Origin of the sequence: Flavobacterium sp. DSR2-3-3, assembly GCF_049896585.1 — a bacterium.
Taxonomy (GTDB): Bacteria; Bacteroidota; Bacteroidia; order Flavobacteriales; family Flavobacteriaceae; genus Flavobacterium.
The window spans coordinates 1-57671 of sequence record NZ_JAFCUP010000011.1 but is presented as its reverse complement, the minus strand read 5'-3'; the positions used below and the strand labels follow the sequence as shown (position 1 = coordinate 57671).

50 protein-coding genes and 1 tRNA gene (1 of these 51 running past the window's edge) are annotated in these 57671 nt (G+C 34.4%); 29 read left to right on the top strand and 22 right to left on the bottom strand.

From position 1 onward, the window contains the following. The 4 genes from ACP7AQ_RS13700 to ACP7AQ_RS13685 all read left to right on the top strand — a co-directional run. Positions 1-321, top strand: the 3' portion of a protein-coding gene (locus ACP7AQ_RS13700) for a glycoside hydrolase family 30 protein (protein WP_426095861.1). Its footprint begins 1137 nt before the window's first position; 321 of the gene's 1458 nt are visible here — the last part of the coding sequence; the start codon falls outside the window, past its left edge; it ends in the stop codon at positions 319-321. A gap of 16 nt (positions 322-337) precedes the next feature. Further along, complete coding sequence (locus ACP7AQ_RS13695; RefSeq protein ID WP_426095860.1) at positions 338-2086, top strand: cellulase family glycosylhydrolase; 1749 nt, start codon at positions 338-340, stop codon at positions 2084-2086. Between the two features lie 68 nt (positions 2087-2154). Next, entirely contained in the window at positions 2155-4398 is a 2244-nt protein-coding gene (locus ACP7AQ_RS13690; protein WP_426095859.1) for a glycoside hydrolase family 3 N-terminal domain-containing protein, read from the top strand. Between the two features lie 741 nt (positions 4399-5139). After that, positions 5140-5895, top strand: coding sequence for an NUDIX hydrolase (locus ACP7AQ_RS13685; RefSeq protein WP_426095858.1), 756 nt, complete (start codon positions 5140-5142; stop codon positions 5893-5895). Positions 5896-6076: 181 nt separating this feature from the next. On the opposite strand, the gene ACP7AQ_RS13680 is transcribed toward ACP7AQ_RS13685, so the two are convergent. Further along, positions 6077-6151: transfer RNA gene (locus ACP7AQ_RS13680), tRNA-Val, on the bottom strand. A gap of 87 nt (positions 6152-6238) precedes the next feature. Then, the gene (locus ACP7AQ_RS13675; protein WP_426095857.1) at positions 6239-7459 is read right to left on the bottom strand and encodes a bifunctional folylpolyglutamate synthase/dihydrofolate synthase; all 1221 of its coding nucleotides are present in this window, start codon (positions 7457-7459) and stop codon (positions 6239-6241) included. A gap of 128 nt (positions 7460-7587) precedes the next feature. Here ACP7AQ_RS13675 and ACP7AQ_RS13670 point away from each other — a divergent pair, with 128 nt between their 5' ends. After that, complete coding sequence (locus ACP7AQ_RS13670) at positions 7588-8283, top strand: MotA/TolQ/ExbB proton channel family protein (protein WP_426063381.1); 696 nt, start codon at positions 7588-7590, stop codon at positions 8281-8283. Position 8284: 1 nt separating this feature from the next. Continuing rightward, positions 8285-8680 (top strand): ExbD/TolR family protein, encoded by a 396-nt coding sequence (locus ACP7AQ_RS13665; protein ID WP_426095856.1) that lies wholly within the window; start codon positions 8285-8287, stop codon positions 8678-8680. Between the two features lie 223 nt (positions 8681-8903). Here ACP7AQ_RS13665 and ACP7AQ_RS13660 read toward each other — a convergent pair whose 3' ends face one another. From ACP7AQ_RS13660 to ACP7AQ_RS13650, 3 genes are all read right to left on the bottom strand, one after another. Then, positions 8904-9803: an energy transducer TonB gene (locus tag ACP7AQ_RS13660; protein ID WP_426091921.1), complete on the bottom strand. Its 900-nt coding sequence runs from the start codon at positions 9801-9803 to the stop codon at positions 8904-8906. Positions 9804-10234: 431 nt separating this feature from the next. Continuing rightward, entirely contained in the window at positions 10235-11461 is a 1227-nt protein-coding gene (locus ACP7AQ_RS13655; protein ID WP_426095855.1) for a Glu/Leu/Phe/Val dehydrogenase dimerization domain-containing protein, read from the bottom strand. 67 nt (positions 11462-11528) lie between these two features. Beyond that, on the bottom strand, positions 11529-12599 hold the full coding sequence (locus ACP7AQ_RS13650) for an anhydro-N-acetylmuramic acid kinase (protein ID WP_426095854.1): 1071 nt from the start codon (positions 12597-12599) through the stop codon (positions 11529-11531). An 88-nt stretch (positions 12600-12687) separates the two neighbouring features. On the opposite strand from ACP7AQ_RS13650, the gene ACP7AQ_RS13645 reads away from it, so the two are divergent. From ACP7AQ_RS13645 to ACP7AQ_RS13620, 6 genes are all read left to right on the top strand, one after another. Beyond that, positions 12688-13827 carry an acyl-CoA dehydrogenase family protein gene (locus ACP7AQ_RS13645; protein ID WP_426095853.1) on the top strand — a complete coding sequence of 380 codons (1140 nt, stop codon included), beginning with the start codon at positions 12688-12690 and terminating at the stop codon, positions 13825-13827. A 350-nt stretch (positions 13828-14177) separates the two neighbouring features. Further along, the gene (locus tag ACP7AQ_RS13640; protein WP_426095852.1) at positions 14178-14666 is read left to right on the top strand and encodes a DinB family protein; all 489 of its coding nucleotides are present in this window, start codon (positions 14178-14180) and stop codon (positions 14664-14666) included. Continuing rightward, entirely contained in the window at positions 14654-15364 is a 711-nt protein-coding gene (locus ACP7AQ_RS13635) for an NRDE family protein (RefSeq protein ID WP_426095851.1), read from the top strand. The genes ACP7AQ_RS13640 and ACP7AQ_RS13635 overlap by 13 nt, the downstream gene beginning before the upstream one ends. A 22-nt stretch (positions 15365-15386) precedes the next feature. Continuing rightward, positions 15387-16436 carry a D-alanine--D-alanine ligase gene (locus ACP7AQ_RS13630; RefSeq protein ID WP_426095850.1) on the top strand — a complete coding sequence of 350 codons (1050 nt, stop codon included), beginning with the start codon at positions 15387-15389 and terminating at the stop codon, positions 16434-16436. Positions 16437-16440: 4 nt separating this feature from the next. Continuing rightward, positions 16441-17088, top strand: a complete 648-nt coding sequence (locus ACP7AQ_RS13625) for a hypothetical protein (protein WP_426095849.1) — start codon at positions 16441-16443, stop codon at positions 17086-17088. A 58-nt stretch (positions 17089-17146) separates the two neighbouring features. Further along, the gene (locus ACP7AQ_RS13620; protein ID WP_426095848.1) at positions 17147-18118 is read left to right on the top strand and encodes a M28 family peptidase; all 972 of its coding nucleotides are present in this window, start codon (positions 17147-17149) and stop codon (positions 18116-18118) included. On the opposite strand, the gene ACP7AQ_RS13615 is transcribed toward ACP7AQ_RS13620, so the two are convergent. Continuing rightward, on the bottom strand, positions 18111-18689 hold the full coding sequence (locus tag ACP7AQ_RS13615; protein WP_426095847.1) for a GNAT family acetyltransferase: 579 nt from the start codon (positions 18687-18689) through the stop codon (positions 18111-18113). The genes ACP7AQ_RS13620 and ACP7AQ_RS13615 overlap by 8 nt on opposite strands. Before the next feature lie 130 nt (positions 18690-18819). Here ACP7AQ_RS13615 and ACP7AQ_RS13610 point away from each other — a divergent pair, with 130 nt between their 5' ends. The 4 genes from ACP7AQ_RS13610 (at position 18820) to ACP7AQ_RS13595 (ending at position 21441) form a co-directional block, all read left to right on the top strand. Further along, positions 18820-19497: an SDR family NAD(P)-dependent oxidoreductase gene (locus tag ACP7AQ_RS13610; protein ID WP_426095846.1), complete on the top strand. Its 678-nt coding sequence runs from the start codon at positions 18820-18822 to the stop codon at positions 19495-19497. Between the two features lie 30 nt (positions 19498-19527). After that, positions 19528-19758 (top strand): four helix bundle protein, encoded by a 231-nt coding sequence (locus ACP7AQ_RS13605; RefSeq protein WP_426095845.1) that lies wholly within the window; start codon positions 19528-19530, stop codon positions 19756-19758. A gap of 156 nt (positions 19759-19914) precedes the next feature. After that, positions 19915-20517, top strand: coding sequence for a SprT-like domain-containing protein (locus ACP7AQ_RS13600; protein WP_417973265.1), 603 nt, complete (start codon positions 19915-19917; stop codon positions 20515-20517). Positions 20518-20772: 255 nt separating this feature from the next. Next, entirely contained in the window at positions 20773-21441 is a 669-nt protein-coding gene (locus tag ACP7AQ_RS13595) for an outer membrane beta-barrel protein (RefSeq protein ID WP_426095844.1), read from the top strand. A 151-nt stretch (positions 21442-21592) separates the two neighbouring features. Here the strand turns inward: ACP7AQ_RS13595 and ACP7AQ_RS13590 are convergent, their stop codons facing one another. From ACP7AQ_RS13590 to gcvP, 8 genes are all read right to left on the bottom strand, one after another. After that, positions 21593-22354: an ABC transporter ATP-binding protein gene (locus tag ACP7AQ_RS13590; RefSeq protein ID WP_091203698.1), complete on the bottom strand. Its 762-nt coding sequence runs from the start codon at positions 22352-22354 to the stop codon at positions 21593-21595. Continuing rightward, positions 22351-23100, bottom strand: coding sequence for an MlaE family ABC transporter permease (locus tag ACP7AQ_RS13585; protein WP_426095843.1), 750 nt, complete (start codon positions 23098-23100; stop codon positions 22351-22353). The genes ACP7AQ_RS13590 and ACP7AQ_RS13585 overlap by 4 nt, the downstream gene beginning before the upstream one ends. A gap of 78 nt (positions 23101-23178) precedes the next feature. Beyond that, positions 23179-24027, bottom strand: a complete 849-nt coding sequence (locus ACP7AQ_RS13580) for a glycosyltransferase family 2 protein (protein ID WP_426095842.1) — start codon at positions 24025-24027, stop codon at positions 23179-23181. Next, positions 24027-24551: a methyltransferase gene (locus tag ACP7AQ_RS13575; RefSeq protein ID WP_426095841.1), complete on the bottom strand. Its 525-nt coding sequence runs from the start codon at positions 24549-24551 to the stop codon at positions 24027-24029. Before ACP7AQ_RS13575 ends, ACP7AQ_RS13580 begins: the two co-directional genes overlap by 1 nt. Positions 24552-24785: 234 nt before the next feature. Continuing rightward, positions 24786-25844 carry a 3-oxoacyl-ACP synthase III family protein gene (locus tag ACP7AQ_RS13570; protein WP_426063403.1) on the bottom strand — a complete coding sequence of 353 codons (1059 nt, stop codon included), beginning with the start codon at positions 25842-25844 and terminating at the stop codon, positions 24786-24788. A gap of 340 nt (positions 25845-26184) precedes the next feature. Then, the gene (locus ACP7AQ_RS13565) at positions 26185-27735 is read right to left on the bottom strand and encodes a DUF6770 family protein (RefSeq protein ID WP_426091905.1); all 1551 of its coding nucleotides are present in this window, start codon (positions 27733-27735) and stop codon (positions 26185-26187) included. Between the two features lie 23 nt (positions 27736-27758). After that, a complete protein-coding gene (locus tag ACP7AQ_RS13560; RefSeq protein WP_426095840.1) occupies positions 27759-29105 on the bottom strand; it encodes a M48 family metalloprotease in 1347 nt (448 codons plus the stop codon). Positions 29106-29198: 93 nt separating this feature from the next. Then, positions 29199-32048: an aminomethyl-transferring glycine dehydrogenase gene (gcvP, locus tag ACP7AQ_RS13555; protein WP_426091903.1), complete on the bottom strand. Its 2850-nt coding sequence runs from the start codon at positions 32046-32048 to the stop codon at positions 29199-29201. 146 nt (positions 32049-32194) lie between these two features. On the opposite strand from gcvP, the gene ACP7AQ_RS13550 reads away from it, so the two are divergent. Then, positions 32195-33007, top strand: a complete 813-nt coding sequence (locus ACP7AQ_RS13550; protein WP_426091902.1) for a hypothetical protein — start codon at positions 32195-32197, stop codon at positions 33005-33007. Between the two features lie 125 nt (positions 33008-33132). After that, positions 33133-34248, top strand: a complete 1116-nt coding sequence (locus tag ACP7AQ_RS13545) for an ATP-binding protein (RefSeq protein WP_426091901.1) — start codon at positions 33133-33135, stop codon at positions 34246-34248. Here the strand turns inward: ACP7AQ_RS13545 and ACP7AQ_RS13540 are convergent. The 3 genes from ACP7AQ_RS13540 to ACP7AQ_RS13530 form a co-directional block, all read right to left on the bottom strand. Further along, a complete protein-coding gene (locus tag ACP7AQ_RS13540) occupies positions 34229-34747 on the bottom strand; it encodes an SRPBCC family protein (RefSeq protein WP_426095839.1) in 519 nt (172 codons plus the stop codon). The two genes, ACP7AQ_RS13545 and ACP7AQ_RS13540, sit on opposite strands and share 20 nt — an antisense overlap. Then, complete coding sequence (locus ACP7AQ_RS13535) at positions 34747-35460, bottom strand: YqjF family protein (protein ID WP_426095838.1); 714 nt, start codon at positions 35458-35460, stop codon at positions 34747-34749. The genes ACP7AQ_RS13540 and ACP7AQ_RS13535 overlap by 1 nt, the downstream gene beginning before the upstream one ends. Positions 35461-35549: 89 nt before the next feature. Then, positions 35550-37577: a M3 family metallopeptidase gene (locus ACP7AQ_RS13530; protein WP_426095837.1), complete on the bottom strand. Its 2028-nt coding sequence runs from the start codon at positions 37575-37577 to the stop codon at positions 35550-35552. A 225-nt stretch (positions 37578-37802) separates the two neighbouring features. Between ACP7AQ_RS13530 and ACP7AQ_RS13525 the strand changes: the two genes are divergently transcribed. Next, positions 37803-38474: a hypothetical protein gene (locus ACP7AQ_RS13525; RefSeq protein ID WP_426063413.1), complete on the top strand. Its 672-nt coding sequence runs from the start codon at positions 37803-37805 to the stop codon at positions 38472-38474. A 47-nt stretch (positions 38475-38521) separates the two neighbouring features. Here ACP7AQ_RS13525 and purE read toward each other — a convergent pair whose 3' ends face one another. Both purE and ACP7AQ_RS13515 read right to left on the bottom strand, forming a co-directional pair. After that, entirely contained in the window at positions 38522-39004 is a 483-nt protein-coding gene (purE, locus tag ACP7AQ_RS13520; protein ID WP_426091896.1) for a 5-(carboxyamino)imidazole ribonucleotide mutase, read from the bottom strand. Between the two features lie 57 nt (positions 39005-39061). Beyond that, the gene (locus tag ACP7AQ_RS13515; protein ID WP_426095836.1) at positions 39062-40219 is read right to left on the bottom strand and encodes a 5-(carboxyamino)imidazole ribonucleotide synthase; all 1158 of its coding nucleotides are present in this window, start codon (positions 40217-40219) and stop codon (positions 39062-39064) included. Between the two features lie 216 nt (positions 40220-40435). Here ACP7AQ_RS13515 and hpt point away from each other — a divergent pair, with 216 nt between their 5' ends. The 4 genes from hpt (at position 40436) to obgE (ending at position 44116) form a co-directional block, all read left to right on the top strand. Continuing rightward, positions 40436-40966 carry a hypoxanthine phosphoribosyltransferase gene (gene hpt, locus ACP7AQ_RS13510; protein ID WP_426063417.1) on the top strand — a complete coding sequence of 177 codons (531 nt, stop codon included), beginning with the start codon at positions 40436-40438 and terminating at the stop codon, positions 40964-40966. A gap of 12 nt (positions 40967-40978) precedes the next feature. Further along, positions 40979-41551: an adenylate kinase gene (locus ACP7AQ_RS13505; RefSeq protein ID WP_426095835.1), complete on the top strand. Its 573-nt coding sequence runs from the start codon at positions 40979-40981 to the stop codon at positions 41549-41551. Between the two features lie 223 nt (positions 41552-41774). Beyond that, the gene (locus ACP7AQ_RS13500) at positions 41775-43049 is read left to right on the top strand and encodes a hemolysin family protein (RefSeq protein WP_426095834.1); all 1275 of its coding nucleotides are present in this window, start codon (positions 41775-41777) and stop codon (positions 43047-43049) included. 65 nt (positions 43050-43114) lie between these two features. After that, positions 43115-44116 (top strand): GTPase ObgE, encoded by a 1002-nt coding sequence (gene obgE / locus ACP7AQ_RS13495; protein ID WP_426063420.1) that lies wholly within the window; start codon positions 43115-43117, stop codon positions 44114-44116. Positions 44117-44188: 72 nt separating this feature from the next. Here the strand turns inward: obgE and lysM are convergent, their stop codons facing one another. Next, positions 44189-44656: a peptidoglycan-binding protein LysM gene (gene lysM / locus ACP7AQ_RS13490; protein WP_426095878.1), complete on the bottom strand. Its 468-nt coding sequence runs from the start codon at positions 44654-44656 to the stop codon at positions 44189-44191. Between the two features lie 167 nt (positions 44657-44823). After that, positions 44824-51309 carry a carboxypeptidase-like regulatory domain-containing protein gene (locus ACP7AQ_RS13485; protein WP_426095833.1) on the bottom strand — a complete coding sequence of 2162 codons (6486 nt, stop codon included), beginning with the start codon at positions 51307-51309 and terminating at the stop codon, positions 44824-44826. A gap of 131 nt (positions 51310-51440) precedes the next feature. Here ACP7AQ_RS13485 and ACP7AQ_RS13480 point away from each other — a divergent pair, with 131 nt between their 5' ends. The 6 genes from ACP7AQ_RS13480 (at position 51441) to ACP7AQ_RS13455 (ending at position 56175) form a co-directional block, all read left to right on the top strand. Beyond that, positions 51441-52133: a tetratricopeptide repeat protein gene (locus ACP7AQ_RS13480; protein ID WP_426095832.1), complete on the top strand. Its 693-nt coding sequence runs from the start codon at positions 51441-51443 to the stop codon at positions 52131-52133. A gap of 49 nt (positions 52134-52182) precedes the next feature. Further along, positions 52183-53538, top strand: a complete 1356-nt coding sequence (locus tag ACP7AQ_RS13475; protein WP_426095831.1) for a UDP-N-acetylmuramate--L-alanine ligase — start codon at positions 52183-52185, stop codon at positions 53536-53538. A 172-nt stretch (positions 53539-53710) separates the two neighbouring features. Then, on the top strand, positions 53711-54004 hold the full coding sequence (locus ACP7AQ_RS13470; protein ID WP_426095830.1) for a GNAT family N-acetyltransferase: 294 nt from the start codon (positions 53711-53713) through the stop codon (positions 54002-54004). 12 nt (positions 54005-54016) lie between these two features. Further along, positions 54017-54712, top strand: a complete 696-nt coding sequence (gene radC, locus ACP7AQ_RS13465; RefSeq protein WP_426095829.1) for a RadC family protein — start codon at positions 54017-54019, stop codon at positions 54710-54712. A gap of 9 nt (positions 54713-54721) precedes the next feature. Beyond that, the gene (locus ACP7AQ_RS13460; protein ID WP_426095828.1) at positions 54722-55411 is read left to right on the top strand and encodes a YjjG family noncanonical pyrimidine nucleotidase; all 690 of its coding nucleotides are present in this window, start codon (positions 54722-54724) and stop codon (positions 55409-55411) included. Between the two features lie 2 nt (positions 55412-55413). After that, on the top strand, positions 55414-56175 hold the full coding sequence (locus ACP7AQ_RS13455; RefSeq protein WP_426095827.1) for a hypothetical protein: 762 nt from the start codon (positions 55414-55416) through the stop codon (positions 56173-56175). A 75-nt stretch (positions 56176-56250) separates the two neighbouring features. Here ACP7AQ_RS13455 and ACP7AQ_RS13450 read toward each other — a convergent pair whose 3' ends face one another. Next, complete coding sequence (locus tag ACP7AQ_RS13450; protein ID WP_426095826.1) at positions 56251-57528, bottom strand: replication-associated recombination protein A; 1278 nt, start codon at positions 57526-57528, stop codon at positions 56251-56253. Positions 57529-57671: the final 143 nt, after the last annotated feature.

Genomic DNA, 57671 nt, shown 5'->3' with positions numbered 1-57671 from the left:
CAAAATGGCGGACCCAATCACGTAGGGAATTTTTGTTTTGCACCTATTCATGCCGATACAAATTCAGGAGAATTGATCTATACGCCGTCGTATTATTACATTGGGCATTTCTCAAAATTTATTCGACCAGATGCTAAAAGAATCAGCACAGCAGTAAGCCGAAGCAGTTTGATAAGTACGTCATTCCTTAATACAGATGGAAAAATGATTACAGTGGTAATGAATCAAAGCGATAAAAAAGTCACATATAATTTAATTATCGCTACCGAGAAAACGGTTGTTGAAATTCCGGCTCACGGGATTCAAACATTAGTGTATTAATTTTAAAACCAACTTTATGAAAAAAATAGTTTTAATAGCCTTTATTTCTTTTTCAGTTGCCTCGTTTGGACAAGGTTTTTTGCATAGAAAAGGACAAGAAATTGTCGATGGGAATGGCCAAAAAGTGATCTTGCGAGGTTTGGGATTGGGTGGATGGATGGTTCAGGAAGGATATATGCTTCAAACCGGTTCGTTTGCTGGTCCTCAACATGTGATAAAGCAAAAAATAACGAATTTAATTGGTGCCAAAAATACGGAAGAATTTTATAATGCTTACAAAGCAAATGGAATAACGAAGAATGACATCGATTCATTGGCGGCTTGGGGATTTAATTCCGTTCGCTTGCCGATGCATTATAATTTATATACGTTGCCTCTTGAACAAGAAGCGGTTTCAGGTCAAAATACTTGGCTGGAGGAGGGTTTTAAAATGACCGATGATTTATTAAAATGGTGTGCTGCCAATAAAATTTATTTGATTTTAGATTTGCATGCAGCTCCCGGCGGTCAGGGAAAAGATGCCAATATTTCAGATCATGACCCCGAAAAACCATCACTTTGGGAAAGTACAGCAAATCAGGATAAAATGGTGGCACTTTGGGAAAAGTTAGCGGTGCGTTACAAAAGCAATTCTTGGATTGGAGCTTATGATATTATCAACGAGCCCAATTGGAATTTTACGGGAACGAATCAAAATGGTTGTGATGAAATGTCGAATGCGCCTTTAAAAGCGTTACAAGTTAGAGTTACAAATGCGATTCGAGCTATTGATACAAATCATTTAATTTTCATTGAAGGAAATTGCTGGGGAAATAATTACAATGGTATGTTTCCGCTTTGGGATGAAAATATGGCGCTGAGTTTTCACAAATATTGGAATCAAAATGACACCGTGTCGATACAAAAAATGTTGGACTACAGAACCCAATACAATGTGCCAATTTGGTTGGGAGAAAGTGGTGAAAACTCAAATGTTTGGTTCAAGGAAGCCATCTCTTTAATGGAGTCTAATAACATTGGTTGGGCTTTTTGGCCAATGAAAAAAATTGAAAGCTTAGCTGGAGTTACGTCAGTAACAAAAACTCAGGAATACGATCAATTGCTGGAATATTGGCAAAACGGAGGAAAAAAGCCAACAGTGGATTTTGCTAAAAACGCCTTACTGCAAATTGCTGAAAACTTCAAAATGAATAAACTGACCATTAGGCATGATGTGATTGATGCAATGTTCAGACAAGTTCAAACAACTGAAACAAAGAATTATAAAAATCATTCGTTGCCGGGGATAATATTCGCAACAGAATATGATTTAGGACAAAACGGTTACGCGTATTTGGATAAAGATGTAGCTAATTATGATGGTACTAAATTTACCAAATGGAACAAAGGCGGAATGATGCGAAATGATGGGGTTGATATTCAATCTTGTAGCGATGCAATGACAAATGGATTTCATGTTGCGTTTATTGAAGATGGCGAATGGCTGCAATACACCGTTGAGGTGAACGCCAAAACTACCTTTGATGTTGCTATTCGGTATGCAAGTGATGTCGCTGGTGGAAAACTTTATTTGGAAGATGAAAATGGTAGAATTTCTGAAACAATAACAATTCCATCTTCAGGTGAAATAAATAATTGGAAAACCGTAACATTAAAAAATGTTGTTTTAAAACAAGGAATGAATAAAGTCAAAGTGCATTTTGAAAAAGGAAATTTCAATTTGAACTTTTTAGAATTCAAAATTCCAGTCGAGTTAAAAAAATGAAAGGTTATTTCTTATTCTTTGGATTATGAGATAAATGAATTTGATTATAAAAATAATAGTATTTAGAAATGAAAAAAATAGGAACTATAACTCTTTTATTGACCTGCTTTATTGCGTTGTCACAACAAAAAACAATTGACCAAAAAGTTAATGCGTTGCTGAAGCAAATGACACTTGAAGAGAAAATTGGGCAACTCAATCAATATACGGGAAATAATCAGGCGACAGGACCCATAACGATAAATCCAAATAAGGAAACCGAAATCAAAAAAGGTTTAATAGGCTCGATGTTGAATGTTATTGGTACGAAATATACCCGCCAATATCAGGAATTAGCAATGCAGTCGAGATTGAAAATTCCTTTGTTGTTTGGTCAGGATGTTATTCATGGGTATAAAACTACTTTTCCAATTCCTTTGGCGGAAGCCGCAAGTTGGGATTTGGCCGCGATGGAACTTTCGGCAAGAATTGCCGCTGTCGAAGCATCGGCAAGTGGAATTCATTGGACATTTGCGCCTATGGTTGATATTGCTCGTGATCCGCGTTGGGGACGCGTAATGGAAGGAGCGGGAGAAGACACCTATTTAGGTTCGAAAATTGCTTATGCCAGAGTGAAAGGTTTTCAAGAAAAATTAGGTAATGTCAATTCGGTAATGGCTTGCGTGAAACATTTTGCGGCTTATGGCGCTGCAATTGGCGGGAGAGATTATAACTCAGTTGATATGAGCGAAAGAATGCTTTGGGAAACGTATTTGCCGCCTTTCAAATCTGCTTTGGATGCGGGTGCGGCCACTTTTATGAATTCATTTAATGACCTTAACGGAATTCCTGCAACCGGAAATAAATATTTACAACGCGACATTCTAAAAGAGAAATGGAACTTTCAGGGTTTTGTAGTTTCTGATTGGGGTTCGATCGGGGAAATGGTCAATCACGGATACTCAAAAGATATTAAAGAAGCTGCATTACAAGCCATAACAGCAGGAAGTGATATGGATATGGAAAGCAATGCTTATCGCTACCATTTAGCGGAATTGGTTCAAGAAAATAAAGTGCCAATTGCCTTGATTGATGACGCTGTAAAAAGAATTTTACGCAAGAAATTCGAATTAGGACTTTTTGACAATCCCTATAAATACTCCAATCTTGAAAGAGAAGAAGCCGCAATGAATAATCCGGAGCACAGAAAAGCAGCAAGAATTATTGCAGCAAAAAGTATCGTATTGTTAAAAAACGCTATCCCGTCGGGGAGGGAGAAGAATATTTTACCCCTTTCCAAAGACACGAAAACAATTGCTTTTATTGGCCCTTTGGTAAAAGAACACAAACAAAATATGGGTTTTTGGGCGGTAGAATTACCAGAGTTGGATTATAATACACAAGTTGTTTCACAATGGGAAGGACTGCAAAATAAGGTAGGCAGCTCCAGTAAATTGCTTTACGCCAAAGGGTGTGAGATCGATGGGGATAACAAAGATGGTTTTGCAGAAGCAATAGCCATTGCCAATCAAGCGGATATCGTAATTTTGAGTATTGGTGAAAGAGCGGATATGAGTGGTGAAGCTAAAAGTCGTAGTAATATTCATTTTCCAGGCGTTCAGGAAGAATTGGTAAAAGCAATACAAGCGACTGGGAAGCCGGTTGTGGTTTTAATTAACGCAGGAAGACCGCTCGTTTTTAATTGGACGGCTGATAATGTTCCCGCAATCCTTTATACTTGGTGGTTGGGTAGCGAAGCAGGAAATGCTATCGCGGATGTTTTGTTTGGCGATTACAATCCATCGGGAAAATTGCCAATGACTTTTCCAAGAGCAGAAGGACAAATTCCTATTTATTACAATCATTTTAATACAGGAAGACCCGCTCCAAATGACACCGCTTTTAATTATGTTTCGGCCTATACGGATTTAAATAACAGCCCTAAATTTCCTTTTGGCTATGGATTAAGTTATACTACTTTTGTATATTCAGATTTAAAACTATCTAAAAATAAGATAAAAATTACGGAAAAAATCACAGTTTCATTACATGTAAAAAATTCAGGAAATGTGGCTGGAGAAGAGGTGGTACAGCTATATCTAAGAGACAAAGTAGGATCTGTGGTTCGGCCAATTATTGAGTTGAAAGATTTTCAAAAGATACAACTTAGTCCGGGTGAAACTAAAGTGTTGGAATTTATCATAGACAAGGAAAAATTATCTTTTTACAATGCAGCTTTACAGTGGATTACTGAACCAGGAGATTTTGATTTAATGATTGGCTCATCTTCGAAAGATATTCGTTTGAAAAACACTTTTGAATTAGAAAAATAAAAAACCTCAATCGACAGTTTACCTATAAGTCCTGTCGATTGAGTTTTAAATACTTTTACAACAACATTTTATAATAATTTTAATTTTGGCTTATAGCCGTCAAAAGACCATCAAGAACTGCGTCTGCAAATTTCCCTCCTGATAAAAAAAAGAATTTATTACTTGGCCCATAGGCTAATATAGCTCGAAAAGAGTAATTTGCTTTTTTCTCCTCGTCCGTTTTGGTATTTTTATGGCACTTATAAAACGTTGAACTCCATTAATAAAACCATTGGCAATTTCTTATCTCAAAACTAGAACTTCACAAAAATATTGCCAGTTTCTTCCTCCAATTAGGGCGTACTTCATACCTAATCTGAATACGTAACTAGTTGAACATCATGCGCTTTAAATTCAATTCCGAAAGGTTTATCCATTTTTTATGCCGTAACAGTATTCTAGGAAGCGGCAACTGGTAATGTTGTTGAAAAACAATACTAAATTACTTAATAATTCATGCGTGGGTATACGAATGTGATTCCAGTCCTCTTCCAATAATTAATTAAATGATTTTTTTAGCTGTAATTCACTATTAATATGTTTTTTAATCGAATGGATTTGTTTCTTTGTCCAATATTTTTATCTTAAGGTAAAAATAATGAATGATGCGTTTTTAAAATCAAATGTTCCTTAACTTTCTTAAGAAAAATGAATTAAATCGTGAGACTAAAAATTATATTTTAATGACTAGAAAATAAGCAGATGTTAAAAAATATTTTAGATAATAAGGAATTATACCAACCAGGTTTGTCGATAGATTGTGTGATCTTTGGATTTCATGACAATCAGCTCAAAGTGTTGTTAATAAAAACAAAGTACAGTGACAAATGGGCTTTACCCGGGGGTTTTGTGCCATTAAATGAAGATATTGATCAGGCTGCAGTAACTGTTTTAAATTGTAGAACTGGATTGAAAGGAATTTTTCTGAGGCAGTTTTCGACATTTGGCGCAGCCAGACGGACCAATATTGTTACCAGTAATTCAGTACTGGAATTTTACGGAATACCTTTAGACGAAGGGAAATGGTATGCTAGCCGTTTTGTAACGGTTGGTTATTATGCCTTAGTCGATTTTTTGCAAACAATTCCGCAGCCTTTAGATAACAACGAAATTGTAGAGTGGATTGATCATAATGCGGTGCCAGAATTGATTCTAGATCACAGACAAATTCTGGATACAGCATTGAAAACCCTTCGTATGGAATTAAATTTAATGCCGGTAGGATATAATTTATTACCCGAAAAATTTACGATTCCGGAATTACAAAAATTATACGAAACCATCTTAGGTAGAAAACTCGACCGTAGAAATTTTCTACGTAAGATAACGGCAATCGGGATTTTAACAAAGCTGGACGAGAAGAAAAGTAATGTAGCCCACAAAGCCCCAAATTTATACAGTTTCGATAAAGAAAAATATGAAGAAGTCGTTAAAAACGGGTTGACGCAGGGTTGGTAATTTAAAAAAAAAAATAAAAAAACTCCATTATTTCTAATGGAGTTTTTTGTCTATCGCTATTTTTTTCTTGTTGAGGTTATCTAATCTTTTTGTACAACCCGCAACTTTTGAACTTAGTCCTATTTTAGGACGGGACATATTAGACATAAAAAAACTCCATTATTTCTAATGAAGTTATTTGTGGGCGATGAGGGGTTCGAACCCCCGACCCCCTCGGTGTAAACGAGGTGCTCTGAACCAGCTGAGCTAATCGCCCTAATGCAATGTTAGTTACTTTCGTTTCCGTTATTGCGTTTGCAAATATACATCACTTTTCTAAATTTGCAAGTAAAAACTAAAAAAATTATAAAATTTCTGCAACTACAAAGGTGCTTCCGCCAATATATATAAAATCAGATTTCCCGGCGGTTTCAATTGCTTTTTGATAAGCCGCTGGAACAGAATTATATACTTCTCCTATTAATTCGAAAGTTGTTGCTTTTTGTTTTAGAATTGCAGCGTCTAGTCCGCGAGGAATATTAGGTTTGCAAAAGTAATACTTGGCTTTTTTGGGAAATAAAGGTAAAATTTCTTCCAAATCTTTGTCGCTTACAGCTCCTAAAACGATATGTAGATCATCAAATTCTTCTTTTTGTATTTGTTTTAAAACAATTTCCAATCCATTTTTATTGTGTGCGGTATCGCAAATAACTTTTGGAAATTCATTTATCTGTTGCCATCTGCCTTGAAGGTCTGTGTTTGTTACAACTTGTAATAATCCGGATTTTATGTTTTCTGGAGTAATTATAAATTCCTTTTGGGCATTTAAAACGGCAATGGTCTGTAAAACTGTTTTCTTATTGTGCATCTGATAATCACCAATTAAATCAGAAGGATAGGTTTCTAAAATTAAATCAGAAGCAAAATATATTTTCGAGTTGCATTCTGTAGCTTTATCCAGAAAAACTGGTTTGGTCTCAGGTGTGTATTCGCCAATTACTACTGGAATATCAGGTTTTATGATGCCCGCTTTTTCAAATGCGATGGCATCAAGTGTGTTGCCCAAAAACTGGATGTGATCCATTCCTATATTTGTTATTACTGAAACTAGAGGGGTAATGACATTGGTTGCATCCAGCCTTCCGCCCATTCCCACTTCAATAACGGCGATGTCTATTTGTTCTATATAAAAATAATCAAAAGCCAATCCAACGGTCATTTCAAAAAAACTCATGTCATTTGATTCAAAAAAACTTTTGTGTTTATTGATGAAATTAATAACGAATTCCTCAGAAATATCTTTTCCGTTAATTTTAATGCGTTCTCGAAAATCTTTTAGATGTGGGGAAGTGTATAATCCAACTTTATAACCCGCTTCTTGAAGTATGGATGCCAACATGTGTGAGGTCGAGCCTTTTCCATTAGTTCCCGCAACATGAATACACTTAATTTTCTCCTGTGGATTTTCAAGGTGTGCTAAGAGTAAATGCGTGTTGGTTAAATCTTTTTTGTAGGCCGAAGCGCCCTGAAGCTGGTACATCGGGAGCTGATTAAACATCCAATTTGTGGTTTCCTGATAATTCATTTTTGTAATAAAATAGGGTTGTTTAAAATATTTTTCGATTTTTTTAGTTTAATAGTACATCGAAAAGTATCTTTAGTGCAAAATTGAAATAATTTTTAGAATTAATGATTGAAATACAATAATATTATATGTTTAGTTTTATACAATTACAGGCCGACACCATTACCAACGCTGCTTCAAACGTAGTTATCGAAAAAATTGCTCCAAATACCGAAATATCTACTTTAGGATTTCTTTTGAAAGGCGGTGTGTGGTTGATCCCAATTGGGATTTTATTATTTTACACTTTTTATTTGATCATTGAACGCTATTTGTATGTCAGTAAAGCATCTAAAATTGATACTCTTTTGATGCGTGATGTACGCGATAATTTAAATTCCGGAAATCTTGATTTGGCTCGATCTATTGCAGAACGAAATAGTAGTGCCTCAGGCAATATTATCAAGGAAGGAATTTTGGTTATTGGCAGACCTATTATCGAAATTGAATCCAATATGGATCGTGCTGCCGATATCGAAATTGGAGAAATGGAAAAGCATCTAGGCCATCTGGGACTTATTGCCGGAATTGCGCCCACTTTAGGGTTTATTGGAACAATCTCAGGAGTTATAAAAATATTTTACAGCATTTCGGTAACTGAAAATATTAGTATTGGTAATATTTCCGGAGGATTGTATGAAAAAATGATCAGTAGTGGTGCTGGATTAATCGTTGGTATTATCGCCTACAGCGGGTATCATTTATTAAACGGCAAGATTGATAATTTTGCTTTAAAAATTCAAAAACAAATATTAGAGTTTGTAAATATTATTCAAAGATCGTAACATGTCTATAAAACGTAAAAGAAGATTTCATGCCGAGGTCGCGACTTCTTCATTAAGTGATATTATGTTTTTTCTGTTGTTGTTTTTCTTGATTATATCAACCTTGGCTAATCCTAATGTTATCAAGATGACGTTGCCAAAAGCACAATCCAACGAGAAGACAAACAAGCAATACATTAGCTTATCCGTTACTGAGGATAAAAAATTCTACATTGACAAACAGCCTGTTTCATTTAAAGAACTGGAAAGGACACTGATGTCTAAAATGAGCTCAACCAAGGACCAAACGGTAATTGTTCGTATTCCATTTAATTTGCAAGTACAAGACTTAGTCGATGTACTGCAAATAGGAGTGAAGAACAATCTGAAGTTTGTGATTGCTACCAGTCCCAAGTAAGGCATTGCTTGTTTTTACGAAGCAATTCTTTATTTGGGCGTGACCACAATAGGAAAAGGGGCTAATCAACTTTATGCTGATTAGCCCCTTTTCATATTGCGGTCGGGCTATCCGCAGTACTTCGGTACTTGCTGCTATCCCTCACGCAGATTCGTGATCTGCCAGATTATTTGCGATGACAAGAATAGTTACTGTTTACAAAAAACTACTACTCCTAATTGTTTTAATTCAAATTGAAATTATAAACAATCTTTCCGACTTGTTTTTCCGGAGCATCGCTGCTGGCATCCCATCTCGTATTCATAGCAGCAATTCGGGCTTGGTCTAGTAAACATTTTGCGGTATTAGTGGTTCCTTTTACACCGGCAACAGCATTTACAGTCCTTCCAGATCTATCTACCGATACTTCAACAACAACTTTTCCTTGTTCATTACACGTGTATTTTGGCGCGGGTTTAGAAACTGCTTTTCTGTTTCCTAACGAATATCCAACGCCGCCGCCAGAACCACTCCCTGTTCCGCCGCCGCTTCCGGAGCCATAGCCGCTTCCAGTTCCTATTCCGGTTCCAGTGCCGTTTCCTCCACCTGTTCCTCCACCAGAACCACCTGTTCCATAATAACCGTTAGAACTTAAGCTTCCGTTAGATTTTCCTTTGTTCCCAGCTGTTTTATCATCCCCGTCACCGCCTTTATTGGATCCTTTCATGATGCTGGATAAAGCATCATTGGTATTGTTAGAAACTTTAGGTTTTACAACCACGGGTTTTGTTTCTTCTTTTACGACTACTGTTGGTTTTTTAGTCTTTTCTTTCGTCGGAATCACGACACTTTCCTCGCTGCTGTTTTCTTGCGATAAAATAGCTTCGTCCGGAGTTGATTTTGCAGGCGTTTGTCTGGTTTGGTTTTTTACTTCCAAAATTTCACTCTTATAATCTGCTCCAGAACCGAAATCGCTGTCGCCAAAATTCACAGTAACGCCACCGCCACCTCCGCCACCGGCAAGTTCATCCATGTTTGCAGGAGGCCAAAATCGGATGAAAAATAATATCAACAACATTGTCGCATACAAAAGAATGGATAGTGCTAAGGATTTCTTTTGATCTGATGAAATGGTGGAACTCATTTGTATTTTAAATTTTAAAAAGTGTATTACTAAAAAACGTTGAAAAGTACTAAAAATTGTTAAGAGTAAAAAGCTACTTCCGGAATATAAATAAGATCGCTTTCGCTTAAAACTAAAAATAAGAAAAGGGATTAAATAGACTATAAAATCTGCTTAATCCCAGTTCCGATAAATATTAAAGAATAATCCGTTGGATAATAGTAATAAAAATTTAAATTAATTTTAAACAAAAAAATTGAACCACATAGAAACATAGAAACATAGAAACATGGAAAAATAGAGTCAAATAGCCCAATTCTTGGGTTCACCTAGCTATGGTTTTTACTAAAAAAGTGAAACGACTTCCTTGATGTAAAAATCTATGTTTCTATGTGGTTAAAAAATTACACAAATTGAATTACACCTAACGGGTTAAAGAATACTATTTTAATTTAAGTAAGCTGCTTTAATGCAATTTCAAAAGCAGTGGCACTAATATTTGTTTTACTTGAATTTAAAGCATGCGTTTTTTCGATTGCTTTTTTGATGATTTCTGAGGTGTCTTGGAAGATAGCTTCATCTGTCATTTGTACTTTCTTTTCCATGAAATAAGCAAAAACACGCGCCATCCCACAATTAGAAATAAAGTCAGGAATCAAACTCACTTTATGATCTACATCTTCCATAATTGGTCCGAAAAAGATTGCTGCATCGGCAAAAGGTACATTCGCACCACAGGAAATTACTTCAAGACCATTTGCAATTAAGTTGTCAATTTGTGATTGAGTGACCAATCGGGAAGCGGCACACGGAGTGAATATTTCAGCACCGATTGTCCATATTTTTTGATTGATTTCTTCAAACGGAATCATGTTTTCGGCAACCAGTTTGTTTCCGTCTTTGGCTATAAATAAAGCTCTAATTTCTTCGAAAGAGAATCCTTCTTCATTTATTAATCCACCATCTCTGTCGATAATACCAATTACTTTAGCACCCATCTCGGCTAAGTAAAATGCGGCAGCTGACCCTACGTTTCCAAAACCTTGAACGATTGCTTTCTTTCCCTTTACATCTCCACCATAAATCGTGTAATAATTACGAACGGCTTCAGCAACACCATAACCAGTAATCATATCGGCAACAGTATATTTTTTGGAAACATCAGGTGAGAATTTTGGATTTTCAATCACCTTCACCACACCTTGACGCAATTGCCCTATTCTGTTGATTTTATCTGCTTCGGTCGGTTTGAAATGTCCGTTAAAAACACCTTCTTGGGGATGCCAAACGCCACATTCCTCCGTCATAGGAATTACTTCGTGAATTTCATCTACATTCAAATCACCGCCAGTTCCGTAGTAACTCTTTAATAAAGGAGAGACGGCTTTATACCAACGTTGTAAAACGCCTTTTTTTCTTGGATCATTTGGATCAAAATTAATTCCAGATTTAGCGCCTCCGATTGCAGGTCCAGAAACCGAAAATTTCACTTCCATGGTTTTTGCCAAAGACAAAACTTCATTCATATCCAACCCTTTTCTCATACGAGTACCACCACCGGCAGCGCCACCACGTAGCGAATTAATGACTGTCCATCCTTCAGCTTCCGTTTCTGTATCTTTCCAATGGAAAACTATTTCAGGTTCTTTATTTTCGAATTTCTTTAATAAATCTTTCATTTGTTGCGATATGTTTAATTTTGGCAAATATAAAAAATAGAATAATGTGAATTATCTATTTTTAATTTTATTTAGGAGAATAAATAGTTCCAGAACTGTGATCTTTTTTTGCTCCTGTAACGCTATTCAAAACATTGATTTCTCCTCGTAATTTTAAAACACCGAGTAATGCAAAAATCAACGCTTCTTTGAATTCCAATATTTTAGCTGAAGGAATTATGATTTTCATTTCTGGTAAATGGTACTGAATTCTTTCGATGAGAAAATCATTGTAAGCGCCACCGCCAGTTATGAAAAGGCTGCCGTTTTTTTTTGGCAAAGCCAAAGTAATTTGCAAAGCCACGTGTTCCGTAAAGGTGTGTAATTTGTCTTTTATTGGAATAAAATAGCTTTCGAAAATAGGCAAAATAGTTTCTTTTACAAATTCGAAACCCAATGATTTAGGATGTTTTTTTTGGTAATAATCCAAATCATTTAATCCATTTAATAAATCTTCGTTACAAATTCCGGTTCTTGAAATACTGCCTTTGTCATCATAATCCAATCCCAATTGATTGGCATAAAAATTTAAAACAGTGTTCACAGGTGAAATATCAAAGGCGATTCTTTTGTTGTTTTGTTCAAAAGATACATTCGAAAAACCACCTAAATTCATGCAGTAATCATATGCAGGAAATAAAATTCGGTCACCAATAGGTACCAAAGGCGCTCCTTGACCGCCCAGTTGTATATCCTGAACCCGAAAATCACAAACTACCGTTTGGTTAATTAAGCGAGCAATTTCAGGCAAGTTGCCAATTTGTAAAGTAAATCCGTTTTGTGGTTGGTGTAAGATAGTGTGTCCGTGCGAACAAACGGCGTCGAGATTTTTTACGTCGTATTTTTTAATAAAACTTGAAATAATCGTACCCAAAAGTTGCGTATAGTCTTGATCCAATTGCTTTAGTTGAGTTTTAGAAAAATCGACGGCTATTTTTAATTTGTTTAACCAATCGGTTGTATAAGAAATAGTTTCAGATTCCAGGATTTCAAATTCCCACTTATTATTTTTTACAGTAAAGACAATGTGTGCCAAATCTACGCCGTCCAGCGAAGTTCCGGACATGACTCCTATTATAGTATAGTTTTCTTTAAACATAGGCTAAATTTACGAAATCGTTTGAAATCTGATATTTAATAATTACTTTTGATGACAAATTTAAGAACAATTAATTTACAATTAAAATATGGATTTTAATCTAACCGAAGAGCATTTAATGATTCAGCAAGCCGCTAAAGATTTTGCAGTAGCAGAATTATTACCGGGCGTAATTGAACGTGATGAACATTCAAAATTCCCAACTGATCAGGTAAAAATGATGGCCGATCTAGGTTTTATGGGAATGATGGTAGATCCTAAATATGGTGGATCTGGTTTGGACAGCATTTCTTATGTTTTGGCAATGACAGAAATTGCAAAAGTTGATGCTTCGGCAGCTGTAATCATGTCAGTAAATAACTCTTTAGTTTGTGCTGGTCTTGAAAAATATTGCAGTGAAGAGCAAAAAATGAAATATTTAGTGCCGCTTGCCAAAGGGGAAGTGATTGGTGCTTTTTGTTTGTCAGAGCCAGAAGCGGGAAGCGATGCGACTTCGCAAAAAACTACAGCTATTGATAAAGGCGATCATTATTTGTTGAATGGAACTAAAAACTGGATCACTAATGGGTCAACTGCATCCACTTATTTAGTAATTGCCCAAACGGATATTGAAAAAGGACACAAAGGAATTAATGCTTTTATCGTTGAGAAAGGTTGGGCTGGATTTGATATTGGTCCAAAAGAGAAAAAAATGGGAATTCGTGGAAGCGATACGCATTCGTTAATGTTTACGGATGTAAAAGTTCCTAAAGAAAATAGAATTGGTGCCGACGGATTTGGATTTGCTTTTGCAATGAATGTTTTAAACGGCGGAAGAATAGGAATTGCCTCACAAGCGTTAGGAATTGCAACTGGTGCTTATGAAATTGCATTGAAATATTCGCATGAGAGAAAAGCCTTTGGAAAAGAAATTTTTAACCATCAGGCAATTGCTTTTAAACTGGCTGATATGTACGTCAAAGTAACTGCAGCAAAATTATTGGTGATGAAAGCGGCTTGCGAAAAAGATGAAGGTAAAGATATTGCGCATTCTGGAGCGATGGCAAAATTGTACGCCTCAGAAATTGCTTTAGAAGTGGCCAATGAAGCTGTTCAAATTCACGGTGGAAATGGTTATGTAGCAGAATATCATGTGGAACGTATGATGCGTGACTCTAAAATTACTCAAATTTATGAAGGGACTTCTGAAATACAACGAATTGTAATTTCAAGAGGATTAGTTTCGTAAATAAAACAAAATAATTATAGAAATCCTTTCTAATTTCGGTTGGAAAGGATTTTGTTTTTTTAATATATTTACGGAAAGAATTTTTTTTAGACACTATTAAATTTAAAAGGCAATGCGGAGTTGATTGCGACTATTTTAATTTTAAACCGAAGAACTCCGTTGTTTGGTGCTGCAGTGTGTTGCGGAAATGCGGTTAATTCAATCTTTGTTACTCTGTTTGTACTTAAAAAGGAAGTAAAAATAATGGTGGCGCACTTTTTATTTTGGCACTAATTACCTTTCTTTGTTGTGTTATTTTAGTTTTTAAGGATAGAAATAATGTAATGAATTTGTTGAATTAAAATATAAATATGCTGATACCTTCCATTAATAATAGTTTAAGAGAACTAATTGATTTGCTGAATCAATTGTCGCAAGAAGAATATTCCAGTTCTTGTGCGGAATTGAGTAATGCAACTATTGGGGAGCATACCAGACATATTCTTGAGATGTTTCAATGCTTAGAAAATCAATATGATTCAGGTCTTGTAAATTATGATAAAAGGGAACGAAATACCCGTATTCAAACAGACACCATTTTCGCTATTGAAAATATTGTTTCGATTCAACAAAATTTAGACAAAAAAAATAAAAACCTCGAGCTGTTGCAAATCATTGACGGAGAGGAAATCCGAATTGAAAGCAACTATTTTAGAGAATTATTGTATAATCTGGAACATTGCATTCATCATCAGGCGCTTATAAAAGTGGCTATTTTGCAATGTGAAACAGTGACAATTGATCCTAATTTTGGCGTTGCGCGCTCCACAATACAATATAGAAATCAATGTGCACAGTAAGTTTTGTAGCAACGAATGATAAAATTATCATTACCTCCAATCGGGATGAAAAAACGGTACGACCGAGCGCAATACCACCAAATAATTATATCGTAAACGGAAAAAATCTTATTTTTCCAAAGGATCCAAAAGCCGGAGGAACTTGGTTTGTTGCAAATGCGGATGGAATAATTTTGGTGTTATTAAACGGTGCTGATGAAAAACATGAAGTAAAACTTCCGTATCGAAAAAGTCGTGGTTTAATTGTTTTAGATCTGATTAGCAGCTTTTCGCCAAAGGATTTCTGGACCGAAATTGATTTGGAAAACATAGAACCTTTTACTTTAGTTTTGTTTCAAAACAATGCGCTTTTTCAATTGCGCTGGAATGGAGAAGAAAAGCAAACAACTCCTCTTGATGTTCATCACAATCATATTTGGTCTTCCTCAACTTTGTATTCGCAATCGGTTCGTGAAAAACGAGACAATTGGTTTCATGCTTTTATGGATGATAATTCTGAAATTTCCGAATCAAAAATACACAATTTTCATCGTTACACCGAAGAAGGAAATGATGAAAACGGTTTGGTTATCAATAGAAATGACGAGATGAAAACGTTGAGTATCACGCAATCGGTTATTGAAAAAAATAAAGTAGCTGTATTGCATTACGATTTAATTGCACAGCAGGATTTTTCGACCTCATTTATCACTGTTTAAAGAACTTAATTTGACCCGAGTTATGACGAACAGGCGAAGCAAACTACTTTTTCATAAAATTACGCATTGGGAATATTGGCCTTTCCAGATTGTTTACATTCCTATTTATTTTCTTTGGTCCTATTATTCTATCAAGGCAAAATCTATTTTTTTCTTTAACGCTTCAAATCCAACCATAAAAAATGGCGGTTTTATGATGGAGTCCAAAAAAGAAATTTATGATTTGATTCCACAACAGTATTATCCAAAAACGGAATTAATAAAAGAAGGAACTGCTCTGGAAGAAATTTTAAATTTGATTGAAGTAGCACAAATTAAGTATCCTTTGATTGCAAAACCGGATATTGGACTGCGAGGATCTGCAGTAAAAAAAATCAATTCGATTACCGATTTAAAAGAATATGCTAATAAAGCAAATTTTGATTACGTAGTGCAGGATTTAATTCCTTACGAGAACGAAATTGGAATTTTCTATGTGCGTTATCCTCATGAAAAAGTGGGCAAAATTACAGGAATAGTTTCTAAAGAATTTTTGATTATCACTGGAAACGGATTCTCTACTATGCAAGAATTAATCAAAGAAAATCCGCGGTACGAAATGCAGTTAAAGGTTTTAAAACAGGAATACGGTAAAAAACTACTTGATATTCTTCCAAAAGGAGAAAAACTAAATTTGGTGCCTTACGGAAATCATGCAAGAGGCGCAAAATTCATTGACGGAAGTCAGTGGGTAACCCCGAAATTGACACAAACCATCAACGAAATGTGCTTACAGATTCCGGGTTTCTACTTTGGGAGATTGGATGTGATGTACCATACAGTTGAAGAATTAGAACAAGGATTACACTTCTCGATTGTGGAGTTAAATGGTGCCGGAAGCGAGCCCACGCACATTTATGACCCAAAACATTCTTTGTTTTTTGCATGGAAAGAACTCGCGCGTCACATTACGTATATGTATGAAATCAGCGTTGCAAATCATAAAAATGGTGTTCCCTATTTACTGCACAAAGACGGGATGAATGAATATAGAATGCACTTGGAACAAAGCAATAAAATTATAAATTTCTAAAATAATGAAAGCAGTAAAGAACATTTTTGTTGGTTTTTTAGTGAGCTTTATTGGTTCGATACCGCTGGGATATTTGAATGTTATTGGTTTTGAAATCTATTCAAAATTTGGAATGAACAGTTTGATTTTCTTTTTGTTCGGCGTTATTTGCGTGGAAATGTTTGTGATTTATTTCACTTTAATTTTTGCAAAGCAATTGGTCAACAATAAAAAATTAATGAAGTTTATTGATTTTTTTGCCGTTTTCTTTCTATTGATTATTGGCTATTCTTTTTACGCCAGCGCCAATCAAACAACGGAACAGCAAGGTGTATTTGAAAAATATGCAATGTATTCTCCGTTTCTAATCGGTGTTTTTTTGAGTGGGATCAATTTTCTTCAAGTGCCATTTTGGACCGGTTGGAATCTGTATTTGATTAATGGGAATTATATTTCCATTGTAAATAAACTCAAACTGTATTATATTGCAGGGACTTTAATAGGTACGTTTCTTGGAATGCTCACTTTGGTTTTGATATTAGACAAGTTATCTCAAAAGACAACCAGCTTTTCTAAATATGTAATTCCTGTTGTGATTCCGTTGTTTTTTGTAGTTTTAGCCTTTGTTCAAATGATTAAAGTGTACAAAAAATATTATCGAAAAAGAATCTGAATATATAACTTTAATGTTAATACATTGCTGTCTTTATTAACCAAAATCTACATTAATTATGAAAAAAGTTTTTCTGTTACTTCCATTTCTTTTCTTGTGTTGCAAACAAATTTCGTCGATTGTAAATGAGACCGAAACAAGTGAACCGTTGTCAATTGCATATAGAGTAAAAGAAAATGACGTTGCTAAAACATTGAAATATTTAGCTTCGGATGACTTAGAAGGCAGAGAAACAGGAAAAGCGGGAATGGTAAAGGCTGCGGATTATTTAGAACAATTTTTTAAGGATAACAATGTAAAACCGTATTTCAAATCGTATCGTGATACGTTATCAACTTTTAAGGAAACGGCCTTTAATGTTGTAGGTGTTGTTGAAGGAAATGACCCAGTTCTAAAAAATGAATTTATAATTTTAAGCGCGCATTACGATCACATTGGTTTGGATAAAAAGGGGGTGAATGGAGATTTTATAAACAATGGTGCTAATGATGATGCTTCTGGAACAACTGCAGTTGCTGAAATGGCAAAATATTTCAGTATCGCCAAAAATAATAAACGCAGCATTCTTTTTGTGTTTTTTGCAGGAGAAGAAAAAGGCTTGTTGGGTTCTAAACATTTAGCGAAAAAACTGAAAGCACAAGATTTTAAATTGTATGCCCAGTTCAATATTGAAATGATTGGTGTGCCGATGAAAAGAGATTATCTAGCGTACATTACCGGTTTTGATAAGTCGAATATGGCGGGAAAAATCAACGAATACACAGGAAAAAACACCATTGGTTTTCTTCCAAAAGAAGCCGAATATAAATTATTTTACAGATCAGATAACTACTCTTTTTACGAACTTTTTAAAGTGCCTTGCCAATCTGTGAGTACTTTTGACTTTGAAAACTTTGAGTTTTATCATCATGTTTCGGATGATTTCAGTGCTATGGATATTCCGCACATGACTTCTTTCATTCAAGAATTATTACCGGCTGTTACTAAAATGGCAAACACACCAACTAAGGAAATCATAATGCTTAAATAGTTAAAGAAACCGCCTGATTCATATCGTAAGCCAAAATTAAATAATCATTGTTGTTGAATTGAAAATCCCCAATAATGGTCCATTTTAGTTTTTCGGTATGTGCTTTGGTGGATGGAATATTGATTTTATTGATAAAAGTCAATCCCAATGGGTATTTATAAAGCATGTGTGTTCTCATGAATTCGAACAGCGGCGTAATCAAACCTTTTCCACGATATTTCTTGTGAATACAAATGGGGCCATATTGAAAACTATTGGTTGTGTTGATGTCAAAATCTAAAAAGGTCAGTTCGGGAAACAACGAACTCATGTAATTAAAAATGGGCCATTGTTTGAAAAAATCCCAACTTCCCGTAAAAACATAAGCAATGATTTTGTCATTGTCTTTAGCAATAAACAATTCTGATTTTTGAATAACTTCGGTTAGTTGTTGAGTCGTAAATGGCGTCGTAACAAAGCCGGAAGCTTTTTCTTCTTGAGATAAATTAGCAACAAGATACAATTCCTGTAATGCCAATACGCCATCAATGTCACTCATTTTTGCAATTTCGAATGTAATTCTTTCTGTCATTTTCTAGGAATTCGGATGTTAATTTACTTTGCCAAAAATAAGTAAAATTACAGGAAACTTTAATTTTTATTAGAGCAAGAATCCTTTGTGTAAAGCATTACTTTTTACCGTTTTTGTTTATTTTTGCTCTATGAAAAATATTATCATCACAGGAACGAGTAGGGGAATAGGATTTGAGTTGGCATTGCAATTTGCCAACGCGGGACACCAAGTTTTAGCCATTTCCAGAAAAATTCCAGAAGCTTTATTAGGAAACCAAAACATCACTTGTCTTTCTGTTGATTTATCCAGTGAATCTGAATTGGAGAAAGTAACTGATTTTCTTTCCAAATCTTGGAAACAAATAGACGCAGTCATTCATAATGCGGGAAGTTTATTGTTGAAATCCTTTTCAGAAACCACTCAGGAAGATTTCGAGAATATATATAAAGTCAATGTTTTTGGAGTTGCTAATTTGACCCGAATTTGTTTGCCTTTTTTACAAAAAGGAAGCCATGTGGTAACGATAAGTTCTATGGGCGGAATTCAGGGAAGTTTGAAGTTTGCCGGACTTGCTGCTTACAGTTCGAGTAAAGGAGCCGTTATTACATTATCAGAGTTGTTAGCTGAAGAATACAAAGAGCGTGGGATTTCTTTCAATGTTTTAGCTTTGGGTTCGGTGCAAACTGAAATGCTTGCTGAAGCTTTTCCAGGCTATCAAGCGCCAATAAGTGCGAGTGAAATGGCAAATTATATTTATGATTTTACTTTGACCGGAAATAAATATTTCAACGGCAAAGTGTTGCAAGTTTCTTCTACAAATCCATAACTTAGAGTTATAAGTTTTAAGTTATGAATTATGAGTGAAAGTATTGTAAAAACAAAGAGTTTTGAGTTGGCAATTAGAGGTGTGAATTTTTATAAATACTTGGTCGCTGAAAAGAAAGAATATATTATGAGTAAACAATTTTTGCGATCCGTTACTTCAGTTGGTGCAAATGTCCGTGAAGCTGTAAATGCGCAAAGCAAGCCTGACTTTATTCATAAGTTGTCAATAGCCCAGAAAGAATGTGATGAATCTCTTTATTGATTAGAACTTTTAAAAGAAACCAATTATATTTCCGAGTTAGAATTTGAATCGATTTACCAACAAAATAATGAAGTTTTGAAAATTATACGAAGTATTATAATAACCTCTAAAAAAAACTCATAACTCATAATTCTTAACTTATAATTTGCAATTGTTTTGAGCGAAACCTTAGCCAGATACATTCCAGAGCATGCGGTAAAACCCGTTTTCGAACTTATTGTTGCCAATCAAGTACATCTTAAGATTGTCAACGAAAGACAGACGCGTCATGGTGATTATCGAAAAGGTTTGAACGGAAAGCATGAAATCACGGTAAATTCAAATCTTAATAAATACAAGTTCTTGATTACGTTAATTCATGAAATCTCGCATTTGGTTGCGTTTGAAAAATTTGGCAGACACATTAAACCGCATGGAAACGAGTGGAAATATTCGTTCCAACGGTTGATGATTCCTTACATTCGACCGGAAATCTTTCCGAATCATTTGCTGCCGTTGTTGGCGAGACATTTCAAAAATCCAACAGCCAGCAGCGATACTGATGCTACTTTGGCTTTGGCACTGAAACAATTTGACCAGCAAAATGATAAAAATTATGTATTTGAAATCCCTTATGGAAGTGTTTTCCGAATCCAAAACGGAAAGATTTTTAAGAAAATAGCTGTAAGAACGAAGCGTTTTGAATGTCTCGAAATGAGTTCCGGGAAAACCTATTTATTTAATCCAAATGCTGAGGTCGAGCTGTTGAAATCAAGCTAGCTTTTTACTTTTTTAAATACGCTTCACGTACTTTTTGGGATGTACAATAATTCTATAAAAACCTCATTATTAATTGCTTATTTTGCTACTTTAAAAGGAAAAAGGTTTTTTACGATAATTCTATGTAAATTTTATCTTATATTTACAGTGCTTTCTCTACTTCACATAAAAGAATATAATTATGAAAAATCTACGATTCCTATTCGCAACTATGCTCATATTGTCTAAAATTTTATCATTTTAGTTAATAGAAATATGAAAAATGCAATCATTCGTTTCGTATTTATCTTTATACCTTTTTTGATAAACGCACAAGAAACTGCAGAAACCGCAATCGTCAATCCAAAAGGGAATTGGTATTTTGGTGCAGAAATGGGTTCGAATACCATAACCTCTTTCAAGCTAAGCGAGCCCAATAAATCATTTCAGGGAGGAGTTTTGGCAGAATATTACACGGGGAGTCATTGGAGTTTGAGTGGACGAATTAAATATTTTGAAACCGGAGTTTCATTTTACAAACCAGATACACATAGTGGAAGTTGGTTTGATTTGGGTAGCGATGCGTATTCTGGTATTTTTAAGGGAGCCGTTGTTTCTATTCCTGTAGCTATAAAATGGGAGTTTAGAATTTTTAAAAACCTTAGCGGAAGTTTGAAAATGGGGTATGCGCACAGTTTTGAAACCAAAAGTAGTTATACCAATTACTCTAAGAATTTAAAAACTGACTATCCGAAAAATTATGGAAGTTCAATTTCAGGATTGGGTTTAAATTATTTTTTGAACAATAAAACTGCGATCTATGTTGATTTTGAAACCTATTTTGGTGGACGAAAAGCAAAAATACCAGCGCTTATTTTTGACAATGATCAACATGTTATGAATAATCTAATCAACATTGGTGTGAAACATGACTTTAAAGAATAGATATATGCAAATACAATTATTTGTTTCGTATTTATCTCTGTCTAAAATCATTGTCAGCAAAAAATCATTTTGGATTACGTAGTTGCGTAATAACCTTTGTCAAATATATTGTTGCTGTTTATGAAAAAAGAGCATTTGATTTAGAGTGTTTTTACTCTTTCAAATACGCTTCCCGTACTTTTTTGAATAAATTTGAAGAATAAACAAAGGCGACAACAGCCTCATTATCGGTTCTGAAAATTTCTTCTTTGTTTCCTTCCCAGGCTTTTAAACCATCTTTCAGGAATAGAATTTTCTCTCCAATTTCCATCACGGAGTTCATATCATGCGTGTTAATAACAGTTGTGATATTGTATTCTTCGGTGATTTCTCTGATAAGATTATCAATCAAAATAGCTGTATTGGGATCTAAACCAGAGTTAGGTTCATCACAAAATAAGTATTTGGGATTGTTTACAATGGCGCGGGCAATAGCAACGCGTTTTTGCATTCCGCCAGAAATTTCCGAAGGTAATTTTTTGTGTGCTTCTGTTAGATCAACTCTTTTTAATACAAAGTCAACGCGCTCCTGAATTTTTTTATTATTGTCTTTGGTGAACATTCGTAACGGAAAACCAACATTTTCCGCCACAGTCATGGAATCAAACAAAGCGCTTCCTTGAAAAACCATTCCGATTTCAGTTCGTAATTCTCGTTTCTCATCCGGATTTAATTCGGAGTAAATTCGGCCATCAAATGAAATAGTTCCAGATTCTGGAGTATGAATGCCTAAAAGGCTTTTTAGTAGAACCGTTTTTCCAGATCCACTTTGTCCAATTATCAAATTCGTTTTTCCAGTTTCAAAAACCGTTGAAATACCCTTGAGAATTTTGTTTCCGCCAAACGATTTTTCTATATTTTTTACTTCTATCATGATCCTAGTAACAACTGTGTTAATATATAATTGAAAAGTATTATGGAAACCGATGTCCAAACAAAGGATACAGTACTGGCTTTACCTACCTCGAGTGCGCCACCTTTCATGTAATAACCATGAAAAGAAGGGATTGTGGCTAATAGCATCGCAAAAATTAATGTTTTGATAAAAGCGTAAACAATATGAAACGGAATAAAATCCATTTGGGTTCCATTTATAAACTCAGCGCTTGAGATAAAACCGCCATATACACCAGCCATCCAACCGCCCAAAACTCCCAGGAACATTGCGATTCCTATCAGGAAAGGGTATAGTAACAACGCTATTATTTTAGGGAAAACAAGGTAGTTTAAGGAATTTACTCCCATCACTTCTAAGGCGTCGATTTGTTCCGTAACCCGCATTGTCCCTATACTGGAAGTGATAAATGACCCCATTTTTCCGGCCATAATAACGGAGATAAAAGTGGGAGCAAACTCTAATACTACCGATTGTCGTGTAGCAAAACCAATAAGATATTTTGGAATTAAAGGATTGGTTAAATTAAGTGCTGTTTGAATGGCAACAACACCTCCAACAAAAAAAGAAATGAAGGCAACTATACCAAGAGAATCAATGATCAAATCATCAATTTCTTTAAAAATTAGCTTTTTCATTACAGACCATTTTGTCTGTTTGTTGAAAATTTCTTTAAGCATTAGAAAGTATCTTCCTATTTGCGTTACATAGCGGATGAGCATCATAAGTTTTTCAATTATGGGCTAAATTACAAAAAATGTCAGGAGTTATCCTTTTGATTCAGGAGTTTTTGATTTTTAAAGTTAAAAAAGCTTTTCCTTCATTTTCTTCAGCCGATAGTTGCGAATGAATTTTGCTTGTTCTGTGGTTACTAGCAAAGGAGTTTTAGCCGTTTTAGCTTTCCAGAAACCTTTGATATAATCGAAAAAGAGTAATGGTTTTTTTTTCATCATCGCCAGTTTTGCTGAAGCGATACAGGTGATAAGAAAGCCGTAACCTAAAGTGTAAAATGCCTCGCCTTGTTTGTAACGGGCCGTTTTGTTGTAGTTTGCTCCAGTTGGTTTTAAATGTTTCACGATTAATGAAGCATCCGTAACCACTTTCCATCCATGAAATTTTGACAATAATTCATCAACGGTATCCCAACCCATAGCGGGTTTTAAATTCCCTATCTGCTCGAAACATGCTTTTCTGTAGGCTTTGAAGGCACCACGGATATGGTCTTTATCGGTAAGATTTTCTAAAATCCATTTGCCGTTTTTTTCAATATAAGCAAATCCGCCAGCCATTCCTATCGAAGTATCTTTTTCGAATATGGTTAAGATTGTTTCAAAATAATTGTTGGGTAGAATCAGGTCGGCATCCAGTTTTACGATAACGTCATACTCTTTATCCAAAGTTTCATACCCTTTTTGAAAAGCCTGAATGACTTTGCTTCCCGGCAAATGAATCGCTTCAGAGGTTTTATTTACCAAAGTGATAAACGGATTTTGTTTAGCGAAAGCAGTTACGATTTCGGCAGTTTTATCCGTAGAATTGTCATTGACAACAACAACTTTTTTGGGTAAAACGGTTTGCGAAATCAAAGAATTTAAAGTTAAAGCGATAAATGCTTCCTCGTTATGCGCCGGAATGACAATATAATAATTCATTATTTTATTTTTTCGGCGTAAACGATATAATATCTTGGGGTGAATTTTCTTAATAGTGGTCTGATACCAAATTTGTTAACGGGATTGGTCCATTTTTCTCTGTCGATTATTTTCCAGCCGGTTTTCTCCAAAAGCCAATCGAGTTGCCAATCTTCAAATTCATGGTAATGTCTGTCCCACATGTCCGTTTTACTGCGGTAAGCTGGTGAAAACCACAAACGCAATGGAATAGAAATAAAAAGTTTATCAGTTTTGATTTCACTTAAAATGGTGAAAGGATTCAGTAAATGTTCAAAAATTTCGAAAGCAGTTACTACATCCTTTTTTTCATTTGAAAATACGGACTGGTCCAAATCTAAATCTTCTCCAGTTGTATTAGAAACGGAAAATCCCTCGGATTTCATGATTTTAGAAAAAGGATTTTCAACACCTAAATCTAATATGGTCTCCGATGTTGAGACATGTTTTTTTAGGAATTCTAAAGTGTGTTTGAATCTTTTATTGGGAAACGTTTTTTCGTACATGTTTTTTGGATTTTGCCGCAAGGGCACAAAGGCACAAATATAGTAATAAATGTGTTTTTTGGCATTGTTTTTTAGCCCGGATGGGAATGAAAATCCCGGAGCTTCAGAATGTAGTTTTTCAAGGTACAAAAAGCGACTAAAAGAAGCTTTCTTGTACCTTGGAAAAACAAATTTTGTAGTGAGGAATTGCAATGTACAGCCGGATTAGCTCTTCAATAACATATTCTAAAAGAATTAATATCGATATATAAAGGCATTGATGTTCATTCCTGCTCCAACAGAAGCGAAAATCATTACATCACCTTTGTGTATTGTTTGATTTTCAATTTCGCCGCGAATTAACAAGTCAAAAAGCGTTGGGACGGTAGCCACACTGCTGTTTCCCAGTTCATGGATGCTCATGGGCATAATGTCTTTAGGAACAGATCTATCGTATAATTTATAAAAACGTTGGATTATCGCTTCATCCATTTTTTCGTTGGCCTGATGGATTAGAATTTTTTTCACGTCGTCAATGCCAAGTCCGCTTTTGTCCAAACAACTTTTCATGGCTGCGGGAACTTGATTTAATGCAAACTCATATATTTTGCGTCCGTACATTTTTATGTAGCGCGTATCTGGATCTAAATCAGGATTGTATGATTTTCCGAAGAACAAATACCCCGCTTCGTCATTTGCATACGTTGCACTTTCATAAGCTAGCATTCCAGTTTCGTCATCTGAAGCTTCAATAATAGAAGCGCCGGCTCCGTCTGAATAAATCATAGAATCCCTGTCGTGCGCATCTACCACTCTAGAAAGGGTTTCAGAACCTATAACTAAACAACGTTTTGCCATTCCGGATTTGATGAACGCGTTAGCTTGAAGCACTCCCTCAATCCAACCGGGACAGCCAAAAAGGATATCGTAAGCGACACATTTTGGATTTTTTATCTGTAATTTATTTTTGACGCGGGTGGCTAAACTAGGAAGCATATCAGATTGAATTGTTCCGTGTTTTACATCTCCAAAGTTGTGTGCAAATATAATGTAGTCTATAGTTTCCGGATCAATTCCAGCATTTTGTATGGCTTTTTGCGAAGCAAAAAAAGCCAAATCAGAAGAATTTAAATGGTCTTCCGCATAACGCCTGTGTTCTATGCCGGTAATGCTTTTAAATTTATTAATGACTACTTCATTTGGGTAGGCGAAATCTGTTCCGTCTTCATTCAAAAAAACATGATTATTAAAGTCAGTGTTGCTTACTTTTTTCTCAGGAATATAACTTCCTATTCCAGTTATTTTTATTTTCATCGGTTTGGGTTTCCAAAAATTTAGGCTAATTTAATGATAAATAAATTAGTACACTCACAAAATTTACTATGCATGCATATAATTATGATATAATAATTTATTAGCAAAAATATTGATTATTGTGTCACGAAATGTGATAAATAATGCGATATTTATTTCCAATGCTTGCAATTGATAAAATTTTTTTTTGACAAATCGAACTCGATAATTTTTAAGCGTGAAAATTTTTAATATACTTATGTGTTTATTTTTGCGCTACGTTTGTTTTGAAAGAAAACAAAAATTAGATAGTGTAGTATCAATACTAAAAAGAGCCACTAACGAGTGGCTCATATAAGGACTATCTGATATTTATTTTTTCTAGATGTATATTTATTTCCTTTAATTTTTTATCATATTCCAATAATAAAACATTTCCAACCTTAGCAGGTAAAACTCGAAAATCTTTATTGTTAGTATCGCTTTCTAAGTAAATTTTATCTTCAGAGAGTTCTCCATTATCACAAATTATAGTTTTAAAAGCATTTTTGTTTTTCTCGCCTTTTATTCGTTCATAATCTATAAAACAAGCGTAGAAACGATCATTTGTTTTGTCTATTTGGGTATATTCGTAATCAAATGCTCCAAAAGATTTTAATGCATGTGCATTTAATTGTGGGCTACCAAAATCAGATAAACTGGGCGCTCTTGATTTTCCTTTTTCAAATTCTTGAATTCCCGTAAGTTTGAAATCGGAATTGAATTTAAAGACCACAGAATTTGCAATTGTAAGTTGCGTAACACTTGCGCCGCCACCGCCACCGCCACTTAATAAGGATAATGTTGTAAGTGCTATGCCTCCAGCATTGGCGGTTCTTTTATAAAATTCACCAATTGCATAATACTCGTTGTTATTTGTTTTTGCAATATTGTGGAAATAGATGTATCCCTTGTCTTCAATGTAATTTCCATCGACTTTTGCAATTTTTGCAACATCTTCTTTCCAACTGGTAAAATTTTCTTTTAAAGTTTTGCCGGATAAATCGACAACTTCAGTAAACAGACCTAAACTTTTATCGCCAATGATATTATCACCTTCGTTAAAATATTCTCCCATTAAAACGACATTATTGTCTTTGTCCAAGAAGGCATTATTAATTAAGCGGGGCTTGCTGTTTTTACTATATTCTTTTTCGTACAACAAAACACCAGTATTTACATCGATTATTTTTGTTTTTAATGTAATTTTGCGAGATAAAAGTCCTGGTTTTGATGTTTCTAAAGCAACAATTACTTTTTCATTTACTTCAATAGGATTTATTGCCATCATTTCTTTGGAATCATCTGGAGAATTGTATTCCCAAGATTTTCCGCCATCAGTTGGGTAATATTTCAATGAATATCCAATTTTTTTATTATCTTCAAACTTGTTGAAAAGAAATCCTTTATTCTCTACAGGAAATAAAATATTAAAATCACCTGTTTGTTGCATGTATTGTATGTATCGGATTTCTTTACTTTCTAAAGAAATGTCAACAGTGGGTAATTGGTTGACTTTTTTATCATAGCTAAGCAGGCTGATTTTTTTTTCTTTAAAATTAGCCATTGCAAACATTATTCCTTGATTGTTAAAGCTGCTTTTCATTAACAAAGTATTTTTATTGTCGATGTAAGTTTTCTTTGCAACTTCAACCAGATTTTTGTCTAAAACTTGAATTGCAAATTCGCGGTCACCTTTTTTTAGTTTGTCTAATTCATAGAAAAAATAATAACCATCAACATCTTTCTCTTTGTTTAGGATTGCACCTGAATTTTTTACTTTAAAAGTATTGACTTCGTTGATTTTTTTCTCTTGTGCAAAAGTTAAATTTGCCGCTAATGTGATTAAAAGTAATGTACTGATTCTTTTCATAATTGGTTTGTATTTGATTAGTATTAATTTTTATTTAATCCCTTGAAAAAAGTATATGCATTTTGAAATTCCGTATCGTTTTTGGATATCAATTCATTTTTTTGGCAAAAATAATAACCAATTTTTTTTAGGTCTTTTAGTTCAATATTGTTTAAAAATAATCTTATTTGGTTGATGTATATTTCCTCGGAAAAAGAGTTTATCGGACCTACATATTTTCCGAAAACATGATGTTCTTTTAAAAGATATACTTTTTTCAATAAATTAGACACTTGACTAATGAAGGTCTTTTGGTCCAATTCATTTTTTTCATGCAGTGCTAATAATTGATACAAAGCAAAGTCTAATTTTGAGGTGTCTAAAAATATTTTAATGCTGTTGTCAACTGTTTTTTGCTTTATCAAGGCTATTTTATTGTCATTTGAATTTGTAGCGGTAATATTATAATTCTGAAGAATATTGTTGATACGAAATGGAATGTCTGGGTGCGTTTTTAAGGAATCTTTGTCAAGAGTAAAATCATTTGAGCTTTCAGTAGTATCAAACATTTTGTCTTCATTCTCAATCCATACGTCTTTAAAAGGATATTCTTTATAATTAAAATTTTGTTTTAAATTTATTGGATTATTAAAAATTATACCGTCAGTCAACTCCAGTTTTTTTAAAATATTTAAAGAAGCCTGCTGGTTGAATTTTGTGTTTTTAAACAAAGTAAAGCCAAGGGAATCAGCTTGGGTTTCTGAACTTCGACTTCTTTTCATAAAATTAAAGTTCAAATCCTTCAGTAATAAAGTTACAGCAGATCTTCGTCCATACTTTTTATTAAAGGCGCTATTAAGTTGCTGTTTAACAACCTTCGAGCTGAACGTTTTGATGTATTCTTCGAGCGTTTTGTCAGTATGTTTTAAAATATGGTGTGCTAATTCATGACAGATAATAAAAGCCATTTCGTCATTATTTTCAATAAGCGTGAATAAACCTAAATTAATGGAAAATATTCCGTTTCCATGGCAGGCAGCATTAGGAATTAAAGATTTATTGATCAAAAAATAAAAATCTTTCGTGTCAATTTGGGGATTTGAACGGTATATTTCAGCAACTATTTCTTGAAGAAATCCAGTAAGGGTTGGGTCAAAAATAAATGTGCTATCCTTTACATTTTTTAAAAATGAAACTTTTCTTTCTAAAAGTATTTCCTTGACTTTCTTTCTTTGATTAACACCAAACTCATTTATTTTATTATTCGTAATTTTAGTAAGGTAATTTTCTAACGAATCAATGCTCTTAGGAGAATAACTAAATTCATAAGATTGGGCTTGACAGGTTCCGAAATAAGATAGTAATAGAAATAATATGATTTTTGTTCTCATAATACACTTGTAAGAATTGTTTTGCTAATACAAGTATAATAAAAATACCCCGATTTATCGAGGCATTTTTTTTTTTTTTGAGCAAATCTAAAATTAGCTTTCCATGTAGGCTTCAATTGGAGCGCAAGAACAATTTAAATTTCTGTCGCCATACGCTTCATCTACTCTACGAACCGTAGGCCAGAATTTATTCTCGGCAATGTATTCTAAAGGAAATGCTGCTTTTTCACGTGTGTATGGAAAATTCCAGTTATCAGTTGTAACCATCATCAAAGTATGTGGCGCATTTTTCAATACATTATTAGGATTATCTACTGTAGCAGTTTCAATTTCTTTTCGTATCGCAATCATAGCGTCACAAAAACGATCTAACTCTTCAAGATTTTCACTTTCAGTAGGTTCAATCATTAAAGTTCCGGCAACAGGAAAGGAAACCGTTGGAGCATGAAATCCATAATCCATTAAACGTTTTGCAATATCTGTCACTTCAATTCCTTTTTGTTTAAAAGGTCGACATTCCAAAATCATTTCGTGTGCCGCACGACCCATTTCTCCTGAATATAACGTATCATAATGACCGTTTAATTTCTCTTTGATGTAGTTTGCGTTTAAAATTGCATATTCAGTAGATTGTTTCAAGCCTTCGGCACCAAGCATACAAATATATCCGTAAGATATTAAGCAAACTAATGCTGATCCCCAAGGTGCTGCAGAAATTGCCGTAATAGCGTTTTCTCCACCTGTTGGAATTATTGGGTTGGTAGGTAAAAACGGTACTAATTGTGGAGCAACACAAATTGGTCCTACTCCTGGTCCACCGCCTCCGTGAGGAATAGCGAATGTTTTGTGTAAGTTCAAGTGACAAACGTCAGCACCAATAGTTGCAGGATTTGTTAATCCAACTTGGGCGTTCATGTTCGCGCCATCCATATAGACTTGCCCACCGTTATCGTGAATCAATTGTGTAATTTCTCTAATCGCGCTTTCAAAAACACCGTGAGTTGAAGGATAAGTTACCATTAAACAAGAAAGATTGGCTGCGTGCAAAAGTGCTTTTTCACGCAAATCTTCCACGTCAATATTTCCGTTTTCCAATGTTTTAGTAACCACAACTTTCATTCCGGCCATCGCTGCCGAAGCCGGGTTTGTTCCGTGCGCTGATGATGGGATTAAAGCAATATTTCTATGGTGATCTCCTCTTGATTGGTGGTACGCACGAATTACCATTAATCCGGCGTATTCGCCTTGAGCACCTGAATTAGGTTGTAATGTTGTTCCGGCAAAACCAGTAATGACGTTTAGCTGATGTTCTAATTTAGCCAACATTTCCTGGTATCCTTGTGCCTGATCAAGCGGTGCAAACGGGTGAATGTTATTCCATTGTGCCATGCTTAAAGGCAACATTTCTGAAGCGGCATTCAGTTTCATGGTACAAGAACCTAATGAAATCATTGAATGATTCAGCGCTAAATCTTTTCTTTCTAACATTTTGATGTAACGCATCAAAGCTGTTTCTGATTGGTGTTTATTAAAAACATCGTGTTGTAAAAACGTTGATGTTCTGTTTACGTTTTCAGGAAAATGATTGGTTTCGGACAAACTTTTAATGGTGTTTACCGCAGTACCATTTGCGGAAGCGAAAACAGCAATAATTTTATTTAAATCGGTAATACTTACTGTCTCGTTTAGAGAAATTGAAATCGTATTATCGTCAATGTAATAGAAATTAATTTCGTTTTCTTCAGCAATTGTTTTTACTTTTTTGGCATCAGCCTTTACAACTATCGTATCAAAGAAAGCGGTATTGGTTTGTTGATAACCTGATTTTTCTAGAGCGTTTGCCAATGTCGCTGCCGAAGCGTGTACTTTATCAGCTATGTATTGTAAGCCTTTTGGACCATGATAAACGGAATACATTCCTGCCATAACTGACAATAAAACCTGCGCTGTACAAATGTTTGATGTTGCTTTATCACGTTTAATGTGTTGCTCGCGGGTTTGTAACGCCATACGCAAAGCGCGATTTCCATCAGTATCAACAGTTACACCGATGATTCTTCCCGGCATACTTCTTTTGTATTCGTCTTTTGTAGCAAAATAAGCAGCGTGTGGTCCACCATAACCTAACGGAATTCCGAAACGTTGTGTTGTTCCAAGAACTACTGCAGCGCCCATTTCTCCCGGTGGAGTTAGTTTTACTAAACTCAAAATATCAGCGGCAACAGCTACTTTTATCTCGTTTTCAGCAGCTTTCGCGATAAATTCAGCGTAATCATAAACTTGTCCAAATTTCCCTGGATATTGAAGGATTGCTCCAAAATATTCCGAGGAAAAATCGAATGTTTCATGGTTTCCAATAACTAATTCAACTCCAATTGGCGTCGAACGTGTTTGTAAAACCGATAAAGTTTGTGGGAATATTTCTTCAGAAACAAAAAATTTATTGATATTTTTTTTCTTTTGGTCGCGAGAACGAACGTCAAAAAGTAATGCCATTGCTTCTGCAGCGGCAGTTCCTTCGTCCAATAAAGAAGCATTAGCGATTTCCATTCCGGTCAATTCGATAACCATCGTTTGGAAATTCAGAATTGCTTCCAGACGACCTTGCGCGATTTCGGCTTGATAAGGTGTGTAAGCAGTGTACCATCCCGGGTTTTCAAAAACATTTCTTTGAATCACCGCAGGAATAATGGCGGCATTGTATCCTAGACCAATGTAGGATTGAAAAACTTTATTTTTATTCCCTAATTTCTGAATGTGATTTGCAAACTCATATTCGGTCATTGCAGGTTCTAAATCTAAATCAGATTTTAAACGAATGTCACTTGGAATCGTTTCTTGAATTAATTGTTCCAGTGTTCCTGCTCCAATTGTCTTCAACATGTGTTCTAGATCATTTTCTCTTGGGCCAATGTGTCTTAATGCAAAAGCGTCTGTTTTCATTGTATATAAAATGGGTTGTGTGTTTCTAGTTTTAAAGGCTGTAAAATTAAATATTAATATGCTATTAATTGCCTTTTTTAACGTGATTTTCTGTGAATTTTTCAACTAAAAGCCGTTCTTATTAACACTTTGATTAATTTTGTCTAATGAGGTTTTTTAAACTAATATTCAATTTTTATGTAAATGGTAGCATCCACGTGGCTTTGTCGTGTTACGCCTTGGTGCGAATGACGCAATATATGTTCCACATTCCTGAAGGTGATGCAGTTGCTAACTTTGTTTTTTTTGGTACTATTGTAGGATATAATTTTGTAAAATATGATGCTTTGGCTCGAGCCAAAAAAATACAAATGCGGTCAGAACTTAAAATAATTACTTTGTTCAGTTTTTGTTCGTTTATTTTGGTTGGCTTTTATTTTTTTCAGATGGAACGCGTTACCCAAATTGTTGCCATTGCGTTTTTGAGTATTACGTTGCTGTATACGCTGCCCTTTTTTCCGAACAAGAAAAACGCGAGAAATTGGGCCGGTGTCAAAATTTATATTGTGTCATTGTGTTGGGTGGGAGTCACGTTGGGATTACCAATTTTAGATTCGGCAATACCAATTACTCCAGACTTTTATTTAAAATGCTTGCAGCGCTTTATTTTGATTTTCGTGTTAGTTCTGATTTTTGAAATCATTGATTTGGCAAATGATGATCCGCATCTTAAAACAGTTCCGCAACAAATTGGAGTAAAGCACACCAAAATATTGGGATTGATACTTTTGATTCCATTTTATTTATTGGAGTTTTTTAAAAGTAATTTGGATAAAAACCAATTGATTATAAACTTCATTTTAGTGCTGATGATTTCGTTGTTTTTAATTTTTGCCAATGAAAAACGGTCAAAGTATTACACTTCTTTTTGCGCAGAAAGCATTCCAATTGTTTGGTGGTTGTTACTATTGTTATTTTAAAAAACACTTAATTGGTGAATACGTTCACCAATAATAGTATTAATGTGGTGAATACGTTCACCAATAACAGTATTAATTTGGTGAATAGAATATATTAGTAGTGTATTTGAATAAAATTCACAGTCATGATTGTTAGAGATATAACCCCAGTAATAAAGAATGATTTTAATAATGGAAAAGTTATAGTATTGATAGGCCCGCGTCAAGTAGGTAAAACTACATTGGTGAATTCTTTGTTGAAGGATATTCCGTTTCTGTTTCTTGATGGCGATGATGCAGTTGTGTCAGATACTTTTGCAAATGCAAAGACAGAAACCTTAAAAAATATTATTGCGAATTATAAATATGTCTTTATTGATGAGGTGCAACTCATTCCTAACATTGATCTGAAATTAAAAATTATTGTTGATCAAATCAAAAATGTACAAGTAATTGTTAACGGCTCTTCAGCTTTTGATATTAATTATGTTACTCAAGAGCCATTGACGGGTCGGAAATTTGAATACCGTTTGTATCCCATTTCATGCAATGAATTTGAGAGTAATGTTGGGTTTATAAAAGCGCAACAACAATTGGAGTTGCGGTTGCTTTATGGTATGTACCCTGATGTCATAAATAACTTTGGAAATGAATATGAAATTTTAAAAAATCTTGTTTCCAGTTACTTATATAATGATGTTTTGAGCTTAGCGGGTATTAGAAAATCGGAGGTTTTACAAAAAATTTTACAGGCATTGGCTTTTCAAGTTGGTAGTGAGGTCAGCTATAATGAAATTGCACAATTAGTTGGTGTGGATAAAAACACAGTTAATAACTACATAGATTTGCTGGAGAAAGCTTTTGTGATTTTCAGGTTAAATAGTTTTAATAAAAATTTAAGAAATGAAATAAAGTCGAATAGAAAAATCTATTTCTACGACAATGGTGTTCGAAATATGTTGATTGGAAATTTCAATTCTTTAGAATTTCGTCAAGACAAAGGAGCTATATGGGAAAATTTTCTAGTCTCGGAGCGACTTAAGACGCTGTACTATACCCAAAGTTTATCAAAACCTTATTTTTTGAGAACCACGCAGCAACAGGAAATAGATTATATTGAAACCAATGCTGATGCGGTAAAAGCTTTTGAATTTAAATGGTCTTCAAATAAAAAAATCAAATTACCTAAATCATTTCAAGATGCCTATCAACCAAGTTTTTTGGTGATAAGTAAAAAGAATTTTAGGGAATTTCTGAAATAATGTTATTTTTTTGGCTGTAAACATCCCGATTGTTTACTGGTTGTAATAGCTTACTTTCAGAAAAAGCTTTCAACACTTTGTTTCTTTCGAGAATAAAATTAATCAAATGATTTTTTAGAAACAAAAAATCAAACAATTCACCAAAAACACCATAGGGAACTTCGTAAAATACTTTGTCTTTCATGATAGTTAGTCCATTTTTTTCGTAAAAAATATGTTCATGACGGAAGGATTTGAATTTTCCTTCCTCCATTTCATCCACAAAATAATCATACTGATTCATTGCTGTTATTCGGCTTTTGTGCGTCAGATAAAAACCAAAATGTTTTCCGCGCCAAGTCACCGTTTGATTGTAATTTATCAATCCAGAAGTGACTCCGTCAATGGCTGTTTCGTTTGTAGGACTGGCAGATTTTTGGTGAAAATCGATGTCTCTGGAAACGTCAAAAACAGTTTGTATGGGAGCTTTTATTTTGGTCCTAATTTTTATTCTGGTCATTACATTTTTATTTTTCGTTTGTCTTCAATTGTAATTTTTGAGCCAATGGCCAGAAATACAGATGTAGGTTTTAAATCTTTGATAAAAGCAAATTCTTTTCCGTAAACGCCTTCAAAATCAATTACTGACTCGTTCTTAATTACTTCAAATTGTTGCCATCTGGGATGCGTAACTTGGTATTCAAAAGTTGAATTTTCATTGATTTTGGTGTAGCCAAAATAATGCTCCGTGATAAACTCAGCTTCAGAATCGGGTTCAATTGCAACGGGATCAATATTGGTTTCTACATGAATAGTATTCCAGTTATTGTTTACCTTCCATTGGTATGTAAATTCTCGGGAGTTTTCATTCACTTTCAAAGTATGTTTCATAGGTAGCGTTCTGTAATGCTCATAGTAAAACATATTCGCGACAAGTGTAATAGCATGTTTTGGAACAATTTCGCTGATAAAAACCGCACCTCTTTTCCATACTCCATTTTCTAAACGTCTCACATAAAACCGAAGATTGACCTCTTCAAAATCAGAATGAAGCGGGATTTTCATTCCCAAAACGCGCACGTTTTCAAATAGGAATCCAATAAAACTAACATAACATTTGCCGTTCCAGAAATCGATTTCCGTTCCTTTTGGGACATATTTTTCCAAAATTTGAGGATTGACTTCATAATTAATCATTGCTAAATTATTCCATTCGGCTTTTAAAAAACTCATATTTTGTTGGATTTTAATATTTTGTAGGTATGTTGAATATTTATTAAAAAACCCGAAGCCTGATACTCCCGTTTTTAAAATATTTAGAATTATACCAATCCGGCTCTTTTCAGTAATGCTTCCGGTTTAGGTTCCTGTCCTCTAAAGCGTTTGTACAAAATCATCGGGTGTTCTGTTCCGCCTTTTGAGAGTACGTTTTCTTTAAACTTGGTTGCGACTTCTTTATTGAAAATACCTTTTTCCTGAAAATATTCAAAAGCATCTGCATCCAGAACTTCGGCCCATTTGTAACTGTAATAACCGCTTGAATAGCCTCCTTGAAAAATATGGGAAAAAGAAGTACTCATCGCGTTTTCTTTTACATCAGGATACAATTGTGTTGCTGCAAATTGTTCGTTTTCAAAAGCTTTGATGTCTTTGATGTTCGAAGGATCTTCAGCGTGCCATCCCATGTCCAGTAATCCTAAACTCAATTGGCGCATCGTTGCCATTCCTTCCTGGAAACTTGCGCTTTCCTTGATTTTATGGACTAATTCCATCGGAATTATTTCGCCAGTTTCAAAATGATATGCAAACAAAGCTAAAGCTTCCGGTTCATAACACCAGTTTTCAAGAATCTGACTTGGTAATTCCACAAAATCCCAATATACCGAGGTTCCGGATAAACTTGGATACGTGGTGTTGGCTAACATGCCGTGCAACGCGTGACCAAATTCATGAAACAAAGTTGTTACTTCGTTAAAAGTTAATAAGGATGGTTTTGTTTCGGTAGGTTTCGTGAAATTGCATACAATGGAAATATGCGGCCGTTCATTAATTCCTTTTTTGATGTATTGTGATTTAAAAGAAGTCATCCAAGCACCGTTTCGTTTGCCTTTTCTTGGAAAGAAATCAGCATAAAAAACAGCAACCAGTTGGGCGTTTTCATCTTTTACTTCGTACGTTTTTACTTCTTCATGGTATTTATCTACTTCAAAAATTTCTTCAAAAGTGATTCCGTATAATTTTTGCGCTACTGCAAAAGCACCGTCCAAAACTTTTTCTAATTGAAAATACGGTTTCAGTATTTCATCATCCAAGTTGAATAGTTGTTGTTTTAATTTCTCAGAGTAATAGGCACCGTCCCATTTCTCGAGTTGCTTAATTCCGTGTAACTCTTTTGCGAAAGCGGTCAATTGTGCAAATTCTTTTAAAGCTGCCGGTTTGGCTTTTTCCAATAAATCATTCGAGAATGTTTTTACTTTCTCCGGACTTTCTGCCATTCGTTCTTCAAGCACAAAATGAGCATGAGTAGCGTAACCTAAAACTTGCGCTCTGTCAAAACGCAATTTGGCAATTTTCAATACGATTTCCTGATTGTCAAATTCGTTATTTTGAAAACCTTTGGCGCCAAAAGCAATTACTATTTTCTTACGCAATTTGCGATTGTCAGCGTACGTCACAAACGGAACATAACTTGGATAATCTAAAGTAAAAACCCAACCTTCTTTTTCTTGGCTTTTAGCCAAAGAGTGAGCGGCTTCGATAGTTCCTTCCGGTAAGCCGGCTAAATCTTCTTTATTTGTAATTTGTAATTGATAGGCTTGAGTTTCGGCTAATACATTTTCGCCAAACTGCAAACTCAATTTCGATAATTCTTTGTCAATTTCTCTTAATTGATTCTTTTTGTCTTCCGGTAAGTTTGCTCCGTTTCTGGAAAAGCTTTTGTATTTTTTCTCCACAAGCGTGGTTTGTTCCGCATTGAGATTAAGTTTTTCTCGTTGCTCATAAACGGTTTTTACTCGAGCAAATAAATTAGGATTAAGGCGAACGTCATTTCCAAATTCAGATAATAACGGTGAAACTTCCTGAGCGATTTTTTGAATTTCGTCATTCGTTTCTGCTGAATTCAAATTAAAAAAAATGCTTGAGATTCGGTCTAAAACATCGCCGCTGAATGCCAATGCTTCAATCGTGTTTTCGAAAGTGGGATTTATTGGATTTTGTACAATTGCATCGATTTCGGATTTTGCCAATTCGATTCCTTTTTGGAAAGCGGGAAGGAAATCTTCGTTTTTAATTTTCGAAAAAGGTGCTGTATTGTATTTTGTATTGAAATGGTGGGTTAAGATGCTCATTTGTATTTTTGATAAAATAATTCCATGTTTAAAAATATCAAATGTACGGATTTAATAAAAAAAACTAGGTTGTCCAAGCAATTGATTTCGTTCAAAGTAGCGGAGGTAATTGTGTTATTTAAATGTTATTTATTTCGTTTGCCCGTAATAAAGTCCTAAATTGTACAACAAATGATTGGTTTTGGAAACAAGTAATCAGAAGATAAAATTAATAGTAAAAGAAATATGAAGTATCAAATCACAATAAATAGCGCTAATACAGTAGATGAAATTGAGGAATATTGGACAAATGAAGATTACATCAACCTGTTAGAAAAGTTCGATTATCCGGATGCTTCGGATGCTGATCCTGCCACTTTAAGAGAATTGTTGTTTATGGCAATAAGCGATTTTGAACCCAGAGATGCCGCTGTTGTCGTATTAGAATATAAGTTGTCAGAGGATTTGAATGAAGGTCAGATTCAACAAATTTCAAATGATATGTTTCTCGATAAAGTTTGTGAAGAATATCCGGAAATAGGATTGCATGCAAAATTGTTTCATATCAATCAATTGCTTTTTAAAGCATACAATGGAAAGTTTCCCAATGCAAAAGCAACAATCGTAACGCTCACAATCGCGCCATTAGAAAGTGAAAACAAGATTCAATTGACCAAAGAATATGTGCTTAAATTATTGAGTAAAGGATTGTCTGATGGTAATCTTATCAAAAGATTGTTTGATCAGGCGATGAATGAAAATGCTCCTTTCCCAGAAGCAGAGGATGTTTTGTGGGATTTGACAACTACGGATACTTTGAATTATACCATTCTCACTTCAGAATATTGGTTAAATAAGGAGGATATAATCGCTTCGGAATTTGAAGGAATTTTAGAAATAGCAGCTGAGGCTGAATGATAAAAGACAGGATTTAAATTTAAAAAAGCTCCGTAAAGGAGCTTTTTCTATTTTTGGAGACTTTCAGCAGCGATGTTTACGGCTTCTTTCAATCCTGTTTTATACTTAATGACTTTCTCCAATACACTTTTGTTGTGACTTCCTATGATTTGAGCGGCAAGAATTCCGGCGTTTTTAGCACCGTTAAGCGCAACTGTTGCAACGGGAACTCCGCTTGGCATTTGAAGAATGGATAAAACACTGTCCCAACCATCAATGGAATTACTTGATTTTATGGGAACGCCAATTACAGGAAGTGGCGACATTGAAGCGACCATCCCAGGCAAATGTGCAGCGCCACCAGCGCCGGCAATAACAACCGATATGCCGCGGATGTGTGCATTTTGGCTGAAATCAAATAGTTTTTCAGGTGTTCTGTGTGCCGAAACGATATCGACTTCTGTTTCTATATTGAATGCTTTTAGGATATCTATGGCTTCTTGCATAATAGGCATATCGGATATGCTTCCCATTATTACGGCTACTTTCATTGTTTTTTTTCGTTTAAAGTTTAAAGTTGCATACTGCGACTGAACACTGATTACTATTTAATGACCACTGATTACTCGAATCGTATTCTTCACCTCTTCAGCAATTCTTCGTGCTTCGTTGATGTCTTCATTTACGATGGTGACGTGACCCATTTTTCTGAAAGGACGCGTTTGTTTCTTCCCGTAAATGTGCGGTGTTACACCATTCCATCCTAATATTTTTTCGATATTTTCATAAATCACATCTCCAGAAAATCCTTCGGAACCGACTAAGTTTACCATAATTCCGGCGACTTTACTGTCCGTATTTCCCAAAGGCAAATCAAGAATGGCACGCAGATGGTTTTCAAATTGCGATGTGTAGCTGGCTTCAATCGAATAATGACCCGAATTATGAGGGCGTGGAGCCACTTCATTCACGAGGATTCCATCATCTTCGGTCTGAAACATTTCAACGGCTAATAATCCCACATGATTGAATTTTTCGGAAACATTCAGTGCTACTGCTCTAGCTTTTTCGGCTACTTTATCATTAATTCGAGCGGGACAAATCACATATTCCACTTGGTTGGCTTCCGGATGAAATTCCATTTCCACGACAGGATACGTTTTTATTTCGCCTGATGGATTGCGACAAACAATAACGGCCAATTCATTTTTGAACGGAACCATTTCTTCGGCAATGCATTCAACATTAGCTAAATTATCCAAATCTGAAATATGCCGAATCACTTTTACACCATTTCCATCATACCCAAATTCGGTACATTTCCATACAAATGGCAGTTTTGTTTTTGAATCCAATATAGAAACGACAAGACTTTTAAGATCGTCAAAACGTTTGTAACTAGCGGTTGGTATACTATGCTGAATGTAAAAATCTTTCTGAATTCCTTTGTTCTGAATCAGTTTCAACGTTTTTGGCGATGGATATACTTTCAATCCTTCTTCTTCTAGTTTTAACAAAGCATCCAGATTTACCAGCTCAATTTCGAAAGTCAAAACGTCCACTTTTTTACCAAAATTATAAACCGTTTCAAAGTCCATTAAATCTCCTTTGAAAAATTGGTCACAGGCAATTTTGCAAGGTGCTTGGTCACTTGGATCCAAAACGTAGGTTTGTATGTCGAATTTTCGGGTATCAAACAACAGCATTTTGCCCAGTTGTCCGCCACCGAGAATTCCTAATTTGAAAGCTGAAGAAAAATAATTCATTGTTTAGTTGTATGTTTAGGCAAAGATACTTTATAATGATTGAATAGGGAAATCCTATTTTATTTTCTTCGGAATTTCTCTTATGACTTTTATGATTGTCAATAAATTTTAGCATGTTTTTTTATGAAATTTACTTAAAAATACAAATTAAGGCCCAAGTATCAATTCACAAATCCGAATTCTATATCTTTGCACATTATTTTAAATACAAAAATAATGATACAACTTCTCGATAAACAATTTGTTCCGTTTATTTCTGCTAAAGAAATAGAATTTGCCTTGACAAAAATGGTTGCCCTGATAGAAGACGATTTTGCTGATGAAATACCAGTATTTGTAGGTGTTCTGAATGGTGCTTTTATGGTTGTTTCTGATTTTATGAAACTATATAAAAAACCATGTGAAGTATCTTTTATAAAAATGGCTTCTTATGAAGGAACTTCTTCAACAAATCAAGTGAAACAATTGATCGGACTCAACCAGGATTTGACTGGACGTTCGGTTATTATTATAGAAGATATTGTAGATACCGGTAACACATTGGTGGAATTGAAAGAATTGTTCAAGCAACAAAATGTAAAACATTTTAAGATAGCGACGCTTTTTTTCAAACCGGAAGCCTACACTAAAGACATTAAAATAGATTACGTTGGAATCCGAATTCCAAATAAATTTATTGTTGGTTTTGGCTTAGATTATAATGGATTAGGAAGAAATTTACCCGAAGTATATAAACTAAAAGAATAACTACACATCAACATGACTAACATTGTTTTATTTGGAAAACCAGGAGCTGGTAAAGGAACTCAGGCGGAGTTTTTGAAAGAAAAATATAGATTAAAGCATATTTCTACTGGTGACGTCTTCCGTTTTAATTTAAAAAACGATACAGAATTAGGCAAACAGGCAAGAGTTTATATGGATGCCGGCGATTTAGTGCCGGATGAGTTGACTACTAAAATGTTGATTGATGAGGTAAATAAACATCCGGATACCAACGGAATTTTATTTGACGGATATCCAAGAACAATCTCGCAAGCCGAAGCATTAGACGCCTTTCTTATTTCAATTGGTTCTAATGTTGCTGCAACAATTGCGCTAGAAGCTGATGATGAAATCTTGATCCAGAGATTATTGGAAAGAGGAAAAACAAGTGGTAGAATAGACGATCAAGATGAAGAAAAAATCAGAAATCGCTACCAGGAATACAATGAAAAAACGGCTCCTTTAATGGAATATTATCAGGAGCAAGGCAAATTTCATGCAGTAAACGGAATAGGTTCAATTGCGGAAATTACCGAAAGAGTAAGTAGAGTGATAGATAATTTATAGGAGCAATTCCAGCTGTACATTACAAGTCCTCAATAAAAAAAATATTTTTCTAAGTCATAAAAGGAGCTTCCTTTGGTCGCTCTTTTTTGCCAAGAAAAAGTAATTTTTTTATCTCCGGGCTTTTCACTGCCATCAGGGCTAAATGATGAGGTGGCAAACAACTGTTTTCTAAAATAAAAATTTAGGAATCACATTTTAAGATATAAACGAATCAATTAAAAAATTGGAAATAGTAATAATATTTTTTCTAATACTGCTAAATGGGGTTTTCTCGATGTCAGAAATCGCATTGATCTCAGCACGAAAAAATAGACTGGAAACTGCAGCGAAAAAAGGAAATAAAAGTGCCAAAATCGCTCTGGATCTAGCGAATTCACCGAACAAATTTTTGTCAACCGTACAAATAGGAATTACTTTGATAGGAATTCTTACCGGTATTTATAGTGGAGACAAAATAACGGTCGATGTAGAAACATTTGTAAGTGGCTTTGCGTTTTTAAAACCATACGCACATTCTGTTGCAGTGGGTTTAGTTGTTGTGATATTAACCTTTTTCTCGTTGGTTTTGGGTGAATTGTTGCCAAAAAGAATTGGACTCAATCATCCGGAAGCTATCGCAAAAGCAGTGGCGTTACCTATGAAAATTGTGTCAATAATTACGGCACCTTTTATCTGGTTGTTAACTCATTCAACTGATTTTCTACTAAAAATTTTGCAAATAAAACCAACAGCAGACGGAAAAGTTACTGAAGAAGAAATAAAAGCGATTATCAAAGAAGGAACTGAAGGCGGTGAAGTTCAGGAGATAGAACAAGATATTGTGGAGCGTGTTTTTCATATTGGCGACAGAAAAATAAACTCTTTAATGACTCATAGAAAATCAGTGATGTTTTTGCCATTACATTCTAATAAAGATCAGGTTAAGGAATTTATGCTGAAAGAACTCCATTCAATTTATCCGGTTTATGGGGAAAACTATGATGATATTGTTGGGGTTGTTAATCTAAAAAATATTTTTGCACATTTTGAAAATGAAAATTTCAATTTGGCAGATATCATGACCGAAGCTCCTTTTATGATGGAGCAAACGACAGCTTATGTAGCTTTGGAGGATTTCAAAAAAACAGGAATACATTACGCGTTTGTCTCTGATGAATATGGCGTTTTTCAAGGTGTAATAACGTTGAATGATATTCTGGAAGCTTTGGTAGGTGATGCTTCTGATTTTTATAAAGATGATTTTCAATTAATAGAAAGAGAAGATGGAACGTGGTTAGTTGACGGACATTATTCGTTGCACGATTTCTTGACGTACTTTGAATTAGATGAATTAATCAATGATTATGAAGTTACAACTGTGAGCGGATTAATAATGACAGAGCTCTCTCATATTCCAAAACAAGGGGAGAAATTAATTTGGCAGAAATTTGAATTAGAAGTTATCGATATGGATGGCGTGAAGATTGATAAAGTGATGGTGAAGGCGATTAAATTATAAAAATAGATGTAAGTTGGAAGTTTGAATCTATTCAAGCTGAAATCTAAAATCTGAAATTAAAAAAAATGACAGAAGGGAATTTTGTAGATTATGTTAAAATATATGTTTCATCCGGTAAAGGAGGAAAAGGATCTACGCACTTGCACAGAGAAAAATTTATTGAAAAAGGTGGACCTGACGGTGGTGACGGTGGTCGTGGAGGCCATGTATATTTAGTGGGAAATAAAGGTCTTTGGACATTATTTCACTTAAAATTTGCCCGACACATCAAAGCTGGCAATGGTGGAGATGGAAGTGGCGACCGAAGTACAGGTGCTGATGGAGATGACAAATACATTGAAGTGCCATTAGGTACTGTTGTAAAAGACAAAGAAACTGGAGAAATATTATTTGAAATCACCGATGATGGTGAAAAACAAATTTTATCTCGCGGTGGGAAAGGAGGTCTTGGGAACTGGCATTTTAGAAGTTCAACAAACCAAACTCCCAGATACTCGCAACCTGGTTTACCTGGAGTAGAAATGGATGTAATTTTAGAACTAAAGGTTCTTGCTGATGTAGGTTTGGTAGGTTTTCCTAATGCTGGAAAATCAACGTTGTTATCAGTATTGACATCTGCTAAACCAAAAATTGCGGACTATCCTTTTACAACCTTAAAACCTAATCTTGGAATTGTAGCATACAGAGATTTTCAATCTTTTGTAATTGCAGATATTCCGGGGATTATAGAAGGAGCTGCCGAAGGAAAAGGATTAGGACATTATTTCCTGCGTCATATTGAGCGTAATTCAACGTTACTTTTTTTAGTCCCTGTTGATACGCCAGATATTAAAGCTGAATATGATATTTTGGTAAATGAATTGACGAAGTATAATCCTGAAATGCTTGATAAAGAGCGTTTGTTGGTGATTTCTAAATGCGATATGTTGGATGATGAGTTGAAAGCAGAATTAAAAATAGAATTAGATGTAGCTTTCAAGGATGTTCCTTACATGTTTATTTCGTCTGTTGCGCAACAAGGTTTGACAGAATTGAAAGATAAATTATGGAAAATGTTGAATGACTAAAAGTACTTAAACAGTACTATTTGTATATATAAAAGGGCTTCAAATTTTTGAAGCCCTTTTTATTGGTATTCATTACAGATTTGGAATTCTCAAAACCTGTCCTGGATATATTTTATCTGGATCAGAAAGCATTGGTTTATTAAGTTCAAAAATAACATCAAATGTAGTTGCGTCATTATAATAGGTTTTCGCAATTTTGGATAACCAATCTCCCTCAACCACCGTATGGTATTTTGATTCTAGTTCTTTTACAGCAACTTCTATTTGGTTGTCCACTGACGAAACCCCCTCAAAATTACCAACTGCCAAAGCGATTTTTTCAGCATCAGACTGAATATCAACTTCTCCTTTCAAAGTAACTTTTTCATTTTGTGCAACCACAGTTAAAGTTTTGAAAGGTATATTTAAAGAATGTACATGAGCCAAAAGCGCACTTGCTCTCAAAACTTCTTTCTTTACAGCTGGAGCTTCCTCTTCTTCTTTTCCGAATAATTTGGCTCCTGCCGCCTTGATGAATGATAATAGTCCTACAGCTAAAATAGTTTAATAAATAATAAAACAATGAAAATCTTTCCTTTGTTCTATTTTTATAACAGTAATTTTGTACAATGTTTTCTCAACGGAAAGCTTAAATTAATTGATGAATCTTAAATAATAGAATTCTTTTCCGGGGAAAAACATTACGAACTTTTTTAAATTAAATATCGTTACTGTTTTACCATAAACCGAATTCCTTGGGTATGACTCGTAAATTCAGGAGCATACATACTTTGAATAGTTGTAATTCCGTTAGAAAAATCACCGCTATTATTTACACGAAGATCATACTCTAAAACAAAAACACCTTTGTTTATTTGGTCAAAAAAGAAATGAGTTGCGGCATCTTTTGTACTTTTATAGAAACCCAATCCGCCTTTATATTGGTATGCTGAAAGTACATCTACAGGTTCAAAACAAGAAGCACGCATATCTTTTAAATGCACAAATTCCATATCTTCCTTGGCAGAAATCACTAATCGAACGGTAACTAAATCGCCAACTTGAAGCGGATTATTCGAAGTTATTCGTTGCAGTATTTCGCCTTTGTCGGTATTTTTCTTAACATACAATTCTTTAGTAACCGATAGTGCAGCGGTAGAATTGGTTTTTATTTTATCCAAATCTTCAAAGAATTGCCAATAAACACCACCGAAACCTGGAACTTTCGATTTGTTATCGATGGAAATAGTTGCCATGTCTTTTTTAATTTCATCTGCCTTCCAGTTAAGTTTTACATAACCTGTTTCGGCTTCTTTTTCGTTTTCGGATAGTTTTCTGGTTAGAATTTTCTCGTTTCCAATTTTGATAATCGTATTGTCTTTCACACTCAACCAATCTGTTCCTTGCATCAATAAAGCATAAATTGCTTCGGTGGTCGATTTTGTCGTGGGCCAGTTTTTAGTTTGTTTGTTTTTGAGTAACCAAACTTTCATGGCATTTACGGATTCATTATCAGTTGTAATTTCGGCGAAAGCCTCAATCAGCAAAGCCTGAGTTTCGATAGGCGCCTGATACCAATACCAGCCAGATTTGTTGGCAATCCAATACATTCCCCAATCTTCATTGTTTGAAGCGGTTTCTTTTAGGTTTACCAGAATTTTTTTGGCAGTTTCTTTTTCGCCAAAACGATTTAAGGTCAAGGCCGCCAATCCTTTTTCGTATAAAGAATAAGTCAACCACTCTTTTTTGGCAGTTTTAAGGTACAGTTTAGTTACTTTTTTTAACGTGTCCGAAAGTGGATAAGTTTTCAAATAGAAACTTCGGGTGTATAAATAATGCAATTCAGTATACGGATTTGACCAAATCAATTTATCGGTTGCGTTTAATTTTTCTGTTGTGGTTTTGTGATTTTCTAAAAACTTTTGATCCAAAAACGGAATTCCTGTTGCAGTAATTTGTTTAATTTTAACTGCATTATTTTCGGTAGTGCTTAATTTTGAGAGATGCCCCAAACCAGCCAAAATGTGTCGGGTTATGTATTCGTTTTCGGTGCTTCCTTCAAACCAAGCGAATCCTCCCGAAGCATTTTGCTTTTGTTTTAACTTCTTGAAAGTAGCTTCTTGTGCATTTTTCATTTTTTCTAGGTCAAAAAGTAACGCTACGTTTTTTTTCTTTTCGTCTTCACTTTGCGCATCATTCAGCCAAGGTGTTTCGGCAAGAATTATGGATTTTAATTCCTCGTTTTCTTCCAGTTCCGAATTCAATTTTCCGTTTTTTCTCCAAGTTTCGAATAGATTTGCGATTTTCGGATTACTCGAAATGATTTCCGAAGCCAAAGCATTCGCATAAAATCGGGCAAAGGTTTGTTCCGCACATTCGTGTTCAAATTCCATTAAATATGGTAGCGATTGAATGGCAATCCAAGACGGATTTGAAGTATACTCTAACGTAAATTGATGGTTTTGTAAAGTAGTAGAAGCGTTATTTTTTAGATTCTCGAAAGTGTATTCTTTCTTCGAATTTTCTCGTACCCAAATCGGGATACTTTCGGTAACCAACATATTATTAGTTAAAACCGGAAGTATGTTTTCTTCGCCATCCGAAAAGTTTCCTGCTTTGGCCAAAACTTTATACTGAACGCCTTGCAATCCCTCTGGGATATAAATTTTCCAACTCACGGTTGTATTTCCAAAAGGAGCGATTTTGAAATTTCTTATTGTATTCGCATTTCTCATTTTAGCATCGATTGATTGCATTGTGGTCGCATCAAAAAGTTGCAAGACAGCGATTCCTGTTTTGGCTTCACTTGTAATGTTTGTAACTTTTGCCGTGATGACTATCGAATCTTTTTCTCGGAAAAAACGAGGAAAATTTGGCGTCACCATTAACTCTTTTTGAGTAATGACACTTTTTTCTAAATAACCAGAACCAGCTTCTTTGTTGTGTGCCAATAATCGGAGTTTCCAAGCGGTCAACGCTTTAGGCGAAGTAAAATTGAAACTTACTTTCCCCTTGGCATCTGTTTTTAGATTCGGATAAAAGAAAGCAGTTTCCGAGAGATTTTTTCTGGCTTTAACTTGAGTCAAGGCTTCTAATGCTTTTTTGGTTGTGATGATAATGACGCCGCTAGCTCCTTTGCTTCCGTATATTGCGGTGGCTTTTTCGGCTTTTAAAATATCAACAGAAATGATATCTGATGGAGAAATTAATTTGAATTGTTCCTCAGTTATTAGTTCGCCATCAACGATATACAAGGCGTTTTTGTAATTACCTGAAATACGTGAGTTTCCTCTAATTGTTATTCCACTGGCTTTTCCTTCTAATTTCATATCTATTCCTGCAGTGTTGTAAATTTGATTGTCCGCTTCTTCTACAACTTCTGGTGTAGCTGCAGTTAAAGATTTCTTTTTTACACTGCTATACCCCATAACCACTACTTCTTCTAGATTATTGTCAGATTCCTCTAACTTAACATCAATTCTGTTCGAATCAATTGCGATCTTTTTAGTTTCGAACCCAATGTAAGAGAACGTTAACTCTTCTCCTACAGCGGCTTCTATTTGATAATACCCATCAAAATCAGTTTGAGTACTGCGTTCAATTCCTTCTATAGTAACTCGCGCGCCGGGTAAAGGGTATTTCCCGTCAGTGACAATCCCTGAAATCATTTTTGCATTTAGCGGTTTTTTACTTTTAGTATTTAGCTGTTTTTGATATTCTTTTAGTTGCTGTTTTGTGAAAGAATCGTTGAAGTTGAATCCAAACCACATTAGTTTGGTAGTTTCATCAATAAGTTCCATTCGATTAAAAATTGGATTTAGATTCCGAATGTAACTTGATGTTTTATCAAATCCTAAACTCGTTTTAAAGTTAGCAAAGTTGTAGTTATAGTCATTGAATTTCAATCCATTCCAATCTCTTTTGGCAAACTGATCTAAAGAACTATCGTACATTGAAGCCAAAACTTCGGATTCTTTTGTAGTGTTGGATGATTTTAATTGAAAAGACCAATTTTCACTGCTTCCTGGTTGTAATTTGTTTCTGAAACTTTCAACTGTGAATTCCAATTTGGATTCTTCTTCTTTGAGGACTACTTCTATTTGGTCGTAGAAAGTCTGATTTTCAAATACACTTTCAAAACCTACTTTTATTCTTTTTTCAAATTCCTTTTTTAGCGGAATTTTGATAATGATTTCATTGTTTTGCAAATGAAAAGTATGGTCAAAATAAAGGAAACTTTGGTAATCTCCAGTTGTATTAATATAAAGTTCCGGAATAACCGACGTTAATTTTACTAAAACAAAACCATCTTTCTTAGCATCAGTATTGATTTGTTCTGCAACAAATAATTTACTCGAATCGATTTTGTCCTTGCTCTGTATCAATTGGAAATTAGAATTGGTTTCTATTGGATTTTCAAAAGCGTCTTTGGCCGAAAAAACCACTTTATAATTCCCGGATTTGTACTTGGAAATAAAATCTAATGCTATTTTTTTATCTTTTTCAGTATCAATTTTTTTAGAAAAGACCAGAATTTCAGTGAGTTTTAGGTCATTTTGCTTTTTATTGTCTTCGTATGGAAAGGAGCGCTCAAAATCTTCTTTTGAAATAGTTTCAATTTCTGGTTTCGGAAAAACTCTGGATTTAAATTTATTCGAAAAAGGACTCACATAATAGAGTTTAATTTCGCCTTTAACAGCTAAAAATTCTCCATTGAGATTGGTGCTGTTTAGTTCAATTTCATTTTTATTTTTGGTTTCAATTCGTTTTGGGATAGTTGCAGTAAGTGTCAAAGAATGGTAGCCAATCCTAACATTTGTTTGGGTTTGGTGCGTTTCGCCATTACTATCAGTAACGGATGCTGTGATGTAATATTCAAAAATGGGTAACTGTTCTTTGGAAGCATTTTCAAAAGGTTTGGCAATGAAATTTATTTCAAATTTTCCCGCAGCATCTGTTTTAGTTTCTCCAACTAAAATAATTTCTGATTTACCGTTTTGGAGGTAATAATAACCATTATTTAAGGTGTAAGGAATGAGTGTGACCTTGTAGGCTACTTTTGCATCTGAAATGTTGCTTCCGGCAAAAGCTTTGGCCAATCCATTTACGCTTACTTTTTGATTGACTTGATAGGGATTTTTAAAAGGCTCGAAAGTCACTTCAAATTTTGGGCGTTTATATTCTTCAACTCTGAAAGATATTTCAGAATCATTAAATTCTACATCATCCCAAAACTGATGTTGGTCATTTGTTTTAACAAAAATAAAATTTTTATTATTGTCGGGTTCATCAGCTGTCATTCTGAAATTTCCTGTCAGTCCACTTTTAGGCAATAAAAATTCTCCGAAGAAGGAGCCGTATTCATTGGTAACCACATCAAATTCTTTGAAAACAGTACCATTTGGGTCTTGAATTGTAATTTTGAAAGATGTTTTTGCAACAGCACTCGTTTTGTCTTGTACTTTCCTAAAAGCAATTCCTTTGTAGTAAACCGTTTGTCCCGGACGGTAAATGGCGCGGTCCAAATAAAATTCGACTTTTCCTTTTGCTTTCTGGTTTTCTATCGTCTCGTAATCATTATAATAATTCGAGTAACGATTGTTCAATAATAGAGAATCGTTTTCAGTTGTAAATTCAATAAGATTATAGTTACGGTTGTTATTTTCTTTGAGATACGTTGCTTTGCCATTTTTGTCGGTTATAATAGTTTGATTTAATAGTGTTATAGAAACATTTTCAATAGGTTTTCCAGTTTTTCTGTCTAACACCTGATAATTTTCTTTTTTATCGTTTTCCGAAGTTAGAACTGTAATATTTGAAACAGTGATAGTTTCGTAAGCAAATGCTTTTGAGTTCTTGATAACTGCGTCACTTTCAAAATACACCAAATAACTACCTGTTTTTAATGGCGGTAAAAGTACTTCAGTGCTGTATTCGAAATAATTATTTTTTTGTTCAACTTCATAGTATTTAGTTGCAACTGCTATTTTGTTTTTAATTATTTCAGATACTAAACTGTCTTTATTGTAAGGGGAGTTTCGGAAGTCTTTTATGTTGTTTTGATCGATTTTAAAGAAAGAAATCGAAAGGCGGTTTGTGTTTTTGTACTGAACAAAAGCTCTTGTGAGTTCATCACTGTAAATGAATTTTTGAAGTTGAATATTCAGTGATTTAGAACCAATATTTTGTTTCTTTTGTAGGGCCAGTTTGTGTGTATTAGAACGATTGTTGATGCTAATAATACTGTCGAGAGTTCCAACGGCTTTAATATTATAATCCGGATGTATTTCTTTAGAAGCTAGATTGTTGAGAGTAACGGCTTTTTCAAATTGTATTTTTTGGATCAAAATTAGGTCCTTAGATTCTTTTTGAATCGCATTCAAGGACTTCATAAATGTATCAACAGATTCTAATATATAGCTGTTGCAAAATTGAATTCTGTCAAATTGGTTTTCTAAATCACGAGCGTCTTTTTCTTGTTTCTGATACAATTCCAGCACTTTTTTTAGTTTTTCATTTTTTACAAAAGCAAAATTTAGTTTTAAAAAGGATGCTGAATTTCCTAAAAGTTCTTTTTCATAGGGTAAAAATTCCTTTTTTTGAATTTCCCATTGCTGAATCTGCTGAGTAAGTAACGCAATGTTTTCTTTTAATAAATAGTTAAACAGATTGGCTTTTTTTGTTTTTTCTTCATCACTATAATCAAAAATAAGAAGGTAATTACTCAAGGAAGTTTGTTTTAATATCGCTTCGTCCAGTAGTGTTTTTTCTAAAGCACGATTAATCTGTTCCAAAAAGTCTTTTGAAGTCCACGTTAAAAATTGATCATCAATACTTACAGTATTTGTTCTGTTGTACAGTAAATAGGAGTTATGCTTTTGATAATCAATCAAGCATTTCGCATAAACTAAATTCAAAATCGCTTTCGATGGTTCTGAAGCTTTATTGATTTCAGTTTTTAAATTGTTTATAATTTTGGTTTGCGCGTTTTCATCCAAGACTTGCAAATATTTCGATTCGTAAAAAAAGCATTTTATTATTTGGATTTCATTTTTATCCCGAGTAGCTTTTTGATGTATTTTTGAAACTATTTCATTGGCAGATTTAATTTTTCCATCATTTTCATATTCAATTACCTTAAGCCAGTTTTTGTCATAATCTTGTCCAAAAATTGAAGTAGAGATGAAAAGGAATAGTAAAAGAATATTTTTCATAATGTGCGTTTAAAATAGTGAAGAAATATTCTCTAATGAGCTTAATTTAATATCAGAAAATATTTCCTACTAAATTACTAATTTTTACTTAAAATCAAATCTAACGTATCATATTTCCCTATTTTTGAAGAATGAAACATATTATTTATTTATTTGTATTCCTGCCGTTTATGATGTGGTCTCAATCTGATTTCGATAAAGCAGAAAAGCTATTCAAAGCACAAAAATTTGATCAGGCGCAGTTAGTTTTTGAATCTATTTTAAAAACCAATCCGTCAGATTTGAAGACTATTGAATATCTTGGAGATATTGCCGGACATCGTAAATCTTGGGATAAAGCTATTGGGTATTACAAAAAACTTAAGCAGCTGAAACCTTCCGAGGCCGATTATCATTTTAAATATGGAGGAGTTTTAGGCATGAAAGCCAAAGATTCAAACAAGTTTAAGGCGCTTGGAATGATTGATGAAGTGAAAGCTTCCTTTGAAAAAGCCATCAGTCTGAATCCAAAACACATTGAATCGCGTTGGGCATTGATAGAGTTATATATTCAATTACCGGGAATAGTTGGCGGAAGCGAATCTAAAGCTATAAAATATTCCAACGAATTATTGCGATTATCACCCGTTGACGGATATTTGTCAAGAGGCCACATTGAGGAATATTTTAAAAGATATAATGTTGCAGAACAACAATATAAAAAAGCAATTCTTGTAGGAGGTTCAAAAACAAGTTATCAAAAGTTAGCTAATCTATACAAGAACAAAATGCGAGATTCTGAAAAAGCAAAAGCAATATTAGAAACCTACAATAAAAAAAATTAGGACTGATCTTAATTCATCTTGAACTCAACAACCATAAACCAAAATTAGAATGCGTACACATTTTATAGCTATCGGAGGAAGCGCTATGCACAATCTGGCTTTAGCATTACACAACAAAGGATATCAAGTTACCGGAAGTGACGATGCAATTTTTGAACCTTCAAAATCAAGATTAGACAAAAAGGGTATTTTACCACCAGTATTAGGTTGGTTTCCTGAAAAAATAACTAAAAATATTGAAGCTGTAATTCTTGGAATGCATGCCAAAGCAGATAATCCTGAATTATTAAAAGCGCAAGAATTAGGACTGAAAATATATTCGTACCCGGAATTCCTTTACGAACAATCCAAAAATAAAACACGAGTTGTTATCGGTGGTTCTCATGGAAAAACCACGATAACTTCGATGATTTTACATGTTATGCATTACCATAACATTGCAGTAGATTATATGGTTGGCGCGCAACTAGAAGGATTTGATACGATGGTGCATCTTACGGAGGAAAATGACTTTATCGTTTTGGAAGGAGATGAATATTTGTCTTCGCCAATTGATCGCAGACCTAAATTTCATTTGTATCAGCCTAATATTGCATTAATTTCTGGAATTGCGTGGGATCATATTAATGTTTTTCCAACGTATGAGAATTATGTAGAACAGTTTGAAATTTTCATTGGTAAAATTACTAATGGTGGGATTCTCGTTTATAATGAAGATGATTCAGAAGTAAAACGAGTTTGCGACGCCGCGACAAACCCAATTCGAAAATTAGCGTATCATACTCCAAAATATAGCGTTAGCGATGGTGTGACACTTCTAGAAACTCCAGAAGGCGATATGCCTATTGAGGTTTTTGGATCGCATAATCTTAATAATTTGGCTGGAGCCAAATGGATTTGCCAAAATATGGGCGTTGATGAAGCTGATTTTTATGAAGCGATTGCCAGTTTTAAAGGCGCTTCAAAACGATTGGAAAAAATAGCCGAAAGCAAAACGAAAGTAGCCTATAAAGATTTTGCACATTCACCAAGCAAAGTGGCCGCAACTACAAAAGCAGTAAAAGAGCAATATCCAAACCGGACTTTAGTGGCTTGTTTAGAATTGCATACGTATAGCAGTTTGAATGCGGAATTCCTGAAAGAATACGAAGGTGCATTGGAATATGCTGATAAAGCAGTAGTTTTTTATTCGCCGGATGCGGTAAAAATCAAACAGCTGGAAGAAGTTACATACGACCAAATTGCAAATGCTTTCAATAGAAAAGATTTAATTATTTATACCAATCCGAAAGATTTCAAAGACTATTTATTCAACTTAAATCTTGAAAATACTGCTTTGTTGTTGATGAGTTCCGGTAATTATGGCGGATTAAACTTTGATGAAGTAAAGGAATTGATAAAATAAGTAGTGATATGAGTGATGCTATTATAATTTGTAAAACTACAAGTGAAAATCCGGATTTCATAAATCTCGTATCTGCACTAGATAAAAGTTTGTGGGAACGTTATCCGGAATTGAAAGCAGATTATTGGGGGAATAATATTTTGGAATTAAATCCAAATGTGTTATTATTTATTTGGATAACAAAGCGGTGGCTTGTGGTTGTTTTAAAAAATACAATAAAAATACAATTGAAATAAAACGAATGTTTGTTTCGCCTGAAGCTAGAGGGATCGGTTTAGCGCAAAATATTTTACGTGAATTAGAGCTTTGGGGACATGACTTAGGATATTTATTTTCTGTTTTGGAAACTTTATACAAACAAAAGGAAGCTATTGCTTTGTATCAAAAAACGGGATATACAATAGTTGATAATTACGAGCCTTACGTGGGCTTAGACAAAAGTATTTGCATGGAGAAACAAATTTAAACAATAACATGAATGGCTGAAAATTCCTTTTTTCCTATTACCAATTGGTCCGAAGATGATAAGCCGCGAGAAAAACTGATGCTCAAAGGCAAAAGTGTTTTGAGCGATGCCGAATTGATTGCCATTTTGATTGGTTCAGGAAGCAGAAACGAGTCAGCTGTTGATTTAAGCAAACGGATTTTGGCAAGTGTAGATAATAATTTAAATGCATTAGGGAAATTATCTTTGTCGCAGCTCATGCAATTTAGAGGAATAGGGGAGGCGAAAGCAATTTCTATCATTGCAGCTTTAGAATTAGGAAGACGCCGAAGAGGGGAGGATGCAGTGGAATTGAAGAAAATCACTTCGAGTAAAATCATATTTGAAATTATGCAGCCTATTATTGGCGAATTGCCGCATGAAGAATTTTGGATTATCTACATGAATAATTCAAATAAGGTCATTTCGAAATCGCAGTTGAGTAAAGGCGGAATCACAGGGACATTGGTTGATATTCGCATCGTTTTTAAAACGGCGCTCGAAATAGGAGCTACAGCTTTGATCTTGTGTCACAATCATCCTTCGGGAACATTGATTCCCAGTGATGCTGACAAACAGATTACAAGGAAATTAAAATTGGCAGGCGATACTTTAGAAATAAAAGTGTTGGATCATCTCATTGTGACTGAAACCAGTTATTACAGTTTTGTAGACGAAGGAATATTTTAAAAATATAAAATGAAACAAACACATATAAAAGACGTTTTTTTTGATTTAGATCATACGCTTTGGGACTTTGATAAAAATTCAGAGTTGACATTCCAAACTATTTTCGATAGAAATCATCCTACAATAGAAACAAAGCAATTTATTGAAAAGTATGTACCGATAAACCAAGAATGTTGGAAGTTGTATCAATATGATAAAATTACCCATGAAGAATTGCGTTATAATCGACTCAAACATTCTTTTGATGCTATAAATTATTTGATTTCCGATGAAGAAATTGATGCAATAGCAAATGATTATATTTGTTTTTTGCCAGAGAATAATCATCTTTTTGATGGAACAATCGAACTTTTAGAATATTTGAAACCGAAATATAATTTGCATATTATAACCAATGGTTTTGCCGATGTTCAATTTAAAAAATTAAATAATTCGAAAATCGGTTCCTATTTTCAGACGATTACTAATTCTGAAATGGCAGGAGTAAAAAAACCAAATCCTATTATTTTCGATTACGCTATAGATTTGGCTAAAGCCCAAAAAGAACATAGTATTATGATCGGCGACAGCTTAGATGCGGATGTTCAAGGAGCGTTAGATGCGGGTTTAGACGCTATTTATTTCAATGAAGGGTGTATGACTGTTGAAGATCATATCAAACAAATTAATCATTTATTAGAACTTAAAAAATATTTATAAATATGAAAAAGCAATTTTTATTAGTAGTACTACTCGTTGTTAGTTATACTTATTCTCAATCTGTAAACGATTATAAAGCTTTTATTGTTCCCGTTAAATATGATTTTTTAAAAGGAGAAAATCAATATCGTTTGAATACACTAACTAAATTTAATTTGAATAAAGCCGGTTTTAATTCGTTTTACAACAATGAAACTATTCCGGTAGAATTTAATGACAGATGTGGTTTGCTATATGTTGATGTTGTTAAAGAGAATAGTTTTTTGACAACAAAACTCTACATAACCATGAAGGATTGTAATGACAAAATTATATTTCAATCCGCCGTTGGGAAAAGTAAAGAAAAAGAGTACCAAGTTGCCTACACTGAAGCGTTGAATGAAGCATTTCAGTCCATTAACAACTTGCAGTACAAGTACAGTGGTCAAAAGATTGCGAAAACTGAATCTGGTAGTGAATTAGAAGTAAGTAAGCCTGTTTCTAATCCTGTAGCTAGAGTCGAAACACCAGTTGTAAGTACACCAAAGATTATAAGTAAAACAGATGCTACTTTGCTTTACGCACAAGCCACCGCTAATGGATATCAGTTAACTGATACTACTCCAAAAGTGATTATGAAAGTTTTTAGCACATCAAATAAGGGCTGTTATATTGCTGTAAAAGGGGATATTCAGGGAGTTTTAATACTAAAAAATAATGAATGGTTTTTTGAATATTATCAAAACGACCAGCTGTGGTCTGAAATAATAGCGGTTAAGTTTTAGATAAAAACTTTGTATTTACTAAAATAGATAAGAAAACGTATTTAGCAATAAATACGTTTTTTTTATGATTTGATTTTAATAACCGTATTTGTTTTTCCATCGGTTTTTTAAGAACTCTCGTGTAATGTTTTCTCTTGAGTTATTTCCAGGAATATATATGGGATTATTGGATAAGGCTTCTGGTAGGAATTCTTGTTCTGCGAAATTATTGATATAATCATGAGCATATTTATATTCTTCACCATAACCCAATTCTTTCATCAACTTAGTAGGAGCATTGCGTAAGTGAATAGGTACCGGTAGATCTCCGGTTTGTTTTACAAGCTGTTGCGCAGTTCCAATTGCCAGGTACGACGCATTACTTTTTGGGGATGTCGCGAGATAAACTGCACATTGACTCAAAATAATTCTACTTTCTGGATATCCAATTGTAGCTACAGCCTGAAAAGTATTATTAGCCATAATAAAAGCTGTTGGATTGGCATTCCCTATATCTTCACTGCTTAGAATTAGCATTCTTCGCGCTATAAACTTGACATCTTCACCACCTTCAATCATTCTCGCGAGCCAGTAAACTGCTCCATTAGGATCACTTCCTCTAATGGATTTTATAAAAGCAGAAACAATGTCATAATGTTGTTCACCGGTTTTGTCATATAAAACGGTATTTTGTTGTGCCAAAGAGAAAACCAAATCATTAGTGATATTAATTTCGTCTTCATTTGAAGCATTTACAACAAGTTCAAAAATATTTAATAGTTTACGTCCATCACCGCCGGAAAGTCTCAATAAAGCCTCGGTTTCACTTAAAATAATATTTTTTTTAGATAAATAAGTATCTGTTTTCATTGCACGTTCTAGCAAAGACTCTAAATCATGTTTGGTAAATGCATTCAAAACGTACACTTGACAACGAGATAGCAATGCAGGAATTACTTCAAAACTCGGGTTTTCAGTAGTGGCGCCGATAAGGGTAATCCACCCTTTTTCTACTGCAGCCAATAGGGAATCTTGTTGCGATTTACTAAAACGATGAATTTCATCAATGAATAAAATAGGATTTCTAGCAGTAAATAAACCACCACTTTGCTTCGCTTTTTCAATCACCTCGCGAATGTCTTTAACACCCGAGTTGATCGCGCTCAAAATATAAAATGGTCGTTTTGATTCCTGTGCAATAATTTGTGCTAAAGTAGTTTTTCCAGTTCCCGGTGGTCCCCAAAAAATTAATGAAGGGATAATCCCTTTCGCAATTTGTTGTGTCAATGAGCCATTTGGTCCAACCAAATGGGATTGACTGATGTAGTCTTCTAATTTTTGTGGTCGTATGCGTTCCGCAAGTGGTGCTTCCATAATGTAAAATTACAGTTTTTTTAATTACTAGATTCAACTAACTAATGCAACTTTTAGGGTGTATGTAAAGACATTTTTTCAAAAGAAAGGACTTTTAAAAAGCCCTCTCTCTCGAATGGAATAAATGTTCTTTATTTGCTCCT

Coding starts and splice junctions, on each gene's coding strand:
- ACP7AQ_RS13695 (WP_426095860.1), top strand. CDS start 338: ATGAAAAAAATAGTTTTAATAGCCTTTATTTCTTTTTCAGTTGCCTCG.
- ACP7AQ_RS13690 (WP_426095859.1), top strand. CDS start 2,155: ATGAAAAAAATAGGAACTATAACTCTTTTATTGACCTGCTTTATTGCG.
- ACP7AQ_RS13685 (WP_426095858.1), top strand. CDS start 5,140: ATGTTAAAAAATATTTTAGATAATAAGGAATTATACCAACCAGGTTTG.
- ACP7AQ_RS13675 (WP_426095857.1), bottom strand. CDS start 7,459: ATGAATTATCAGGAAACCACAAATTGGATGTTTAATCAGCTCCCGATG.
- ACP7AQ_RS13670 (WP_426063381.1), top strand. CDS start 7,588: ATGTTTAGTTTTATACAATTACAGGCCGACACCATTACCAACGCTGCT.
- ACP7AQ_RS13665 (WP_426095856.1), top strand. CDS start 8,285: ATGTCTATAAAACGTAAAAGAAGATTTCATGCCGAGGTCGCGACTTCT.
- ACP7AQ_RS13660 (WP_426091921.1), bottom strand. CDS start 9,803: ATGAGTTCCACCATTTCATCAGATCAAAAGAAATCCTTAGCACTATCC.
- ACP7AQ_RS13655 (WP_426095855.1), bottom strand. CDS start 11,461: ATGAAAGATTTATTAAAGAAATTCGAAAATAAAGAACCTGAAATAGTT.
- ACP7AQ_RS13650 (WP_426095854.1), bottom strand. CDS start 12,599: ATGTTTAAAGAAAACTATACTATAATAGGAGTCATGTCCGGAACTTCG.
- ACP7AQ_RS13645 (WP_426095853.1), top strand. CDS start 12,688: ATGGATTTTAATCTAACCGAAGAGCATTTAATGATTCAGCAAGCCGCT.
- ACP7AQ_RS13640 (WP_426095852.1), top strand. CDS start 14,178: ATGCTGATACCTTCCATTAATAATAGTTTAAGAGAACTAATTGATTTG.
- ACP7AQ_RS13635 (WP_426095851.1), top strand. CDS start 14,654: ATGTGCACAGTAAGTTTTGTAGCAACGAATGATAAAATTATCATTACC.
- ACP7AQ_RS13630 (WP_426095850.1), top strand. CDS start 15,387: ATGACGAACAGGCGAAGCAAACTACTTTTTCATAAAATTACGCATTGG.
- ACP7AQ_RS13625 (WP_426095849.1), top strand. CDS start 16,441: ATGAAAGCAGTAAAGAACATTTTTGTTGGTTTTTTAGTGAGCTTTATT.
- ACP7AQ_RS13620 (WP_426095848.1), top strand. CDS start 17,147: ATGAAAAAAGTTTTTCTGTTACTTCCATTTCTTTTCTTGTGTTGCAAA.
- ACP7AQ_RS13615 (WP_426095847.1), bottom strand. CDS start 18,689: ATGACAGAAAGAATTACATTCGAAATTGCAAAAATGAGTGACATTGAT.
- ACP7AQ_RS13610 (WP_426095846.1), top strand. CDS start 18,820: ATGAAAAATATTATCATCACAGGAACGAGTAGGGGAATAGGATTTGAG.
- ACP7AQ_RS13605 (WP_426095845.1), top strand. CDS start 19,528: ATGAGTGAAAGTATTGTAAAAACAAAGAGTTTTGAGTTGGCAATTAGA.
- ACP7AQ_RS13595 (WP_426095844.1), top strand. CDS start 20,773: ATGAAAAATGCAATCATTCGTTTCGTATTTATCTTTATACCTTTTTTG.
- ACP7AQ_RS13590 (WP_091203698.1), bottom strand. CDS start 22,354: ATGATAGAAGTAAAAAATATAGAAAAATCGTTTGGCGGAAACAAAATT.
- ACP7AQ_RS13585 (WP_426095843.1), bottom strand. CDS start 23,100: ATGATGCTCATCCGCTATGTAACGCAAATAGGAAGATACTTTCTAATG.
- ACP7AQ_RS13580 (WP_426095842.1), bottom strand. CDS start 24,027: ATGAATTATTATATTGTCATTCCGGCGCATAACGAGGAAGCATTTATC.
- ACP7AQ_RS13575 (WP_426095841.1), bottom strand. CDS start 24,551: ATGTACGAAAAAACGTTTCCCAATAAAAGATTCAAACACACTTTAGAA.
- ACP7AQ_RS13570 (WP_426063403.1), bottom strand. CDS start 25,844: ATGAAAATAAAAATAACTGGAATAGGAAGTTATATTCCTGAGAAAAAA.
- ACP7AQ_RS13565 (WP_426091905.1), bottom strand. CDS start 27,735: ATGAAAAGAATCAGTACATTACTTTTAATCACATTAGCGGCAAATTTA.
- ACP7AQ_RS13560 (WP_426095840.1), bottom strand. CDS start 29,105: ATGAGAACAAAAATCATATTATTTCTATTACTATCTTATTTCGGAACC.
- gcvP (WP_426091903.1), bottom strand. CDS start 32,048: ATGAAAACAGACGCTTTTGCATTAAGACACATTGGCCCAAGAGAAAAT.
- ACP7AQ_RS13550 (WP_426091902.1), top strand. CDS start 32,195: ATGAGGTTTTTTAAACTAATATTCAATTTTTATGTAAATGGTAGCATC.
- ACP7AQ_RS13545 (WP_426091901.1), top strand. CDS start 33,133: ATGATTGTTAGAGATATAACCCCAGTAATAAAGAATGATTTTAATAAT.
- ACP7AQ_RS13540 (WP_426095839.1), bottom strand. CDS start 34,747: ATGACCAGAATAAAAATTAGGACCAAAATAAAAGCTCCCATACAAACT.
- ACP7AQ_RS13535 (WP_426095838.1), bottom strand. CDS start 35,460: ATGAGTTTTTTAAAAGCCGAATGGAATAATTTAGCAATGATTAATTAT.
- ACP7AQ_RS13530 (WP_426095837.1), bottom strand. CDS start 37,577: ATGAGCATCTTAACCCACCATTTCAATACAAAATACAATACAGCACCT.
- ACP7AQ_RS13525 (WP_426063413.1), top strand. CDS start 37,803: ATGAAGTATCAAATCACAATAAATAGCGCTAATACAGTAGATGAAATT.
- purE (WP_426091896.1), bottom strand. CDS start 39,004: ATGAAAGTAGCCGTAATAATGGGAAGCATATCCGATATGCCTATTATG.
- ACP7AQ_RS13515 (WP_426095836.1), bottom strand. CDS start 40,219: ATGAATTATTTTTCTTCAGCTTTCAAATTAGGAATTCTCGGTGGCGGA.
- hpt (WP_426063417.1), top strand. CDS start 40,436: ATGATACAACTTCTCGATAAACAATTTGTTCCGTTTATTTCTGCTAAA.
- ACP7AQ_RS13505 (WP_426095835.1), top strand. CDS start 40,979: ATGACTAACATTGTTTTATTTGGAAAACCAGGAGCTGGTAAAGGAACT.
- obgE (WP_426063420.1), top strand. CDS start 43,115: ATGACAGAAGGGAATTTTGTAGATTATGTTAAAATATATGTTTCATCC.
- ACP7AQ_RS13485 (WP_426095833.1), bottom strand. CDS start 51,309: ATGAAAAATATTCTTTTACTATTCCTTTTCATCTCTACTTCAATTTTT.
- ACP7AQ_RS13480 (WP_426095832.1), top strand. CDS start 51,441: ATGAAACATATTATTTATTTATTTGTATTCCTGCCGTTTATGATGTGG.
- ACP7AQ_RS13475 (WP_426095831.1), top strand. CDS start 52,183: ATGCGTACACATTTTATAGCTATCGGAGGAAGCGCTATGCACAATCTG.
- radC (WP_426095829.1), top strand. CDS start 54,017: ATGGCTGAAAATTCCTTTTTTCCTATTACCAATTGGTCCGAAGATGAT.
- ACP7AQ_RS13460 (WP_426095828.1), top strand. CDS start 54,722: ATGAAACAAACACATATAAAAGACGTTTTTTTTGATTTAGATCATACG.
- ACP7AQ_RS13455 (WP_426095827.1), top strand. CDS start 55,414: ATGAAAAAGCAATTTTTATTAGTAGTACTACTCGTTGTTAGTTATACT.
- ACP7AQ_RS13450 (WP_426095826.1), bottom strand. CDS start 57,528: ATGGAAGCACCACTTGCGGAACGCATACGACCACAAAAATTAGAAGAC.